The following is a 54971-nucleotide window of genomic DNA, read 5'->3' as shown; positions in this document are numbered from 1 at the left end:
GTGAAAATCCATGCCTTCCGCAATTTTCTGCGTATAGTCCACCAGAAGCTGTTTCACCTCTTCACTGATGCTGAAAGGAGGAGTTACCGCCATCGAATCGCCTGAATGAACACCTGCTTCTTCTACGTGTTCAAATATACCAGGTATCCATATGTCGCTGCCGTCTGTTAACACATCCACCTCGAGCTCTGTACCCGGCTTGTAGGAGTCAATCAATATTGGATATTCAATATCATTGGCCGGATCTTCAATATATTCCACCAGCTCTTCTTCGTTGGTCGCAATCGCCATGCCGCGGCCGCCAATGACGTAGGAAGGTCTGAGAAGCACCGGATAGCCGATCTTTTCCGCCTGCTTGAGCGTTTCCTCTCTGCTGTGGCCGGATACTCCCGGGATATGCGGAACATTCACCTGCTGCATAAACTGGTAGAAACGGTCCCGGTCTTCGAGCTGGTCAATAATATCAGATGTCGTGCCGAGCACTTCCATCCCTGCTTGTTCAAGCGACTCAGTGAGCGAGATCCCTGTCTGCCCGCCAAGCTGTACGATCACTTTCGTTACGTGCTCTTCCCTGGCCACGTGAAGCACGTCTTCAGCCGTGAGCGGCTCAAAGTACAGATGATCCGCCATTTCAAAGTCGGTGCTTACCGTTTCAGGGTTATTGTTTACAATTACCGCTTCGTAGCCGGCTTCTTTCAATGCCCGTGCCCCGTGCACCGAGCAGTAATCAAATTCAATGCCCTGCCCGATCCGGATCGGTCCGGAACCGACGACCAGCACTTTATTTTCGACCGGTTCGGCCTGCCGGTCGCTTTCCTTGTACCAGCTGGAGTAGTAGTAAGGAGTTTCCGCAGTGAATTCCGCTGCGCACGTATCGACCATGTGATACGAAGGGAATATGTTCAGCTCTCTTCTCAGCTGAAGTATTTCTCCAATTTCCACTCCGGAGAGGGCATGCAGCTGTTCATCCGTAAAACCGGCCTTTTTCCACAGGAGCAGCTGCTCTTCATCCCACTCTTCCCAGGAAAGTCCAGCAATATCTTTTTCTTTTTGAATAAGGGCAGAAAAGGTCCGCAGGAAAAAATACTGAATACCGGTTTTTTCATGAATAGTTTCCATATCCCCGCCGCGGCGAAGCCATTCCATAATATAAAAGAACCGCTTATCGTTTTGCTGCAGGATTTCGTTTAAAATATTTTCATCAGCCGTCTCCCTGCATTCCGGCAGAGCCAGCCCGTCAAGTTTAATCTCAAGTGACCTTACTGCTTTCTGCAGAGCGGCCTCGAGATTTCTTTCAATAGCCATGACTTCCCCTGTCGCCTTCATCTGCGTGCCAAGCGTGCGGTCTGCGTAGGAAAATTTATCAAACGGCCAACGTGGAAATTTCACTACTACATAGTCGAGCGCCGGTTCAAAGCTTGCATACGTATGTCCCGTGACCGGGTTTAACAGCTCATGCAGGTGATAGCCAATGCTGATTTTGGCTGCCATGCGGGCAATTGGATAACCTGTGGCTTTAGAAGCAAGAGCGGAAGAACGGCTCACTCTCGGGTTTACTTCGATCAAATAGTACTGCTTGCTGACCGGGTCGAGCGCGAACTGAATATTACACCCGCCTACGATCCCAAGCGCCCGGATAACCTTTAACGAAGAGCTCCGAAGCATCTGGTACTCTACGTCCGTCAGGGTCTGGGACGGGGCCACCACGATGGAATCCCCAGTATGCACGCCTACCGGATCGATATTCTCCATGTTGCAGACGGTGATGCATGTGTCATTGGCATCCCGCATCACTTCGTACTCAATCTCTTTAAACCCGGCTATGCTCTTTTCCACCAGGCATTGGTGGATCGGGCTTGCCTCCAGCCCGCCCTCGATGATGTGGCGGAGCTCTTTTTCATTTTGGGCGATCCCGCCTCCTCCTCCGCCGAGGGTGTACGCCGGCCGCACGATAATTGGATAGCCCGTTTTTTTCGCAAATGCCAGTGCTTCTTCCTTTTTCTCCACAATCTCACTTTCAGGCACCGGCTCATCCAATTCGTGCATGAGGGCACGGAATGCCTCTCTGTCTTCTCCCTGCCGGATGGATTCGATCGGCGTACCGAGAAGCTCCACCCCGTGCTTTTCGAGCGTTTGCTGTTCGGAAAAAGCAAGCGCGAGGTTTAGACCGGTCTGGCCACCAAGAGTAGCGAGCACGCCGTCCGGATGCTCCTGCTCTATAATCCGCTCCACCGTTTCTACGGTGAGCGGCTCAAAATATACTTTGTCGGCACAGGTGTTATCTGTCATTACGGTTGCCGGGTTGTTATTCAGCAGAATAACTTCAATGTTTTCTTCCCGCAGTGCCAGGCATGCCTGGGTGCCTGAGTAATCAAATTCTGCAGCCTGCCCAATGACGATCGGACCAGAGCCGATCACCAGTACTTTGTTTATTTTTTTATCTCTAGGCATAGGTGGCTTCTCTCCCTTTATTCTCTATCGTTTCCAGAAATTCATCAAAAATTTCTTCGCTGTCTGCCGGTCCCGGGTGGGCTTCCGGGTGAAACTGAGCTGTCATGATTGGAAATTTCGTATGCATCATGCCTTCTACCGAACCGTCATTGACGTTTTTATATTTTACCCGGAAAGTCTCTTTTGGAAGAGACTTGTCGGTGACAACATAGCTGTGGTTTTGAGAGCTCATAAACACTTTGTTCGTTTCCAGGTCCTGTACCGGCTGATTTGCGCCGCGATGACCGAAACGAAGCTTTTCCGTGTCCCCGCCGAACGCCAGCGCGAGAAGCTGATGGCCCAGACAGATTCCTAAAGTTGGATAGCCTTCGGCAAGCTCCTTATAGGTGCTCAAATAATGTTCAAGCTGCTTCGGGTTGCCGGGCCCGTTGGAAAACAGCAGTCCGTCCGGGGCCAGATCTTCAATCGTTTCCTTCGGTGTATCATAAGGCACAATCGTTACTTTGCACCCTTTTTTGTTCAGCTGATCCACCATGGACTGTTTGTAGCCAAAGTCCATCACTACTACGTGCCGGTCGCCGCTGCCGATCGTTATCTGCTTGTCCACCGTTACAGTATTAATCACATCGCGCTCTCCGAGTGGCTCATATTCCCCGACATTCACAGATTTCGGGTTCCCGGTCATTACTGCGCCCATATCGCCTTTTTCCCGGATATTTTTGACTAAAGCCCGCGTGTCCACGTTTTCCATAACGGGAATGCCGGCCGCAAGAGCTGCTTCCGCGAGCGTCTGATCACCTTCATAATGACCCGAAGTGCTGCAGGCTTCGCTGACAATGATACCCGCCGGCTGCGGCTGCGTACTTTCGTTGTCTGTTGGATTTACGCCGTAATTTCCGATTAACGGGTAAGTAAAGACAACTATCTGGCCATGAAAGGAAGGATCTGTCATCACTTCCTGGTAGCCGGTCATACCTGTAAAAAATACAATTTCCCCATACGTATCCGGAAAGGCTTGCTGCCAGCTGCCTTCAAATATTTCGCCTGTTTCCAATTTTATATAACTTTTCATCTACAAACCCTCCTGGTACGTTTTCTATTTTTCAAGCACTTCTTTCAGCGCTGCTGCGGCTTTTTCCAGATCACTGTACGAAATTGTCAGTGGCGGCAGAAGCCTGAGCGTGTTAGGTCCTGCAGCAATCAGCAGAAATCCTTTTTTCTGCATGGCGAGTACATAAGGTGCAGCACTTTCGGTAAGCTCTATGCCAATCATAAGTCCCGGGCCGCGTATTTCTTTTACCACCGGCAGAGAGGCGATTTTTTCTTCAAGAAGATTCATGAAAAAGCGTCCTTTTTCTGCTGCCATCTTCGGGGCATTAATACTCATCAGCTTTTGAAGCGTTCCTTCAACAGCAGCCATAGCAAGCGGATTTCCGCCAAATGTAGAGCCATGGGTCCCAGGGCCAAAGGCCTCCTGCAAATATCCTCTGCCAATCATTGCCCCTACCGGAAATCCGTTGCCAAGAGCCTTCGCCGTCGTTACAATATCAGGATTCACCCCCGCCTGCTCATAGGCAAACATCGTACCGGTGCGTCCAAGGCCTGTCTGTACTTCATCCACAATCAGCAGTGCTCCGTGCTGCTTTGCAAGCTCCGAGGCTTTTTGAATAAATGCCGGACTTCCCGGAATGACACCGCCCTCGCCCTGCACCGGCTCAAGTATAATTGCCGCGGTGTTTTCATCCACAGCTTTCTCCAGCGCATTCACATCGTTATACGGTAAATATTCAAAGTCCTCGAGCATGCGGCCAAATCCTTGATGAATGGCGTCCTGGCCGGTTGCTGCCATGCTTCCGTATGTCCGCCCGTGAAAAGACTGGACAAAGCTTTGGATTTTCGTACGCCCGGTATATTTTCTGGCGCACTTTATAGCTGCCTCATTTGCCTCGGTACCGCTGTTTGCAAAAAACACCAGATCCAGGCCTGTAAGCTTCGTCAAAAGCTCTGCAGCGCGCTCCTGCTGTTCATATTGAAAAAAATTGGATCCGTGCCATCCAGCGTGCAGCTGCTTCTCTACATGCTTTATTACATCGGGATCACCATGGCCAAGATTGACAACGCTGATGCCGGCCATTAAATCCGTGTATTCTTTCCCTTCTTTATCCGTGACGGTGCAGCCCTCTGCATGTGAAAAAGTGAGTTCCCATCTTTTATACGTTTCAAATAGGTGCGATTTCTGTTCTGTCTGCTGCATTGTTCTCCTCCTTTCAAGTCAGGGACGGAGCCTGGACCTGTTCTCTGATTATTGCCGTGCCCTTCAGCTTCCCGCCTGCTTTGTCTGTGTGCCCGTCCGCGCCGGCAATAATGACTTTTTCCAGATCCCCGGTCAGACTTGCCGCTGCTGCCTGGACTTTCGGTATCATTCCGCCGTAAATTTCTCCGTCGTGAATATGCTGCTCAAGCTTCTCTACGTGAATATAGTCCGCTTTGCTTCCGTCGATAAGCACGCCTTCAACATCTGTAATAAACAGAAGCTCTTTTGCGCCTATCGCCTGGGCGACAGCCGAAGCAGCCGCGTCAGCATTCACATTTAATTTTTTGCCGTTTTTATCCGCCGCAATAGGAGCGATCACCGGAACAAAACCACTTTCAAGCATGGAGTGTATGCAGAAGGTATTAACGTTCACGACGTCGCCGACGAGCCCGAGATCCTGATCAGCCACCTGTTCTGCTTCTAAAAGCCCTCCGTCAATACCGGACATTCCAAACGCCGGAGAGCCGGCAGATTGAAGGGAGGAAACGAGACATTTATTCACTTTTCCGGAAAGAATCATCTCTGCTACTTCAAGTACCTCGGGCGTTGTCTTTCGCAACCCGTTTACAAACTCACACTCAATCTGCATCTGCTCAAGCATACGGTTGATTTCAGGTCCTCCCCCGTGCACAAGCACCGGGTTCATGCCCTTTTCTTTCATAGAGGCTATACTTTTGAAAAATTCAGCTGTGAGTTTGTTCACCGTGGAACCGCCGCATTTAACTACAGTGATGCTGTTCATGCTCTTCTCCCCCTTCTTTTCTTACGTCCGGTACCCGGCGTTAATTCTTACATAATCATATGTCAGGTCGCATCCCCATGCTTTGCCGCTTCCATTTCCCACGTGGAGGTTTACCGTTATTTCCACCGTGTCATTTTCCAGGTACGCTTTTGCATCCTCTTCGGAAAAATGAACCGGAGTGCTTGCTTTCAAGGTTTCCACCGGCCCTACTGATATATCCACAGTGTCCGGGTCAAGTTCAACTTCACTGTAGCCTAGAGCGACAATCACCCGGCCCCAGTTGGCGTCTGTGCCGTATACAGCGGTTTTTACCAGATCTGAGCCAACAATCTGCTTGGCCGCCTGGCCGGCTTCTTCATCTGTAGCAGCGCCTTCGACCTTCACTTCAATAAGCTTAGTGGCGCCTTCCCCATCTCTTGCAATCTTTTTCGAAAGGGATTCACATGTCTCTTTCAATCCAGTAACGAACGCGTTCCAATCAGGATGACCCGGGTGCAGCGGACTGTTTTCCGCCTTGCCGCTCGCCATGACGACTACCATGTCGTTTGTGGACGTATCGCCGTCAATGGTAATCCGGTTAAACGTTTTGTTCGTAATTTCTGAAAGCGCCGTCTGCAGATGAGCAGGTTCGATGGCAGCATCCGTGGTCACAAACCCGAGCATCGTAGCCATGTTCGGATGTATCATTCCGGAGCCTTTCGCCACGCCACCGATAAAAACTGCTTTATTGTCCACCCACGTCTGAAAGCATGCGTGCTTTCCGGCGACGTCTGTGGTCATGATCGCTTCATTAAAATCCTGCGCCCGTTCAAATCCGGTTTCCGGCTCGAGATTCGCAATACCTTCATTTATTTTATCCATCGGCATTGCTTCGCCGATCACACCCGTAGAAGTTACTGCTACCTGATGTTCCGGCAGGCCGAATTTTTCGGCACTGTTTTTTCTCATGGTATAGGCATCTTCAAGTCCCTGTCTGCCTGTACATGAATTGGCATTCCCGCTATTGACGACAATTGCCCGGAGCTTTCCCTCTTTGGCAATGCTTTCTTTTGTCACCTGCAGCGGTGCTGCCTGAATTTTATTCAACGTATATACAGCGGCACTCGACGCTGGTACGTCACAAATAATAGCTCCGAGATCTTTTCTTTTTCTTTTGACCTTTGTATGAATACCCGCTGCGGAGAAACCGGCAGGGCTTAAAATGCTGCCTCCCGATACTTCTATTACCTGCTCTGCTGTCGATGCCTCTACCATGATTTTTCTTCCTTTCTTATGGATAAACCGGAAGTTGAGAAATTCCTTCTTTCTCCTCTGCTCCCAGCATCACATTCATATTTTGTATCGCCTGCCCCGAGGCGCCTTTAACTAAGTTATCAATTACTGAAACGACCGTCAGCCGGTTGGTGCGCCCGTCCACTGTCCAGCCGATATCACAAAAGTTACTCCCATATACTTCTTTAGTCGCCGGAAATGATTTTTCTCCCCTTATTCTGACAAAAGGCTCCTGGTCATATGCCTGGTGAAACAGCTCTTCTATATGCCCGCTTTTCGTCCCCTCGGTAAGCGGCACGTACATAGTAGCCAAAATCCCTCTTGTCATCGGAACAAGGTGAGGGCTGAACGTAACGGGATGATTTCCACCCGTGTGCATGTCCAGTGCCTGTTCAATCTCCGGTGTATGCTTATGCTCATTCACTTTATAAATTTTAAAATTCCCGTCCATTTCACTGAAATGAGTCGCCTCTGACGGCGTCCGTCCCGCTCCTGTAGTACCTGTTTTTGCATCAATGATAATATTTGCAGGGTCAACAGCATCCTTATCCACCAGCGGCAGAAGACCAAGAAGTACTGCCGTCGGGTAGCATCCCGGATTTGACAAAAGAGAAGTGCCTGCCACTTCCTCCCTGTTCCATTCTGTCAAACCATAAACCGCTTCCTGAAGCAGGGCTTCCGGGGCACTTTGACGCTGGTACCACTGTTCGTAGGTTCCTGCGTTCTTCAGCCGGAGATCTCCGGACAAATCAATCACTTTGGTGTGCGCTGCAATGGTTTCGCTCCACTCCGCTGATATCCCGGGCGGCGTGGAAAGAAATACAACATCATATGCGCCCCAGTCAGCCTTCTCAAGCGGCTGCAGAATTTCATTATATAAATCTTTCATATGCGGATACATATCTGAAAGCTTCGTATTTTGCTTTGAGGAGGAATAAACGTCTATTTGTTCAACCCCGCGGTGCTGGGCCAGCATGCGTATTAATTCCACTCCTCCGTAGCCAGTTGCTCCAATAATCGCTGTATTCATAAAGTTGCACCTCTATTTATCTTTATACAATATGTTCTGGTGATTATTATAAGTCTGAATATATATTAATGCAACTGTATTTTTATTTTTTCTTCATATTTTTTCTTTACCTTCATAAGCTGAGTTTTTAAGCTTTTTCTATTTGTTCAGCCTTTTTTCATAGAATGTAGTTTATGTATGAAAATGTACAATTGATGTATAAACGACTGAAATGTTTATATCTTTTTTCACATGGGAGCGGTATTCCTTTTCTTTTCTTTTTGCTTGTGTTCCAGTAAAATAAAGAGCGGATCGTGTTTAACGACGCTGTTTCTGTACCATCGTACGGATGCATTTATATTTCCCCCAGGAAAGAAGAGGTTTTTATGAAAAAACATTTGATAGCTCTTGATCTAGACGGGACGCTTCTAAAAGATGATAAAACAATTTCCACAAAGACCTGGAAAGTAATCCAGCAGGCTAAACAGGCCGGACATACAATAGCTATCGCTACCGGCAGACCATACCGGGCCAGTAAAATGTACTATCAGCAGCTCGGCCTTTCTACACCTATCGTTAATTTCAACGGAGCGTATGTGCATCACCCGGCCGACCGTTCTTTCCGCTCCTTCCATGAGCCGCTTGACCTGGACCTTGCCCGGACAGTGATTGAGACATGCCGGACGTTAAATGTTCAAAATATGCTCGCCGAAGTGCTCGACGACGTGTATATGGATGAGCATGATGAATCCTTTATTGATCTTCTGGCTTTCCAGGGGCCGGTAACCGGGGCCGGCAGACTTGAAAGAGTGCTGCCAAACTCTCCTACTTCCCTGCTTGTATATCCTCAGGAGGGCACAGTAGAACGTCTGCAGGACCTGCTCTCATCCAGTGAAGCCCAGGGCATGCACCAGCGCTCGTGGGGAGAGCCTCACCATATGATTGAAATTATAAAAAAGGGAAATCATAAAGCAAACGGCCTCGAAAAGGTCGCTGCTTATGCGGGGCTCACGATGGAGGATGTGATTGCTTTCGGAGATGAGGATAACGACCTGGAAATGCTTGAAGCCTCCGGCACGGGGCTTGCCATGGGGAATGCCAGTACAGATACGAAATCTGTGGCAAATGAAGTCATTGGCACAAATGAAGAAGACGGCATCGCCCATTATTTAGAAGAACGGTTAAAGCTTTCTGCATACGATCCGGTGCTTTTTAAAAACTAAACGCGTGATTTTGAATAAGGATGTGTTCAAACGATGCAGGTGTATAAAGTACCTACAGATACCGAACAGTACGTGAGAAATCAAATAGCAGATCTGCTCATGGGGCAGATGGATTCCATCGGCATGAAGGATGCTTACCGCTTTCTGCAGCGGGCTATCGATCTTTCCCTGGACTCCGACTCCACCGCTCATATTTTTGTAGCCGAAACAGAGGAACAGATTGTCGGGGCTGCTTTTTTAAATATCGGTATCAGTCTTGAAAAGGGCGGCTATTACGTCTGGCTGAATGATCTCTACGTGGATCAGCAGTACCGGAACCGGGGCATTGCCAAGAAACTCCTGTTAAAAATTATTTACTGGGCCGAGCATAATGACATCAAAGGCATTGAGCTGGAAACCGGAGTGAACAATGCAGCCACAAAAGCATTATATAATTCCCTCGGCTTTTACGATGTTATCTCCAAACGCTACGGCTTCCGTTTTTAAGTTTTGTCTTCCCACCCACGGGAAGGCTTTTTTATTACCGGTAAGCCGTATAAAAAAGCATAAGCACACCCTTCACTTTTTCCGGGCCGTTATTAATATAGGCATGGTTATGGTCCGCCCGGAAACGAAGCGCGTCATCGGGCTTCATTAATTGTTTACTTTCCTCTTTCGTCTGTACTTCCAGTTGTCCTTCGTACACAAAAATGTATTCCTCCACTCCAAATGGATGGGCTGAGGAGTAATGGCTCCCCCCTGCATCCAGCACAAATTCATACCATTCGACGGGAGCCTCCTCATGTTTGGAAAAAATATTCCGGACTGCATAGCCATTCTCTCCTTCAAGCCATTCAGCTTTATCAGCGGAAACAAATTCCGTGTCCGGGCGCTGCTGCTGCAAAAAAGTAGAAAAACCCACCCCCATCCCTTCTGCAATCTTCCACATCGTCGTAATCGTCGGGTTCGATGCCCCGCGCTCAATCTGTCCAAGCATTGGCTTGCTCACCCCTGTGGCTTCAGATAGTCTGTCCAGACTCCACCCACGCTCATGGCGGAGCAGTCGTAACGTTTTACCGATTTCTTTTCCAATTGATTCTTTCATTTTTTCACCTCTGTTGTATAATATAACATACAAATGTATAATATAATAAATAGAGAGGAGTTCCTTATGAGTAATACATCTGCATTAGAACACTCCTGGGCCAGCGGTCTTACTCAGGGTCTGCCCATAGCTGCCGGCTATGTTCCTGCTGCTTTGGGATTTGGTCTGCTTGGCGCCAACAGCGGGTTGTCCATTTTTGAAACAGCACTTATGAGTATTATAATTTTCTCCGGTGCCGCTCAATATATGGCTATTGGGCTGATTACTGCCGGGGCTGGTTTATACAGCATTTGGATTTCTACCTTTCTCATCAATATCCGGCATTTATTAATGAGTGCTTCCGCTAAACAATTTCTTTTTTCTGATTTTAAATGGAAGCAGGCCGTTTTGGCATTTGGATTAACCGATGAAGTCTTCGCGCTCCTCTCCGCCAGAAGGAATAAAACCACAGTGCTTTTCGGGGTTGGGGTCTTTTTGGCAGCATATATCAGCTGGGTTACTTTTTCATGTGCCGGATATTATTTTGGTGCCTTCTTCCCCGATTATCTGCAGATCAGCATGGATTTTGCCTTATATGCCCTTTTTGCAGCACTGTTGTTTCCCGCCATTTTAAAATACCGGATGGCTCTTTACACCGCTGGCTTAAGCGCAGCTATCAACACTTTTCTTGGGCTCTGGCTTTCCCCGGGGTGGGCTGTGCCAGCAGCAATGACAGCCTCAGTTACTATTGTCGTATATGTCAGTTCCTTAAAGCATAAAAAGGGGGGCCAGCCATGAACATGCTTCTTTTAATCATTGGAATGGGCATTATTACATACATAACGAGAGTTGTTCCTTTCTTTTCGTTAAATATTAACCGCCTGCCCGTTTCCGTGCAGCAGGCGCTCCAGCTCATCCCGTACGCAGCGCTCGGAGCCCTCCTGCTGCCGGGGGCCCTCCGCTCCCCGCCTGATCCCTGGTTCGGTCTGCTCGGCCTCTGCATTGCCTTTTTGATCGCTTTTGCAGGCGGCAGGTTCACGGCTATCATTTGCGGTACTATTGGCTTTCTTTCTCTCGCTGCTTTTTTTATTTATTGATACTAAAAAGCAGGAGCTTTGCCAGCTCCTGCTTTTACGGGTTTTCAGACGTTTTTAAAGCCGGGATGTCCAGGTTTTCAGCACGGATCCGAAAATCTGCCCGGTACGAATTTTCAGGGTCGAGAAGATCTGCATCAAGCTCTCCGTCCCACCTTCGTATGTTTCCGGCACTGATTTCCACGGATTTCTCCGCCTGCGTAAATACCTTCCCCTCCGAATAAATATAAACTGGTTCGGAGGCGCCCTCTTCTGTAATGATAACTTCTATTTCCTGGCCATCCGGGAAATCCAGCTTCATTTCTTTGCTGCCTGTATTTTCAAATTCCAAATGCCAGATATTGTTTTCAGTGTCCAGATTACCGGTAAGCCCCCAATTATTTTTTGTCATTGAAGCTTCCAGACTTCCGGAAGAAGGCTCTTCAGCAGCCTGTTCGCTGCCGCAAGCAGCAGCAGAGAGCATACAGAAACAGGCCATTACTGCAGCTAACCACCTTTTTGCGGACATCGCTCTCACTTCCCGGCTTTTATTTTGATCAGTCGTCTTTACGGAACAGACCAAAAACAGTTGTCGTGTTGATAATGTTTGTGAATGCCTCCGGGTCTGCTTCCTGAACCACCTGCTGAAGCGTGTACATTTCGTACCGTGTAATCACTGTCATTAATATTTCTTTTTCGCTCGCATCAAATCCTCCCCGGGCCGGAATACGCGTGATCCCCCTGGTCAGATTTTGATGAATAGCATCGCGCATCTCGTCCGGGTTTTTCGTTACAATTAAAGCTGTAAGCTTTACGTGCCGCGTGTGAATAGTATCTATGACCCTTGAGCCGACATACAGCGTCACGAGGGTATACAGAGAGCTTTCCCAGTTATACAGAAAGCCCGCTGCTATGACGATGATTCCGTTCAGCAGCATAAAATACGTGCCAACCGGACGGTCTCCCATACGGGCCAGCACCAGGGCTACAATATCCAGTCCACCTGCAGAAGCTCCCCATTTCAAGGCTACGGCAGCTCCCGCCGCTGTAATCGCCCCGCCAAAGACACTGTTTAATAAAATGTCTCCTGAAAGTTCAGTAATAGGTATAAGGTCAAGAAAAAATGTCGTCAGCGCTACGTGCAAAAAGCTGTAGAACGTAAACAGCCGCCCTACTTTAAACCAGCCGAGCATGGCAATCGGTATATTAATTAAAAACAAGAGCACTCCTGTGGAAAGCGGCAGAAAACCTGCAATAATCTGCGCTATCCCCGTGGCTCCACTCGCAAACACATTTGCCGGCTCCAAAAACAAGTTCAGGCCGACTGCCATAATCAGAGCCCCGAATACGATAACCAGGACACGTATGACTTCTGATACGATAGATGAATGGCTTGTAAGCATAGTTGTCCCCCTTTCTTACTGGACGTTTTCTTTAAATATGGGAAGAGGCCCATTTTGAAGCTGCAATCATTCCTTCTCTCGTTACTTTATGCCCCGCTTCCTGCTGCAGATAATAAGCCTGCCCCGAGGAGGCTCTGTCAGGAAGACGTTCATAAAAACGATACGATAATTCATAAGGCACGACGTCATCTTCTTTTCCGTGCCAAAAGAAGATAGGCTTTGCTTCTACTTTAGCAGGATCAAGAGAGAGATCATACATAGCCAGCTTGTCTAATAGACCCTGCTCTTCGCGTTCCGACAGCTCCCAGTCAGACGTTTTCTTTAATGAACGGATCTGTTCTTCGGCCATCGCTTTCCAGGACGGCGATCCCATCATAATCATGCCCCCCTGGAGCCACTCGAAGGACTTGAGTGCCCCGCATGAAATGATTCCTCCCATGGAGGTACCGGAAACATATACCCGGCCGTTGTCAATCCATTCATATGTAGTCATTTCATTCAGCAAAGCTTCAGTTTCTTCTACCGCCTGCATGACAATATCCCAAAACGCATAGGTTCTCCTGCCGGCATCGATATCACCCTCACGTTCTCCGTGATAACGAGCATCCGGAAGTACGACCCGCATTCCCTTTTCTGCCAGATAATAGGCAAAGGAAAGATTCTGCTCTTTACTACTGCCAAGGCCATGCCAAAATAAAACCGTCGGCTGCGGATGACGTTTATCTGCCTGGTTAGAAACATGCAGGCTGGGAATATCTGCGATCGTTTGCTTTTCGATAGTAATCATGCCAACCCATCCTTTACAGCCGTTATAGTAGTACACTCTGAATATTGTACCCCAGTAAAGCAATTATTGAAAAGACCGAAGCCTTCCATTTCCTTCAATCAGCTTCAGAAATAAAAAAGACAGCTGCGTGCATTAAGCACTTCGACAGCTGTCTTTCTGTTGCCTATTTTTCATCTTTTTCCTTTGCTGTCCGGAGCGGTTCTTCCTCTTTTTCCTCTGCTTCTTCGTAATGAAGAACGGAGTATTGAGCACCTTCAGAAACCATTTTGTTGTCTTCAAAATCCTGAGGGTTCGGGTTACCTACAGTTTCATTCAATTCTTTATCTTCTTCTTCTTTCGTTTTGCCGCCTACTTTGGCCGCTGTACGTTTTGATACGTCTTTTACCTGCGCTCTTGTTTCTCCGTCTTTAAGAAAATATACGGCTGCGCCAACGATCAGTGCCGTCAATACGGTCCATAAAATACTATTTTTCTGCATACATACGCCTCCTGTCTCAATCAACTGAAATCAATGCTCTTTTTCGCTATTTCCCAATTCAGTTAATACTAAACCCTTCATCTTTATAGAAAAGAAGAAACGGCCAGCTTTTTTAGTGAAAATTGTGAAGGCTGTTATATAAAAAACTGCAGAAATTCATCTGCAGCTTCTTCGTGGTTATTTTTTATATAAATCGTTTACGTCCTTCAACGGATTTTCCATGCCGGAATTCGTTTCTTCATCCCAGGCGAGCATCCCTCCGGCAAAATTATAAACATTTTCAATGCCGTTGTCCTGAAAATACTGAGCCGTATGCTGGCTTCTTGAACCGCTTCGGCAGATGAACACGTACGATTCATCTTTTTTAAACTGATCGATCACTTCCGGGACCTGATTCATTGGAAGAAGAGGCACACCCGGTATATGACGTTCCTCGTATTCGCCCGGCTCTCTTATATCAATCATGATCGGTGTTTTTTTACCGTTATTATATTGTTCTTTCAGTTCGTCTACATCCAGCTGACGGATTCCTTCTAGTTCATATGCCACTTTCGTTCATCCTTTCTATTTTAGCTTTCTCGTTCATTCTATCACCTGTGCGACGATTCGTTAAAAGTCTTATACCTTAGAATAATCCGTGTCTGATACAATAATGTAAGAATAGGAGGCGGTCAGCTTGTATAATGATATTATTTCGCTATTTCCAGAAGCAGTGCCCGAGGAGCAGTGGAAGGAAATTACCCAGCCCGGACAACACCTTTATTACATGCTTCCAGATGGCACACAAATGGCTTTTCCCATCCATTCCCTTTCCACCCGGGAGAAGCAGCTGCTTGAAACCGTGCTCACTCCCGTATCCCAAAGCAGCCGGGAGGATTCTCCGTGGGCATCCTACCTTCAGGCAAAAAGCGATACGCTTCCTGAGCAGATTCCCAACCCGTTTCGTTTTTTATTTCTTGAAGGATCCAGCCTTTACCGCTGGAAAAACGACATTTACGATACCCTTCTTGAATATTACCAGCGCTCTCTAATTCTTACCGTCCTCGGGGATGAAAAGCTTCTTGCTGTTATCCCGGACGATGACTCAGACGAGGAGGAAGTATTTGAGGCCCAGGAATTATCAAGCCTGCTGATGGGAGACACGATGGTCGATGCTTCTGTTTATTACGGAAGAAAGGTATACCGCAGTGAGAACATACGTTTAATTTATCAGCAGGAACAGGAGATGTTTTCGTTTCTTCAGGAGCAGCAGCCCTCCAGGCGTTCCTTTGCCCCCTTTGAAGCACTGCCCTGCATTCATCTGATGGAAAATACCCGGTGTTCTAAAAAAGAATTGCTTCACTATGCTCTTGGCAGTCTTGAACAGGATGAAGAATTGATGCACACTCTTTATACTTTTTTCCTCGAAAACTTAAACAGCAGCGCTACCGCTAAAAGGCTCCACCTGCACAGAAATACGCTGAAATACCGGCTAGACAAAGTAACAGACCGGCTCGGCATCGACGTTAAACAGTTTCTGCACGCTGCCCCGCTCTTTTTGCTTCTTCAGGCGCAGTACGGCTCAGGCATTGCATAGGCTACACTTTTTTTACTTTATTGGAGAGCGTACCAATCGCCTCCACATGGACGTCTACAGCATCTCCGTCCTTTAAATACTTAGGAGGATTGAACCCTGAGCCGACACCAGCCGGCGTCCCTGTGGCAATAACATCGCCCGGGCGGAGTGTCATACCTCTGGATAATTGTTCGATCAGCTCTGCAATATCAAAAATAAGATCTGACATACTGCCGGCCTGTCTTTTCTCTCCATTTACATAGGTCTCCAATGTCCAGTCTGATGGCTGGCCGGAAGGACCGACAGTAACATACGGGCCGATTGGGCCGTATGTATCCCCACTTTTGCCGAGAAAAAACTGCTGGTGACGCTTTTGTACGTCCCTTGCAGTAATATCGTTAAACAACGTGTAGCCAAACACGTGATCCATGGCATTTTCTTTTGAAATCCGCCTCCCGGCTTTTCCAATAACTACAGCTATTTCCCCTTCGTAATCCAGAGCATTTGTAAATGATTCGTCCAATTCTACAGTCTCACCATCCGCGATTAATGAGGAAGACGATTTCGTAAATACCAGAGGCGCCTCCGGAGCGTTTTGCGCCCCCATTTCTGCAGCATGATCAGCATAATTTTTCCCGATACAGATAATGTTCTGCCCTTCCAGTTTAACCGGCGGAAGTAATTTTACGTCTTCGGCGGCATACGTTTTGAATTGGTGCCGGCTTTCTGCATAATCCTGCCACCGCTCTACAAGCAGTGCTTTTCCGTTTACGGTTTCTTCAAGCCATTTTCTCAAATCACCGTTTTCCCCAATTTCTAAATCGACGTACACATCAAATTCTTCATCGTATCCGGCAAGAAAAGAATGGCCGTTTTGTTCTACTGCTGCAATCCGCATGATTAGTTTCCTCCTTGAACATTATTCTGTCTGCTCAGCTTCAATTGTTACTCCGTCAAGCTCCAGGCTCTCCCCGTTCAGCAGCCGGCTTTCAGCATCCTTTGCGGGTGCCCGCCACTCCTCTTCGTACGCTTCTTCAAACTCCACCCGGGAGTGGTTAAAAAACAGGCCGTTTCCGGCTATATAAGGATCGTACGATTCCAAAAAGGCCTCTTCGTCCGTTACCTGAGCACGGACGAGAACATCTCTGCCATTCCACTGGTCGTTTTTGTAATACCCAAAAGCATACACGTTATCGAGTACCGCATAAGAGCCCAGGGGGATAATTGCTTTTGTTTCCTGCGCTTCCTCAAGACTCTTCGGGGTTATTAATTGTTCTCCCGGCTGCAGGCGGTCGGCAAAACTGAAGCTCAAATAAAAAAATAATCCCACCATAAAAACAGCGAGTAACGGGGAAAGCAGCTGCTCTATCCGCTTTGACCGGTTAGCACCAACCCGGTGCAGCGCGTACGCTGCTGCTCCTCCTATTACTAGTGTAACAACGGCGCAGATGACATAAAAAAACCAGGGAGCTATTGTCCAAATCATTGTCTAATCCTTTCTCTGTACCTTCGTTAAAATTTCCTTTCCTATCGTATCATATCCTCCCTCCCGATCAGAAACAGAAGCTTTTCCCTCATCATATATACGGGTTTAGTTCTGTATGAAAGCGGTAATACAAAATTAAATACCTCAGGGGGGATCGTCGATGAATAAACTGCATACCTCACTGGCTGTCTGGGCGCTCTTTTTGTTTGTTATGGCCCTTGTCCTCCCCTTTACGACAAACGGCAGCAGCACCCTGGCTGATTTAATGCACAGCTATACGATCTATGGCTTTTTTTCCCTCGTACCAATTATTGTTTATGGTACTATTCTTTCGATCTGTTCAGACTGGATCACCAACCTTTTCTTCAGGCGCATTCCCGAAGTCTCTCTCGTTCTGCACATGATTGGCGGAGCTTTTGTTTATGCCTTTTCCCAGCACTGGAACATCGCACTCATGGGTATTTTCGCTGCTGTTTTATTTTTTACACTCGACCAGCTGTTCGTTCTCTGGCACCGGCGCTTTTCCTTCGTCGCCAACGTTCCCTTTGTTCTCAGCTTCAGCAGTGTCCTTCTGATGTTTATCGGTGCTTCCTTTTCCTGAACAGATACAAAAATGCTCCGGGGGCTTCTCAGTCCCGGAGCATATTTTTTATGAAGGGATCACCCGGAAAAGCGGCTGCCCGTATTCTACTAATTCTCCGTCCTCCACTAAAATCTCTGCGATTTCTCCGGTGACTTCTGCTTCAAGCTCATTCATCAACTTCATTGCCTCTACGATGCAGACAATCGTGTTCGGCTTAATCGCCGCGCCTTTTTCTACATAAGCTCCTGCTTCCGGTGAAGGGGAACGGTAAAACGTACCTACCATCGGTGATGTAATTTCATAATAATTGGAATCGGTTTCCTTCTGCCCGCTGTCTTCCGGCGTTTCTTCTTTTTTCGTTTCTGACTGCTGCGGAGCCGGCTGGGCGGCTGGCTGTGGCGACGGCGCTGCGGTCTGCTGGGCCACAGGACGCATTGCTGCTTCTTTACGTATAGTAACCTTTTCTTTCATATCGTTGCGGATCTCGAGTTCTCCAACAGAGGACTCGTCCACTGCCTGAATGAGCTCTTTAATTTCTTCAATAGAATACATTAGGGTTCTCTCCTCTCAAAATAAACACTTACACATGCGTTGAATTCAAGAAAAAACGCTGGTATTTTTGCTGTTTTCTGGCTTCATCGGTAAGGACGGCATTCATCACCAGATCGCCAAATATGTTCGCAATATCCTGAAGCGAGTACAGGCCGCTTGATTTGTACCACTTGTATGTCCAATTCATCATTCCAAATATCGCCATCGACGTAATAGGCACTGGAAGCTCCTTACGGAACTCTCCTTCTTCAATGCCGTTTTCGACCAATTGGAACATCGTATTCTTGTATTCATCACGTTTAGCTTCGAGCCGCTTGAAATAATCTGAAGACAAATGCTTTCCTTCCTGGTAAAACACTGTTACATGCGGACGGTACACTTCAAACATACGTACAAACGACCGTATCACCTCATATAACCGTTCAGCCGGTGTGTCATATCTGGACTGCACTTCGTCTGCTTTTGTGAGCACATAGGTAATGAAAGATTCATGGATGGTGTACAAAAGTTCTTCTTTGGACGTGAAGTTGTGATAAAAACCGCCTTTGGATGTATGGCTCTGTTTCACAATGCGATCGACGGTGACCGCATGGAAGCCAAATTCTTCAAACAGCTCCAACGCTGCATCCGTAATCCGCTTTTTTGTCGATCTGGTCGCCATCGATCCTTCCGCCTTCCTATATGCTAGACACTGCTTTCTTCTTCCATAATGGAATGGGTGTCCAAAAAGTTTGTAGTAAAGTTTCCGGAAATAAAATCTTCATGATTCAAAAGCTTCAGGTGAAACGGGATCGTCGTATCCACTCCGTCTACGACGAATTCACGCAGCGCCCGCTTCATCCGGGAAATCACTTCTTCCCTGTTTTTTCCGCGGACGATCAGCTTGGCTACCATTGAATCGTAGTAGGGGGAAATTTTAAACCCAGTATACATCGCACTGTCCACCCGTACGCCAAGTCCGCCCGGAGGCAGATAAAGTTCAAGCTTTCCCGGAGAAGGCCTGAAATTTTTTGCCGGGCTTTCTGCATTGATTCTGCATTCCATCGCCCATCCTTCAATTTCAATCTCCTCCTGCTTCACCTGCAGTTCATGGCCGGCAGCTGCATAAATTTGTTCTTTAATTAAATCAACACCGGTCACTTCTTCTGTTACGGGGTGCTCAACTTGAATTCTCGTATTCATCTCCATAAAATAAAACTTTTTATGTGCATCCAAAAGGAATTCCACTGTGCCTGCCCCGCAGTAATCAACTGCTTTTGCAGCCTGAACGGCAGCTTCTCCCATCGCTTTTCGTGTCTCTTCATCAAGAGCGGGTGACGGGGCCTCTTCTACAAGCTTCTGGTGGCGCCTCTGAATTGAACAGTCTCTTTCCCCTAAGTGGATAACGTTTCCATGACTGTCTGCCATAACCTGGATCTCAATATGCCTTGGCTCCACGACCAGCTTCTCCATATAAACTCCGGCGTCCCCAAAGGAACTCTCAGCTTCCTGGCGGGCCATCTGGATACACTTTTCCAGGTCTTCAGCGTTATGAGCTGCCCGCATCCCTTTTCCACCGCCTCCGGCAGTAGCCTTGATCATCACAGGATAACCGATATCTTCTGCGAGTGCATGGACGTCCGTGTTTTCATCAAGCAAACCATTGCTCCCCGGCACCACCGGCACCCCTGCATCTCTCATCGTTTCTCTTGCCACGTCCTTCGTTCCCATCCGGCGGATCGCTTCCGGAGAAGGACCGATAAACGTAATGTCATGATCTGCACAGATTTCGGCAAATTCAGCGTTCTCTGCTAAAAATCCGTATCCTGGGTGGATCGCCTCAGCTCCTGTTTTTAGAGCAGTGGAAATTAAATTAGTCATCTTTAAATAGCTTTCGGAGGAAGCGTACGGTCCCACACAGTAAGCTTCGTCTGCCATATGGACATGCAGGGCTTCTTTATCTGCTTCTGAATATACGGCTACAGTCTCAATCCCAAGTTCCCGACAGGCTCTTATAATGCGAACTGCAATCTCGCCGCGGTTGGCTATTAATATTCGTTTAAACATACTTCGTGCCTCTCTTTCTGTAAACAACCAGCGGCTGATTTCCGGACCCGCTGACGATCTATCTCGAAAACCCTTGATATGTAAGGATTTTTCATATTTATACTACCCTTCATTTTATGCCTTTTGTCAATTCTTCTCAACAATTTTTTAAAACTTTTCTTTTCTTTCCTTTAAGCATACCTAATTCCCTGTGTTTTGTCTGGTATAATATATGTTTAAAGAGAAAAGGAGCGGGTTCTTTTGACCAACACTATAACTGCGTATGTGGAAGATGAATATTCTGTTTTAGCAGATGTTATCATGTGCGAACCCAGGCATATGGCTATTAAAGAAGTAATAAATGAAATGCAGAAGCAGTACGCTTCCACTGATATTGATATAGAAAAAGCAGTATCTCAGCATAACCAGCTCACGGCTGTCATTCAGGAATTCGGGGCTTCTGTGCATTTTCTGCCCGCCTCTGCCTCTCTGCCCGAGCAGGTCTTCACCCGGGACATTGGGTTTGTGGTTGATGATCAATTGATTGTATCAAACATGGGTACGTCTATTCGTTCAGAAGAAACCACGGCATTAGCGGAGTGGTACGAACAGCGTTACGGGGCGTGCACCCATTTAAAAAGCGGCACTATCGAAGGCGGGGACGTTATGCTTTCGGAAAAGCTCCTTTTTATCGGCCAGAGCTCCCGGACCTCTAAAGAAGGCCTCGACGAACTTCAGAAGGTGTGTCCTGACAAGCATATTGTTCCGGTGCATTTTGATAACCGCCACCTGCATCTGGACTGTATTTTTAATATTTTAGACAGTTCTACTGCTATTGCCTACGAAGCAGCCTTTGAAACAGAGAGCCTGGAGGCAGTCAAACAGTTTTTTGACATTATTTCTGTACCAGATGAGGAACAGAGCCGATTGGGGACTAACGTATTCTCCCTCGGCCACCGCCATGTTATATCACTGCCGGAAAATATGCATGTTAACAAACAATTACGGGAATACGGTTTTATAGTTCATGAAGTGCCCTACGATGAAATTATTAAATCCGGGGGCTCGTTCAGGTGCACTACTCTCCCTTTACGGCGGGAGAGAAAAAATCACCAATAAGGAAAGGAATGTGAAACGATGATCATGTCTGCAGAAGAAATTCAAAATGAACTGAGCAATCTGCCAAACTGGAATAACGACGGGGACAGAGCCATTGTACGGGAATATAAATTTTCTAATTACCTGGATGGTATTGAGTTCGTAAAGGAAGTCGCAGCACACGCAGAAAATGTGCAGCACCATCCTAAAATCACCATTGATCACACGCAGGTTACCATTTCCTTTACCACTGTAGATCAGGGCGGCGTTACCGAAAAAGATTTCAACGCTGCAAAAGAAGTGGAAAGACTTGCTGAAGACGTCCAGTAGTAATCCGCAGATTTATTTTATAATAATTTGTATAAAGACAGCTGCCAAAGCTATCACTGGGCAGCTGTCTTGTTTTGTAGAACTAAAGTCACGATTTATACATATCTTTATACAAACTTTTGTGTCATTATATATGTAACAGAGATACTTATATATTAATGAGTAGCTAATCAGCTGTTGAGGAGTTGATAAGGAATGAGGATAGGGGCTTACGGCACGGTCCATGCTCTTATCAGCATCGCCGTTTTTCTCGCAGTCATGGCTTTTATTTTTTACCCGATGCTGATGGAGGATGCCGACAGCTTTGACCGCCATAACGCCCGTGAAGATGTTGGACAGGTCCAGGCAGCTGTCGAACAGGATATTGATTCCATGCATGCGTTAAATGAAGACTGGGCCACCTGGGATGATTCTTTTCAGTTTATGGCCGACCAGCATGAAGAATACATACATACAAATCTGCAGAACGATACATTTATAAATAACGGCGTGAACATGATTCTTTTCGTTAATAAAGAGCTTGAAATCGTCTACGATAAAAAAGTAGATCTGCAAAACCAGGAAGAAGAAGACATCCGCAGCTCGCTCATCTCTGTAGTACAGAAAGAATTGCGGGAATCCGGCTCGGAGCGGACTTTTCTGACTGGAAGCGGCCCTGACGCTCATTACTTTTCCGTTCAGCATATTCTGCCGAGCGGCGGGTCCGGAGATTTCAGTGGTTATTTAGTCATGGGGAAAGCGGTTAACGACGGGTATATAGAGACCGTGAGTGAGTTGTTCTCCTTTCCGATCGCTCTGCGTCCAGGGGACGGGCCGCCCGGCACGGCCACTGCTGCTGAAGATGCGGACACTATTGAAGCCACCTGGACAGCTGAAAACGCAGACGGCCGCTCCGCTTTTCAACTAGGTGTGATAAAAGACCGGATATACTTTTCCGAGCTTTCCGATACCATGAATACAATGGTTTTTTTCATGCTTGCTCTGCTGCTCGCCTATTTCGCGCTGACGTACTCTCAGTTTAAATTCCTTGTGGAAAGACCAATTACCTCTTTGTCAGAACAGTTAAAGCATATCCGTATCCATCATCTGCTGTCCTCCAGGGTTTCTTTAAAGCACCGTCCTGCCAGGGAATTAAAAGAGCTGGAGCACTCTATGAATAATATGCTTGAGCGTTCGGAATACGCTCATCTTGAAGTTACACATATGGCATATACAGACCATCTGACCTCTCTTCATAACCGCCATTACGTGCAGGAAACCTTTTCACGGTTTCTCGAAGCTCATAAAAATAATACGTCCGTTTTATTTTTTGATCTTGATGGATTCAAACGAGTCAACGACAGCTGGGGGCATAGGGCGGGTGACGAATTAATCCGCCAGGCTGCCGCCAGATTAAGCAGCCTGTTTACCGGGCCTGATGCAATCACCGCACGCCTTGGGGGAGACGAATTTGTCGCAGTTACAGCGGTCGAAAGCAGAGAGCATCTGGACAGCTTACTCGAAGAGGCCGTGACTTTTCTTAATAAACAATACTATTTTGACGATAAAGCCACATTTATATCAGCAAGCGTCGGTGTAAGCTCTTTTCCTGAAGACGGAGAAAGCTTTGATGTTCTTTTAAAGCATGCCGACACCGCTATGTACGAAGCTAAAAAGAACACAGCCGGCAGAATTGTCTACTACAGCGATCTGTCCCTTAATGATAACTACCAATTTTCTCTGGCAATAAGAAACGACATTATGTTTGCTCTTGAAAAAGAAGAATTCCACCTGGAATTTCAACCGATTATGGAGCCGGGATGTGAGAATATGGAGGGGGCTGAAGCTCTTCTGCGCTGGAGACATCCAGTTTACGGAAGCATATCGCCCGGCACGTTCATACCGTTTTTAGAAGAAACGGGAGACATTCATCAGGTCGGAGCGTGGGTGATTCGTTCTTCACTTGAGGAAGCCCAAAGGTGGAGAAAATCCGGCTTTCCTTCCATCAAATTATCTTTTAATGTCTCAAAAATACAGATACAATCGCTTGATTATCTAATGGAATCGCTTGATAGTGCTCTGGCCGACACAAGCTTTCCGCCCCACCTTCTGCGGGCTGAAATTACAGAGGATAATATCGATTATGACCCTCAAATGACTATTGATTTTATTAAAAAGCTGCAGAAGCGCGGGGTGAAAGTTGCGCTTGATGATTTTGGGGTTGGAAGTTCTTCGCTGCATTCCCTGCGCGATCTCCCCATTGATCTGGTCAAGCTCGATCGGAGCTTTGTCCGCCATATTCCTTCCACGACCTTTGATACGACTCTTTTGACCGGCATTTACCGCCTTATCGAAGAGCTTGGTCTTGACGTTGTTACAGAAGGAGTGGAAAATGCCTCCCAATTGGAATTTGTGCAGCAGTACAGCACCTCTTACGTTCAGGGATATTATTTCAGCCGCCCGGTGCCTTCACTGGAACTGATTGATTTTATGAAAGAAAAAAATAAAAAAGACCCTTCCTTTATACATTGAAAGGAGCAGCTGACCAATATACAGCTGCTCCTTTTTTAGTTTAATAGGAATGTCTTTTTTCTATTGTTCCATCTTTTTTATAAATAATGGCTTCTGTGCCTTTCTTTTCTGCCACTTCTTTTGCACGTTCAATAGCTTCTGACTTGCTGTTATAGACAATATCTGGTTTTTTCGCACTTTTTGCCCGTACAGCCCAGCCGTCTTCATGTGCTTCTACCAGTTCCGCCTTTTCCATCAGTTCGGGGTCAGAACTGCTTTCTTCCTCATCCCGGGACTTCGGATCTTCTTCTTCCATGAATTCGGTCACTTCTTGTTTAGAAGCATTGCTGTACCATTCTTTTGCCTGTTCGGTCGCGATCGGAATAGCACGGCCTTCATCGTATCCGTCGTCGAGCATCGAATTGGCTATATCGATTGCTTTTTTCTTTACCGGTTTGTCCAAGTTTTTTAAGGATGAAGGATAGTCATTCATTGTCCAGGGCATATTTCTTCCTCCTCAGTTAATGTTGTTATCTATCTTTTCCCACATTGTATGCATATACAAACAAGATTTTCTCCAGAATCCTCTCTTTAATGCTTCCACCCCAATTTCTTTCCGGCAATTTACAAGAGAAACTGTTTAGGGCACTGAAAAGCAGGGTACGAGAGAGTTAGACACTATTATATGATCCGCACGCCCTGGTGCTCTGCCATAAATCATGGTACCATTTATTAGGCTGTAGGATTAATCGCATTTATTGTAAGGAGGAATGGTGAATCATGGATATGATCGGCGGCATAGCTCTACTAATCATCGCGGTAGCTTTTGCAGTATTGGTTATTTTCTTAGCACGCGTCTTAAGCAACCTCACTAAAACATTGAATGGGGTGAACGAAACAGTAGACAAACTGCCGGAGCAACTCGACCAGGTGATGAATCAATCGGAGCTGATTTTACATAACAGCAACGAAACGATTCTGGATGTAAATGAAAAGCTCCACTCGCTGAGTCCGCTGTTTTACATTGTTGGAGATGCCGGGGAAGCTTCGAGAAAGCTCACTTCAAGTCTTGTCGATATGACAGCAGGCATGAAAAGAAGCTCCACCGAAGGTAAAGGCAAAGTGAATGAGCAGGCTCTTGGCGGCCTTTACGGCAGCCTTGCTTTAGGATACTATATGTATCAGAAGCGCCAGGCCATTAAGGACTGGAAAGAGGAGAATACAGGAAATGCATAAAAAGAGCCTATGGTCGGGAGTTGCTGCGGGGTACGCTGTGTCAGTGCTTGCCAGTCTGCTCACTGCTCCGAAAAGCGGAAAAGATTACCGCCGCAAAGTATCTTCCGGAGCAGGCACTGTACAAAAGACGCCTGCAAGGATAAAAGGGAAGGCGAAAACCCGTTCCGACAAGCTGTATGAATCCGGAAAGATCCGGTATGAACTGCTTCACGGAAAACTCGACAATATCCGTCTGGAAGCCCGTATCAAAGGTGCCTCAAGTATGCAGTATCAATCAATGCAAAAACCAGCTGATGAATAAAATCAGCTGGTTTTTCTTTTATTTTTTTATTCGCTTCCATCCTTTTTTCAACGGTGGCAGCGAGAGCTCTCCACGTTCAAAAACATTTTTTATAATAAATTCGCTGTAATGCACCGCCTGCTGATAAGAAATCCGGCCCGGAAGCGGTGGCTGCATACCTACCACGCAATCAATAACTACCGGCCTCGTGGCGAGTGCTGCTTTTTGCAGCGCCTCATGCAGTTCGGCTTTGGTGCCAACACGGTACCCTTCACCACCGCACGCTTTGGCAAATGCCGCAAAATTAATCCCGCTGATGTCTGTTTCTGTATCCAGATGACCCATCTGCTGCTGTTCATATTCAATCATTCCGATCTTTTCATTATTGAATATGACACAAACCATTGGAAGTTTGTATTTTACTGCAGTGGCAAAATCCTGCATTCCCATAGCAAAACCACCATCCCCCGCAAGCATGACCGTCTGCTTTTCAGGCCAGGCCGCTTTTGCGGCAATCGCGCCGGGAAGACCGCATCCCATCGTAGCCATCCATCCGGAGATTACAAATTCCTGTTTTTTCAGCCTTAAATAACGTGTAGCCCATACGGTGACATTCCCGACGTCTACAGAGACTACGGCGTCTTCCTCCAAAAACTGCTGTACTTCATGAATCACCTGCGGAGGCTGCAGCCTATCAGTCTCTTCTGTCATATCTTTATCAAGCTCGTCCCACCACTCCTTTCTTTTCTCTTTATATTTCTGCATAAAGGCAGTCGGCTTTCGGCGTTCAAGATTTTCCGTATACCACTGAAGCACAGGACCAAGTTCAGAGACTAGCCCTACCGTTACAGGATAGTATTTCCCTATCGCTCTGGGGTCGATATCAATTTGAATTGCTTTGGTGTTTTTCGGCATAAAATCACGATAAGGAAAAGAGGTACCGGCAAGAATTAACAAATCGGCCTCCTGAACTGCTTCGTATGCTGGTGTCGTGCCAATCTGGCCGTTCTGTCCCAGATTGTGCTCATGCTCGTCCGGAACGACACCTTTTGCAAGCAGCGTAGATACCACTGGTGCCTGAATATGTTCAGCAAACATGAGCAGTTCATCAGTGCTGTATCTGGCTCCCTTCCCCGCCAGAATTACCGGCTTCCGGGCGTCATGCAGCATTCTGGCAGCCTCTACCATGTCTTCCTTTTCCGGGCGGATCTTCGGCCTGGCAAGCACACCGGAAGATATCGGGACTTCACGTTTGATTTCTGCAGTCGAAATATCATCCGGGATAACAAGTACCGCTACTCCTTTTTCTGTGTAGGCCGTACGTATCGCCTGATGCAGCATATCAGGGAGCTGCTCGGCACTTTGAACACGTTCATTGAATACACTGACGTCAGCAAACATCTGGTTCAGCTGGATTTCCTGAAAATTATCCGTGCCAATGATTGTCGTGTCCACCTGGCCGACCAGAGCAAGCACCGGCACTTTATCTCTTTTCGCATCATACAGCCCGTTTAATAGATGAACCCCTCCAGGCCCGGCAATCGAAGAACAAACGCCCAGTCTCCCTGTCAGCTTCGCATACGCGGCGGCAGCAAGAGCTCCCGTTTCTTCATGGCGGATCTGGATATACTCCAGGCCGTCTTCATCTTTTCGCAATTCTTCCATCAATTCATTGATAGAATCCCCGGGCATGCCGTACAGATGGCTCACGCCCCATTCCTTAAGTATTTCCACCACTTTACTTCCCGCTGTTTGATTACCCATTATGTCTGATCCTCCTGTTTTCACAAATTTTCACAATTCCTTACTTCTCTACCCCTCTTCTTATTTATTTCAAACCTTTGGCCTTTTGTCTTTCCCCCTATAAAAAAAGCCTCTCCCGTATCGGGAAAGGCTTAGCGATTGTCTACCGGTTCCGGGTATAAATCATGCTGGAACAGCCGGTTTTCTGCAAGCTGCTCGTATTTAGTTCCGGCTCTGCCATAGTTTACAAATGGATCGATCGAAATGCCGCCGCGCGGCGTAAATTTGCCCCAGATTTCCAGGTAACGGGGATCCATTAAATCCACCAGATCATTCACGATCGTATTGATCGAATCTTCATGAAAGCCCCCGTGATTTCGGAAGCTGAACAAATACAATTTCAACGATTTGCTTTCCACCATTTTTTCGTCCGGAATGTAGCTGATATACAGCGTGCCAAAATCCGGCTGTCCCGTTTTTGGACAAAGGGTGGTAAATTCCGGACAGTTAAATTTCACAAAATAATCCCGGTACGGGTGGGTGTTTTCAAATACTTCAAGCAGAGAAGGGTCGTATTCAAATGTATACGCCGTTCTTTCGCTTCCCAGTTGATCCAGTTGTTCAATATCTTCTCTTTCGGGCATATCTGTTTCCTCCTTATACTCCCTGTTTGTTCCCCCAAAGAAGCGTATGCAGCTGAGGGAGCACCCGCACTCCATTTAAACGCTCTTCCTGCAGGACTTTTTCTGTAAGCCATTCGTATTTAGCGAGCAGATGATCTCTCAGCTCCTCTACCTCCGGCGTTACGGTATCGTCATTTCCCACCTGCAGGTACATTGTTACGGCAGGAAAACGTTCATGTACTTCGATGGCATAATCAAGGTCGCTTTCATCAAAAACGACTATCTTCAGACTGACTTCTTTTTCCCTGCGTGGATGCAGTTCTTCCATATAATAATCCAGCTTCGCCCAATCCGTTTTCATCAGCGAGCTCGGCGGCTTCGGCGAAACGGTTACCTCATCAATTTCCTTCACCCAGTCATTCCAGATTGAGCCCTGCGTCTCAATCGCTGTCTCGATGCCCTGCTCCTGCAAAAGCGTTACAAGCTCTCCGAGACCGGGATGCATCGCCGGGTTGCCTCCGGAAATGGTGACATGGTTGAAGCTTCTGCCGCCGGCTTCTTTTAATTTTTCATAAATGGCTTCTGCACTCATCGCTACAGCTTTTTGTGACCCATCCCATGTAAAGGCGGAATCACACCAGGAGCACCGGTAGTCACAGCCTCCGGTGCGTACAAACATTGTTTTGCGCCCGATAACCATGCCTTCGCCCTGGATCGTCGGACCGAATATTTCGAGTACAGGTGTTGGTTTCATTTAGGCAAAGTCCCCCTCTTTGGGCCGGAACACCGCATAGCTTGTCGGAGTCTCCCTGACTAGTACCTGCAGGCATTTAGGTTTATTCGACGTTTCATCGAGCCTCTGCTGCACTGTTTTCCAGATCACCTGGGCGACCACTTCTGTCGTCGGATAAGCAGCCTCGTTTTCTTCACTGGCAAACTCCGGATGATCGTTTAGCAGAGTGTGATCATAGCGTTTATGGATCCATTTTTTTAAAACGGTAAAATCAATTAAAAACCCGTTTTGGTTCAATTCATCCCCGGCCACTGTCACGTTGATTGTATAGGTGTGTCCATGCACGTGCCGGCACTTTCCTGCGTCTTCTGAAGGAATATAGTGTGCCGCACTTAAATGCATATCCTTGTTTAATTCATACCGGTAATTGTGCGGCCACTGTGGATAATACGAATAAATCATAATTCTTTCCTTTCTTTTTGTTCCATATATTGCTCGTAGCCTGCACGGCGCAGATTACAGGCTGGGCATTCCCCGCAGCCGTCCCCCGGTATGCCGTGATAGCAGGTTAACGTTTCATCCTTCACATAATCAAGTCTTCCTAGCCGGTCGGCAAGCTCCCAGGTTTCTTTTTTGTCGAGCCACATTAAAGGTGTATGCAGCACTAACTCTTTGCCAATAGCCAGATTTAGCGAGACATTCAATGATTTCACAAATACGTCCCGGCAGTCCGGATACCCGCTGTAATCTGTCTCACATACACCTGTCACAATGTGCTTTGCCTTTTTTTGCGAAGCAAGAATCGTCGCAAAGGAAAAAAACAACAGATTCCTGCCCTCTACAAACGTAGAAGGAAGCTCCCCGTCTTCTCCCGCCTCCACGTCAATGTCATCACGAGTCAGCGCATTCGGTGCCAGCTGGCTTAAAAGCCCCATATCCAGCACATGATGTTCAACATTTATATCCTCAGCAATTCGTTTTGCTACTTCTATTTCTTCATCGTGCCGCTGTCCGTAAGAAAAAGTTACGGCAATGACTTCTTCAAATTGTTCCAATGCCCAGAACAAACAAGTAGTACTGTCCTGTCCCCCACTAAAAACAACGACCGCTTTATCATTTTGAAAACCCAATTGTTATTCCTTCTTTCCACCAAAACATTTCACAGCGCTCCCATTATAACATCTTTTTTAGCCTGTGCCTCTGCTCACGCTTACCTCGAAAAAACCCGTGAACAGTAAAGGTCACGAGTCTTTGGAATCTTTATTTCTCATTTCAGCTATGTATGGCCCAGCGCAGCGTTATTCGTTTTCCTGATCCAAAAAGGCGTGACTTCCCATGGCATTTCGCTGCCCCTGGTATTTACCCGCATAAGGGACGCCGGCTTTTTGATCCATTTCAGCAAAAACGAGCTGTGCGAGCCGTCTTCCGGACGTTAAACGAATAGGCAGACGGTTGGCGTTATAAAGCTCAAGCGTAATTTCCCCTTCAAATCCCGGATCCACCCAGCCTGCATTTTGAATAAAGAGTCCCATCCGTCCAATAGAACTTCTTCCCTCCACAAAGGCCGTAATATGCTGGGGAAGTCTGATGTATTCTTTTGTAGTCGCAAGTAGAAATGAATGCGGGGGAATAATCACCTGATCACTTTCAAATTCCACATACTTAGCGGGCCGGTCCAGTTGAATGGACTCGATAGCGTTCTCGTCGATTTTCAGAAAATGAGTACCCAGACGAATATCCACCGATGCCGGCTGGATCTGATGGTCCTCTAATGGATCGATACTAAGATCGCCCTGTTCCATCATTGAACGGATTGTTTGGTCGGAAAGTATCACCAGTTCTGCCTCCTTTTCGTTTCTTTTCTTTCCCAGTATAAAGAACAATGCAAAAAAACGCCAACACCGCGAAAACCGGCAATGATTTTCCTTATTTATCGTGACATAAAAAAGCACTCTTCAGGCGTAGCCCAAAGAGTGCTGATATAAACCTTTATTCAAATTCAAGCTCTAATTTATAGCCTTGTTCGAATAATACTTTGCCATCTTTATATTCGCTCATCAATTCTTTATAAGCCTCTGTCCATTCCTTAAAAGCTTTTTCGTCATGCATATCCAGGGAGTCATCAATTTTGCGCAGAAGCCGCTCTCTGTTAAATTCAAACACAGCGTACTCCATCATCATTTGAGCATACAGAGATTGAAGAATCTGCCTTGAAGGTCTTCTTCCATTTTGAATTGGTTTCACTTTTTTCATAAAATGCTGCTCATGAGTTGGATGTAACATATTCGCCGAACCCCCTGTTCTTATTGCAGCACCCGCCGGGCGCTGATCTTTTTTTGAAGCGGGCGACGCGCGCATGGCCTCCCAGTGCCTCTCTATTGATTGCCAATAATTTGTGTGTGTACTGAACTATACCCACCTTTAACATCAATAAAACTAATTGTCCGACAACTCCGAAAAGAGTAATAATTTATTGTATCCGCTTACATAATTTCATTATAGACTATTTCCCAGAAAAATTCGAGTTATACAATTGAAAAAATTCAGTGCAGATGAAAAATCTTATTGAAAAACGGGAACATATATTCGTATAATGGATTTAATCATATAATGGGGGGAGAACAGAAATGGTCATGACAGAGAAAGAGCATATCGTTATTCATTATGCTGTTCTCCTTCCTATTGTAAAAAAAGTACTGACGCTCGATACCGAGGCGCTTAAATCTTCTGACGTCCGCCTGCAGGAACCGTACGAACGCTTACTTCAACAGGCTTTCGATGCTCTTCATCACGACCTCTACCAGCTGCGCCTCTACATGAAAAAAAGGCATATGCGGGTCGTTTTTGAAGAAAATGACGGTGTGTTTACCCATTACGTGTACTATGTTAACAACGGTTCGGGACGAACCTCCCACTTAAACGCCAATTTAAAAAAGCAGACAGAGCGCTGTCTTCATCTTTATTTCTCCGGGCATTCCGCTTTAACAGATGACGAAGTCCTGCATCCGGCTTCAGTTTGACAAATCATGGCTGCGGCGGTACATTAACGATACAATTACAGGAAAATGACCCCAAGCTTCGGAAAAAGGAGAAAGCCGTGTGAAAAAACAATTTGCCATTATCGGTCTCGGGCGGTTCGGTGTCAGTGTCAGTACAGAATTGTACAAGCTCGGTCATGACGTGCTGGCTATTGACAATAATGAAGAAAAACTCGACGACATTACCAATCATTCTACGTACAGCGCCGTCGCCGACGGCACAGATGAGAAAGAACTCAGAAACCTGGGGATTACAAATTTTGATCACGTGATTGTCGCTATTGGTGATGATCTTCAGGCAAGCATTTTATGCACTCTCCTGCTAAAGGAAATGGATATCCCTTCGGTTTGGGTAAAAGCACAGAACTTTCACCACCATAAAGTTCTCGATAAAATCGGAGCAGATAAGATTATTCACCCGGAGCATGACATGGGTAACCGTATTGCCCAGCACCTTGTTTCCGACCGTGTCATCGACTATATTGAACTCTCAGCAGAGTACTCTATTATAGAAATTACTGCACCGGTATCCATGCATAAAAAGACGCTCGCCCAGCTCGATATCCGGGCCAAATACGGCGTCACCGTTCTGGGCATTCGCCGCGGCAAAGACGTTAATATATCTCCAACGGCCCAGGACCGCCTCTACAAAGAAGACGTCCTTATTGCTATCGGCCACAATAACGATCTGCGGCGGTTTGAAGAGACAAACTAACCTTTTAAGTTATGAAAAGAAGCAGCAGTCCTATATCAACAGGGCTGCTGCTTTATTATGTATAATTGGTTTCCTGGATGATTCACGAATGTCACCGTGACCGGGGCAAGCACGATGATATCTTTTCTTAAGAAAAAGAAATCGGCAGCTGATTTTTTGCCGTTGAAGCTGCAAACAGAGCATGAAGCATTTCCTTGTTCACTGTGATATCTTTGACCGTATACTTATCGAGCACTGATAAATAAGCTTTCAGAGCCTCTCCCAGGATACCCTGGAGGCGGCATCTGCCTGCTAAAATGCACTGGTTCGATTCGGGATCAAAGCATTCCACCAGCGTCAGATTATCTTCTGTCTGCCTTACAAGCCAGCCAATGTTGATTTCTTCTGGTTCTTTGGCCAAACGGATTCCTCCGTTTCTGCCTTTCACCGTGTGAATGACGCCAAGCTTCGACAGCTCATGTCCAACCTTTGTCAGGTGGTTGTATGAAATGGAGTATGCAGTCGATATTTGCTTAATACTATGCAGGGACTCGTCTTCATCATGAGCAGCCAGGTACATTACCATCCGTAATGCGTAATCCGTATAGGTTGTTAACTGCAAAGCCCTCGCTCCTTTTCATCCAGGATAGTGTTAGTTTATCACACCCCGTAAATGTTAATCTAATTACCTGCCCACAAAAAAAGAAGAGACGCTGTCTCTTCTTTTTTGTATTATTTGGAAATTACCTTAAATGCTCTGAATGAGCGACGACGCGACCGTAAAATAAATCAGCAGACTGATAATATCAGTAAGTGTTGTAATAAACGGTCCTGAGGCAATGGCAGGATCGAGCTTGAGTTTATTGATTACAAGCGGCACAAGCGTACCAATAACGCTTGCGACTCCCAGTGAAACCATAATGGAAAAGCCGACAATAATTCCTATCAGGGGTTCTCCGTAAAAAAGGTATAATAAAATCGTAATTACAATGCCTGAAGCAACCCCGATCATGATACCTGTGGAAAATTCCCGGCTAATCGTCCGCCACAGCCCTTTTCGTTCAATGTTTCCTGTTGCAAGCGCCCGCACGGAGACAGCAAGCGACTGTGTACCCGTGTTTCCCGCTGAGCCCATAATCATCGGAATAAATGCTGCAAGCAGAACGACACTCTCAAGGGTACTTTCAAACCAACCAATCACCTGGGCGGTAAACAGCCCCAAAAACATCAGCAGAATAATCCAGGGGGCACGGAGCCTCGCAGCTTTAAATGCATTAACACTCACGTCTGTCGAGCCACGTGAGCCGGAGATTTCCCCAATGTCTTCTGAAGCTTCTTCCGCAAGTACATCAAGCGCATCATCCACCGTTACGATTCCGACAAGCCTGCCTTCACTGTCTATAACAGGGGTTGCCAGAAAATCATACTTCTGTATCAGCTGAGCGACCTCCTCCTGGTCATCCTCTACATAAACAGACACGACCCGGCTGCTCATCACTTCAGCTACGGTCCGGTCTGAGTCCGCTACAATCAAATCGCGGATCGATGCCACCCCGGCTAGTTTATCCCGTTCATCAACTACATACAGATAATAGATCATTTCTGCGTCCGGCCCTTCCCGCCGCAGCTGTTCAATTACTGCCTCAATCGTATCTGCTGCTTTAATAGACACAAATTCTTTTGTCATGATAGCCCCGGCCGTTTTCTCTTCATAGGCCAAGAGCTCCCGTACGTCGTTGGCATCCTCCTGGTCCATCGCCTGGAGGATATGGGTCATCTGTCTGGGTTCAAGCTCTCCCAGGAAGTCAGCAACATCATCAGCATACATATTGTTATATACTTCAGCAGCATACTGATCGTTCAGCTGCAGAGCTACTTCTTTTTGAACTTCAGGTTCAAAGCTGTCAAATACTTCGGCAAATTCTTCCGGAGACAAAAATTCGTAAACAACTGACCGTTCTTCATCAAGCTCCAGAAACACTTCTGCCTGGTCCGCAGGATGCAGATCCAAAAATAATTCACGGAACGTTTCTATGCGCTCCTGCTGCAATGATTCCGCTATCAGTTCTACGAACTCTTCCCGTGCCTGTTCATTTAATTTCTCCATCCTTTTCCTCCTCTCCAGGCCGCACAAGCAGCTGTACTTCTTCCGCCTGACACTTATTTCAAACAAAAAACGCCTTCCACCGTTGGGAAGACGTGCATAATCAGCCAGTCATCGTATATGCCCGTTCTATTCCCCTTCGTCGAGCTTTAGCACTGTATAGCGTAGGAACGTATTATCCAGCTTCATTAGAAAACACCTTAATTCGATGGATTCTGTTGACCCATTGGCGTCTTTAGACATTTTTGGGCAGAAGCTTATATCTATACAGGAGCCTCACCTAACGAGATTATAAATAGCAGTAACGTTGAATATAACGTTACCTTCTTTTTTTGTCAACGCAGGGAGCATCCCTTCCTACTGGATATATTCCCTTTTCTGCCGATATAAAAATAGAGATTTTGACTTTTACAGACAGGACGGCCGACTATGCGAAACGTATACTTGTTTTTTATGATCACTTTCCTGCTTACATGCTTCTTATCACTTGGCGGTCTCTTTTACTATTATTACACTATAACTGCCGGACAAAAAGAGAAAATCACCTCAGAAACAACTGACGAGGATTCTTCTACTGTTTCGGGACCGCAGATTATTCTAATAGCGGGTACAGATAAAGAAGAAACAGCTTCCCGTGCCGATGTCATTATGATTCTCTCCATTCATTCCGGTAACGAATCCACGCTGCTTTTTAATATTCCACGGGATACCAGGGTCTCCATTCCAGGAAGAGAAGGCATGGACAAAATAAATCATGCCTACAGCTACGGGGGAATGCCCCTGCTAAAAAAGACCGTAGAAGAGTTTCTGGACACTTCCCTTGATTTTACCGTCGAAGCCGATATGGAAGGATTCCGGGAGGTCGTTGATGCTTACGATGGGGTGACAGTGCAAAACGATTTGGAATTCATCAAGGATGAAGGAGAGCCTTTCACCTATACGGAGGGGAAACTCCATTTAAATGGCGATCAGGCCTTATACTATGTCCGTATGCGCAAGCAGGACCCCAGGGGTGACTTAGGGCGGAATCTCCGCCAGCAGCAGGTGCTCGAAGCACTGCTGGAAAAAGCAAAGAGCCCGGCTACTCTCCGTAAAGCAGAAGAACTGCTTTACGCTCTCGGTGACCACATACACACAGATATGACGTTTCAGGATATTCAAAGCTTTTCTTACCACTATACTCCTGCTCTCACCCAGATCCAGACGACTGAAATTCAGGGAGCAGCCGACGAACAGAACGGGATAAGCTATTACCTTGTCTCTTCAGAAGAGCAGGAGAAAACACAGCTCCGTCTCGAGCGTCACCAGGCGGGAAAAAGCTACTGACGTTTTTGATCCGCCGGTTCAGAATGTTCATTTCTGAATGGCTTCATTCTTTTCCAAATAAGAAAGGAAACCGCATTGTATCCGGCATGGGCAGCCACAGCCCCCCATAGCGTTCCCTGCCATAAAAGCAGCCCGCCGAGCAGAAGACCCAGGATGAAAATCCATGCATGAACCAGCTGCTGACCGGCGTATTGCGGCACGTGCACCAGCATAAAAATAAATGAAGAAACACATAAAGCAAAGATATCCGGCAATACAAGCACCAGTGTCCCGAGCACTGCTGCCCGGAACAGTATTTCTTCTGATACTGCCGCACCAACTGTTACAGCCCAAAAGCTTCCCCGCCGGCGGATCAGTTCTTTTAAGAGATCGGTATATGTATTGTCCGGCACAGAAAACCACTGCTTTTTATATGCCCCCCAGGCGAAAAATCCCGCTGCTATTCCTGTACAGGCTCCGGTAAAACTATCGGCAGCAGCCGTACTTAAAGGAAATAAGCCGCTTATGTACATTAAAGTCTCCCCCTGAAACACAGCAGCAATAATAACAATACCAGCTGCAAACAGCAGAAAAAAGTTTAACCATAGAGCTCCTCCGGAAATCCGGGGGCCTGAACTGTTCATCATGGCTGCTTCCTCCTACGGTCATTATGTAAAAACAGCCGGCTGTTCGGGGCCGGCTGTTTGCTTTCCTTCTTATAATTCGTTGAGTGCTGCAATAATTTCCTGATCACCGCTGATCAGATCAAACTTTTTACGGATAGTACCCGGCGTATCGAGAGAAGCTGCGATTACCTTTGCCACATCGGCACGTGGGATTTCGCCTTTTTCATTCAGTTTTTGTTTTAACTGTACGGTGCCGCTCGGGTCATCGTTTGTGAGCACTCCCGGCCGTACAATGGTGTAGTCAAGACCACTCTCTTCAAGATAGTCATCGGCTACACGTTTAGCAATAAAGTAATGGCGCATTTTTTCCGGCCCGTTCTCCGGTTCATCCGTATTCATCGAACTTACCTGGATGAAGCGTTTCACTCCGTGGGCTTTGGAGGCTTCCACCGATTTTCTCGAACCCCACAAGTCGATAATGGTGGTCTTATCCGGCCCTGTATGGCCGCCCGATCCAGCGGCAAAGACAGCTGCATCTTTACCCGCAAAAGCATCGGAAATATCTCCTTCCAGATCACGAACTATCGTTTCGTCCGCCCCCAGGCTCTTCAGTTCTTCTGATTGTTCTTCTTTTCTAATTAACGCCGTTACGTGGTGATCCGTTTCCTTCAATTCCTCCACCAGGTGGCGTGCAATTTTTCCGTTCGCTCCAATTACCAATACGTTCATTGCAAATCCTCCTTCGATTAACATTCCATGGTGATATTCCCATAAGCATCATAAAATAAACACAGCCCTCCCCCCCCTTTTGCTTCGGCCCGTCAATATATACGGTGAAAGGAGGTGAGACACATGGCTCAATTAACAAAAACCAATCTTTCTTTTGAGTTTTATTTAGGCACCGGGGCAGACGGAAGCGGCGAATACAAACGAAAAACATTCCGTAACATCAATCCTGAAATTTCAGACGATGACCTGCAGGAAATTGCGGATAGTATTGCTATGCTCCAGCCTTACGTCGTGCAGAGCGTACAGCGCAACAACGAGTACAACATGCAGGCACCGGCCCCGTTGTAAAGCCGGAAGTAATTTCAAACACAGGAGGTGATGAAGATGAGCAAACAACTGCAGCTGCGTTTTGAAAGTGATTTTGGCAAAGCTACTACCCTTTCGATTGAAGATCCGGCAGAACCGGTGGATGAAACGGCAGTAGAGGCCTTAATGGACTCCATTATTGCTAAGGAAGCCTTTTTTACAAGCGATGGTATCGTCACTAAAAAAGTGTACGCAAGAGTCGTGGAACGAAACGTAGACACTATCTGGGAAACCAATTAACCCGATTCCCTCAGCCCTTCAGGCTGGGGGATTCTTTATAAAGGAGGCTTAGTCATGGAGGAATGGATACAACTGGCCGGAGACCAGGGAGCGGCTGTCATGCTTGCCTTTTTTCTTGTTTACCGGATGGAGCGGAAGCTGGATACGCTCATCTGGACCGTGCAAAGGCAGAGCGAGCAGCTTTTCTCATCTTCGAGAAGAGCCAAACCCTCAAAGGATTCCATGCATGTCAAAAAACCATAAACAAAAGCCAGCCGACACCCGGCTGGCTTTTACTGATTTTTATGGTGGGCAAAGAAATAATTTTTTGAATGATAGCGTACACTCATTACGATCCCTAAAATAAACATGGTCCCGACAAGCGAGCTTCCTCCGTAACTGAGAAGCGGAAGCGTAAAGCCAGTGACTGGAAGAAGGCCAAGGCTTTGCCCGATATTTTGAAATACCTGGAAAGCAAACAATCCGATAACACCTGCACAGATGTATTTGCCGTAAGCGTTATGCGAACGCATGCTGATCAGAAGAATCTGATAAAGCAGCACAAAATAAAGGGTGATGACCATAGCGCCGCCCAGAAAACCATGGACAGAGCCAATAACGGCGAAAATGAAATCCGTGTGGGCTTCCGGAATGTACACCTGATCTCCGTCGTTGCCGAATAATCTTCCGGAGCCGATAGCAGTCAATGCTCTTGCTGTTTGAAAACCAGCATCCTGATTTTCAAACGGGTTCAGCCAGCCCTGGATCCTGCTTACCTGATAAGGATCCATATTGGAAAATACAAATCGCTCCATCAAATTGGGAAACTGGAAAAAAGAAAAGACAAATCCAAGTATCGCTAAAAGCGGACCACCGATAGCTACTGCCAATATTTTATAGGAGATGCCCGAGACCACCAGAAGGGAAACGAAAATAGCTCCTACGAGCATGACACTCCCCATGTCCGGCTGTGTTGCCAGAAGCAAAATGACGGGAAGGGTCGGCAGAAACATTTTCCCTATAAGTATGAAATCAGAGCGCATGCTTTTGCTTCCACTGTACTCTGTATGGTGATTATAAATGATGGCGCTGAGTGTTAAAATCAGAAAAATTCTCATAAATTCTGCAGGCTGGAACTGTCCGAGACCCGGTATTACATACCATGACTGCGCCCCATTAATCACCGGAGCAATACTTGCCGGAGCGACCAGCAGCCCTGCTAAAAGAGCCAGTCCAAAAGCATATAAAAACCAGTGCAGTACCAGATAATACTCAAAATCAAAATGTAGAACTACCATCATAATGGCAAAAGCCAGCACGAAAAAGATAATCTGCTGGATCATAAAATTGCCTTCATATTGTTCGAGCTGCTGAGCCTGAAAAATATAGAAACAGCTGACTACTGCGAACAAAAACAATACAAACATCATGTTGATATCATACTGCTTTTCTTCGGTCGATTGATGTAAACTCATGGAAGCATGTCCCCATTATATAAAATTTCGAACGCACGCTGTATGGCGCCGCTGTTAACATCATACCTTGTTCTATCTGCGGCGTACAGTCCTGTGAATATATTTCCGCTGCCTGCTTCCTTCTTTAATTTACGTTTCACTCATAAGAAAAAGGACTCTTTCTCCTATACTAAAGGAGAACAGCCCTTGGAATCAAACAGACGCCGTCTCCAAAGCTTCGACAACTGCGTGAACATTTAAAAGAGTGAATACGCGGCTTTCTTTCTTGATGACATTTTTTAAATACATTTGTTCTTCCTTGGACAGAGCCTGTGGGGGCGCTCCGATTTCACTTTCAAATACATCCATCACATCGTTTGCTGCGTCAACTATAAGACCGGCGTGATTGCCTTCAAGTGCTAAAATCAAAATCCGGGTTTCTTCTGTATACGGAACCTCTTCATAGGAGAGCCTTTTTCGAAGATCTATAATTGGTATAATGACACCCCGCAGATTAATTACGCCGCGAATACTTTTTTCAGCATTTGGTATACGGGTGAAATTCTGCATGCGTTCAATCGACTGGACATGAGTTACTTCAACTCCGTATTCTTCGGTCTCCAATCGGAATATAATGACTTTTTTCACAGCATTTTCTTCCGTCACAATACTTCCTCCTTACAATAGGGCATTCGTATCTACAATTAATGCTACATTGCCGTCTCCGAGAATCGTAGCTCCTGAGATGGCACGCACGTCCCGCAAATAATGGCCGAGTGATTTTAATACGACATCCTGCTGGCCAATAAAACTGTCGACGACCAGCGCGGCCATCTTTTCTCCTTTATGCACGACTACGACAGAATAGTTTTCACGATCCCACTCACGCTCCACCGGGACTTCAAATACATCCTCCAAAAACATCACCGGAATAATATTTCCGCGGAAATCGATCATTTTCCGTTTGTGCACATAAAAAATGCTGCTGCTCTTAATACTTGCTGTCTCCACGATAGAAGTAAGCGGCAGTCCGTAATGCTCCTCCCCCACATCCACAAGCATCACATCAATAATCGACAGGGTCAGGGGAAGCTGAATACTGAACCTGGTTCCTTTTCCTTTTTCAGAATGCACACTGATAACGCCGCCGAGTGATTCAAACGTATTTTTTACTACATCCAGCCCCACCCCGCGTCCTGACAGGTCGGTCACTTCATCAACGGTACTGAAGCCTGCGGAAAAAATAAATTGATGAACATCGTAATCCGTCAGCGTATCAGCGTCTTCGGCAGCTATTACGCCATTTTCTACAGCCTTTTTTAGCACGCGTTCACGATCGATTCCGCCGCCGTCATCTTCGATTTCGATATACACATGATTGCCGCTGTGATAAGCCCGCAGCTCGACATGACCCTCTTCCGGTTTGCCGTTCTGCCTTCTCTTTTCGGGCATTTCAATGCCGTGATCGATTGAATTTCGTATCAGATGGACAAGCGGGTCCCCGATTTCATCAATAATAGAACGATCAAGTTCAGTTTCTGCACCAATGACTTCAAGCTTAATCTGTTTACCAAGATCTCTCGACAGGCTGCGAACCATTTTCGGGAAACGACTGAACACCTGATCGACCGGCACCATCCGCATGTGTAAAATAATTTCCTGCAGGCTCCCGGTTGTACGTGACATTCTTTCCACTGTTTCTGTCAATTCGCTGCTTCTTATTTCCTCGGATATACGCTCAAGGCGTCCCCGGTCGATAACCAGCTCTTCAAACAGGTTCATCAATTTATCCAGCCGGTCAATATTGACCCGAATCGTTTTGTTCGTCTCTGCACGTTTGCGTTCCGGCGAGCTGGATTCTTTTGTCTCCGAAGAAGGCGTTTTTTCCAAACGAGCCTCATTGTCTGTGCTGACCGTTATTTCAATTTCCTCTGCCACCACTGTTTCAATTTCCGAGACAGCAGCCACCCGGTTCACCAGATCTTCTTTTGCGGCGGTCGTTACTACCGCTACGATAAATTCGTTATCAAATTGCTCCGCTTCAATATCTGAAGCTTCCGGCACTGATTTAATAACGTGGCCGTCTGCTTCAAGAGCTTCAAATACCATATAGGCCCGTGCTGCTTTTAGCATGGCGTTGTCCGCAAGGGTGATCTGCATCGTATAGCCCTGCATCCCACTCTCCACAGACTGGGCGATCACTGCCCGGTCGTATTCATTCCAATCCATGTTAATACTGGATTTTTCTTTTGTTTCCTTATCCGCCTCAGACCGCATGCTTTGGCCCAGCAGCTTTGCCGTAATAGCCTGTATATCCTTTTTCCCCTCACCGCCAGAAGCGATGTCCTCTACGATTTCTTCGGCAACATCTGCTGCTTCAAGCAGGACATCCATCGTTTCTGCATCTGCAAGCCTTGTTTTTTCACGCATTTGGTCGAGAACATTTTCGAGGGCGTGTGTCACATTCGTCAAATCCTCATATCCCATCGTTCCGGCCATACCTTTCATCGTATGGGCCGAACGAAAAATTTCCCCGATGACCGTTTCGTCCTCCGGCTGCTTTTCAAGCTCAAGCAGGTGAACGTTAATCGCCTGAATGTGCTCCTGGCTTTCTTCAATAAACATATCCAAATATTCCGTATGGCTCATGCCCGTACCTCCGCCTTTTGAACTCAATACTAGTCGATAGTGTGCTGCATCTTCTTCTCTTTTTATATCGACAGACCGGAGCAGGTGTTTGAGATAATAGCTGGTTAAATTTTTCCTCCCAGGTAATTCAGCCGCCTGCGTGTCTGAGAAACCCAAGGGAAAGCATAAAAAGCCCCCGCCATTAGGCGGAGACTGCATTCTGCGTATTTTTAATTTAAATCAAAATGATGCCCGTTCACTTCATAGACGACCCATTCCGCCAGGTTGGTTGTATGATCTGCAAATCTCTCAATGTAGCGGCCGATAAAAGACAGCTGAGTAATATCCTCCAACAACACTTCATCAGCACTCTGACGAAGCTGTTTCTGTATAAACAACTTGTATTTGCTGTCCACATGATCATCTAAAGAAGCCACACGCTGGGCATGCATCAGTTCCTGATTTTCATAGGCTTCCATCGCCTGGTCAAACATTTGTTTGGAAATTTCCGCCATATCAATTAACTGGTCGATGTCCTCCCGACTTTTGTTTTCGCTCAGCCTGGCCGAGGCTTTAGCAATATCGACTGCAATATCTGCCATACGCTCGAGATCACTGGCCATTTTTAAAGCCACGATGCAACGGCGCAGATCTGTCGCCACCGGCTGTTGCTTGGCAATGGTCAGTGTCGCAGCATCCATGATTTTCAGCTCCATGGAATTGATATTTTTATCATCTGTAACAATCTCCCGGGCAAGTGACTGGTTATCATTGGTTTTTAACGCGAGCAGAGATTGCTCGAAAGCATACTTAACATATTTGCCCATATCGAGTATTTCCTGCTTTAAATACGTCAAGTCCTGCTCATACGCCTTTCGAACGCCCATTATTCCGCCTCTTTCTTCCGGCTTAGCCGAACCTGCCGGAAATATAATCTTCTGTTTCTTTTTTTGCCGGCGATGAAAAGATTTTATCTGTTTGATCATGCTCTACGATAACACCATTTAAGAAGAAGGCAGTGTTGTCTGATATCCGGGCTGCCTGCTGCATGTTATGGGTAACAATGACAATCGTATAGTCTTTTTTCAGCTCCTGGACAAGCTCTTCAATCTTCAGCGTAGAAATCGGATCCAGTGCAGACGTAGGCTCATCCATTAAAATGATGTCAGGTTCAATTGCCAGACAGCGGGCTATGCAAAGACGCTGCTGCTGGCCGCCGGAAAGCCCGAAGGCATTTTCTTTCAGGCGATCTTTTGTTTCGTCCCAGATAGCCGCTTTCTTCAGACTTTTTTCCACGATTTCATCGAGTGTTTTTTTATCTTTGATGCCATGAATTTTCGGCCCGTATATTACATTTTCATAAATCGACTTGGGGAAAGGATTCGGATTTTGAAAAACCATACCCACTTTAGTACGAAGATATTCAACACTAAAATTCTTTGCAAAAATCTCGTTCTCCCGGTATTTAATGGAGCCATTTGTTTTTACAATCGGATTCATTTCGGTCATCCGGTTTAAGGTTTTAATAAATGTCGATTTGCCGCAGCCGGAAGGACCAATAATGGCTGTTACTGACTTTTCCGGGATTTCCATCGAAATATCCTGTAGCGCGTGATTGTCAGCGTACCAGAGATTCAACTGATCTACATTGTAAGCAAGCGGCACTTTTTCCTCTTCATTCACGGTCTTGTGTCCTTCTACTGAACGGTTTTCATGCTTGGTCTGCATACTGCTTCCCCTTTCATTGTTTCCTTTATTAAAAGCGTTTTTGGAATTTGCTTCTGATAAATACAGCAATCGAATTCATGAATAAAAGCATCAACAGTAAAATGATGATTCCTGCTGCCGCAATGTCTTGAAATTCCTGTTGAGGGCGTCCAGTCCAGTTGTAAATCTGTACTGGCATTGCCGTGAAACTTGAAAGTAAACCGGAAGGTGTAGCGGCAACGTATGTTAAGGCTCCTAGCACTAAAATTGGCGCTGTTTCCCCAATAGCCCGGGATAAAGCTAAAATCGTACCTGTAAGCACTCCTGGTAAAGCTGATGGAATAACAATTCTAAAAATCGTCTGCCATTTTGTTGCTCCCATCGCGTAGGAGGCCTGCTTAACATCTGTTGGCACTGCGCTGATAGCCTCTCTGGAAGCCACCACGATAATTGGAAGAACAAGCAGGGAAAGCGTCAGACCACCTGCTACCACACTTGCCCCCATTCCCATCAGCCGGTTAAATATCGTAAGCCCCAACAGCCCGAAAACGACGGAGGGAACGCCGGCAAGGTTGGAAATATTTGTTTGAAGCAAATTCGTAAATTTGTTGCTTGGTGCGTATTCTTCCAGATACACTGCCGTGCCGACCCCCAAAATAAAAGAAACCGGAGCCGCCACCATCATAAGCCAGATTGTCCCGGCTAAAGCTGCCAGCAATCCCGCATCCTCAGCATTTCTTGAAGCGAAATTTGCTACAAGTCCCCAGTCCAAAAAGCCAATTCCTTGAGTGAGTATTCGTATCAGCAATACGAGAAGCATCAGTATGCTAAAAGCAGTAGCCGCAAAACAGACACCCTTAAATACTTTATTCCAAATATGCCTTTTGCTCAGCCGTTGAGCATTTTCGTTCTGCACTTCCTGTGGCACTGTCGTATTTGCAAATTTCATTTAGTAATCCTCCCGGAAACGTCGAGAAATGTAGTGGGCCATCAGATTCATAGCCAACGTGAAGACGAACAATGTCATACCGACAGCATAGATACTGTAATAAATTGGTGTGCCATAACCTGCGTCGCCCTGAGTCACCTGCACAATGTATGCAGTCATCGTCTGCACGGCTCCTGTGGGGTCCACTGTCATTGTAGGACTTGCCCCACCGGCCACCGTTACGATCATTGTTTCCCCTATAGCTCGGGATATTCCCAGAACAAAAGAAGCAACAATACCTGATAATGCTGCGGGCATCACTACTTTTACAGTCACTTCCATCCGGGTGGCCCCTAAAGCAAAAGCACCCTGGCGGATCGAATTCGGCACAGAGCTCATTGCATCTTCTGATAGACTTGCAATCATCGGAATAATCATTACACCTACTACAATCCCCGGACTCAATGCATTATAAATGTCCATCCCAGGTATAATGGAGCGCAGAATTGGTGTAACAAACGTGAGGGCAAAAAAGCCATACACGATCGTCGGTATGCCTGCCAATACCTCAAGAATAGGCTTTACTGTTTTACGAACCTTTTCGGATGCATATTCACTCAAATAAATGGCTGCTCCCAGACCAAAAGGCACGGCTACCAGCATAGCGATTCCCGCTATCATCAGTGTTCCGTTCACCAGAGGCCAAATGCCGTACTGCGGATCGGAAAAAAACGGATACCACTCTGTAGAAGCAAAAAAATCGGCAAACGGAACGTTGCTGAAAAACGTCACTGTTTCAAATAAAAGAGTAAAAACGATACCGACCGTAGTAAGAATAGATATTAAAGCACAAGTGAAAAAAACAACCGGCATTAACTTTTCCATAAAACTCGATGAACCCGAACCCTTTGTTCTTTGTTCGATTCGTTCACTAACCGAGAGTTTTGAACGATCTTCCATTCTCTGCACATCCCCTTAACAGATAATCCCTTAAAAGCAAGGACAAAAGCAAGGGAGTGTATGCTCCCTCGCTTCTCCGTACCAAATCCTTCTATTCGTTAACAACTTCATCAATTTTTTGCGTATTTTCTTCATAAACCTCTTCCGGTGCTGCCACATATCCTACTTCTTCTGCGAGATCCCCTGCATTGTCATTTAAAAAGCGCACATATTCAACAACGTCTTCATTTTCCTGCAGGGATTCATTTTTCACATACGTAAACAACGGACGAGAAAGAGGATATGACTGATCGTTGATTGTTTCCTGGCTAGGCTCAATACCTTCATCTCCACCCTCTTGCGGCACGATAGGCACTGCTTTCAGAGAATCCTGGTTTTCTGCATAGTATGCATAGCCAAAGAACCCAATAGCATTCTGACTGCCTGCTACACCATTTACCAACACGTTGTCATCTTCGGAAAGCTGGGCTTCACGAGAAACGTCGCCTTCTTCAAGCACTTCTTCACTGAAGAAATCATACGTGCCGGAATCTGTACCCGGAGCATAAATATCAATTGGCTCGTCTGGCCAGCTGTCGCGAATATCCGACCAATTTTGAGCATCACTTCCGTCAGCGAAAATTTGTGACAGTTCTTCAAAGGTAAGATTATCTACAAAGTCATTTTCTGGATTCACAGCTACAGTAAGTCCATCATAGGCTAATTCCAGCTCAGTATATTCAATGCCTGCCTCTTCGAGCGCATCTTCTTCTTCCTGTTCGATAGGGCGCGAAGCGTTACTTAAATCCGTCTCGCCGGCAATAAAGCGTTCAAATCCTCCTCCGGAACCTGATACGCCTACAGGTGCTTCGATGTTTCCATGCTCCTGTTGAAATTCTTCAGATACGGCTTCCATAATTGGAAAGACCGTGGAAGAGCCATCGATAGCAATGTCGCCAGAGCCTCCGTTTCCTTCCTCACCGGAGCTTTCTTCCGAACCAGAGCTTTCTTCCGAACCGGAGCCGCTTCCCGAACTTTCCTCAGAACCACTACCGGAACTTTCTTCTCCCCCGCCTCCACATGCGGATGCAAATACTGCCAGCGTAGCGAATGTTGGAACCATCCATACCTTTTTAAAGTTCAAACCAACTTCCTCCTCTTTTTGTTTATGTAATCGAGGCAAAGCAACTCTTTTTGCTCCCAATGCTTAGTATAGGACTTAATTGTTAAGAGAAAGTAGTTTAAGTGTTAAGAATATGTAAAGGCCCATGCGATACCGCTCTCATGTAAACGAAAAAAATCATTTCCCGAAAGAAATGATTGATTGTCTCAGTCGATATTTATTTTAAGCCCTCCTGCTGCAAGCTCCACAGGACCGGAAAATATGTTTTCTGCTTCCCTCTGCAGCTGTGCATGCTCTCCGAAATGAGGCAGGTGAGTTAATATTAATTTTCCTGCTTCAGCTCCTTTGGCAAGCCTCGCTGCTTCTTCAGCATTCATATGTCCGGCAAAGGAGCCGTCCTGACCAGCATAAAAGCTGGATTCTGCCAAAAGCACATCCACATGTGCGGCGTCCTGCTCAAGCTCTGGTATATATGAGGTGTCCGCGGTAAAGAACATGCTGCCCGCGGCGGTCTCAATCCGGAATCCGAAGCAGGGCACAGCATGCTTTACCGGAACTGGTGTAATGGTAAAGGGACCGGCGGTAAACGGCTCCTCCGCCCGGTATTCTGTCGGCTGTACTGCTTCTTTATAAAACAGGCGCTGAAAGCCTTCTTCATCCTCCCGATGCGCATAGACGGCCATCTCGTGCTGCTTTTTTGGCCAAAGGACAGGTTCAAGCAGCCGGTAGTACTGAAGAGCTCCGAAATCACCCACATGATCCTGATGATAATGAGACAGCAGTACGGCGTCGATGCTGCTGAGCTCTGTGTAATGCTGCAGCTGAGAAATCACTCCGCTTCCACAGTCGAGCAGCAGCTCAAAGCCATCTTCTTCAAGCAGATAACCGGAAGCTGCTTCCCCTGCTTCCGGAAATGCGTGCCAAAAACCAATAATTGTTACCTTCATTTTTTTTGCCCCCTTCAATAAAAAAATCCGTTTAAACAGAAAATATCTGTTTAAACGGATGCGGGTCTTACGCTTCTTTTGCATAAACGCTCACGCGTTTACGTTTTTTCCCGACACGCTCAAATTTCACAACGCCGTCGATTTTGGAGAAAAGAGTGTCATCTCCACCTTTACCGACATTGTTGCCAGGGAAAATTTTCGAACCGCGCTGGCGGACGAGGATAGAACCACCGGTTACGTGCTGGCCATCGGCGCGTTTGGTACCCAAACGCTTGGAAATGGAGTCACGACCGTTTTTTGTACTACCTACCCCTTTTTTCTGAGCAAAGAACTGCAGGTCTAATTTCAACATCAACATTCACCTCCTATGCTCTTCAATTGATATAAATTCACCGTACTGATCAGCTATGGTCTCCAAAGAGATAATCATGCCCTCTGCCAGCAGCTGCATCTGGCGTTTATCCTCTTCGGTGCTTTCTTCCGGAAGCACGCAATGAAAATAACCGCCTTCTGGGCCTAAATCCACTGCGGGATCTGTATGACAGAGTGATGCCATCGCATTTACAGCCCCAAAAGATACTGCCGAGGCGCCGGCACATACCAAATCATAGCCGTAGGGACCTGATTCAGCGTGCCCGGTCATAGTAACAGAACGAATATGCTCTGCCTCGTCGCGGCTAACAGTGACCCGTATCATAACTACGCGTCAATGCTGTTGATTGTAACTTTTGTGTAAGGCTGACGGTGGCCCTGCTTACGGCGGTAGTTTTTACGTTTCTTAAATTTGAAAACGATGATTTTTTTGTTACGGCCCTGTCTTTCAACTTTGCCTGTAACTTTGGCTCCCTCAACAAAAGGAGAACCAACCTTCACATCGTCGCCTCCGACAAATACTACATTGCCAAACGTTACTTCATCACCAGCTTCTACGTCTAATTTTTCAACGAAGATAGTCTGGCCTTCTTCTACTTTTAACTGTTTTCCACCAGTTTCAATAATTGCGTACATCTCTGCACCTCCTAATCACTTAGACTCGCCAATACAGGTGCCTTTCCAGGGCTTAAACCTGTTCTTGTGCGGTTGTAGTTTGGGTGCTTCCAAACAACTAACGTTACAAATAATAGCATATATTAAAAACGAAAGTCAATTCCCCGCTGCTTCATTTGAGCCTTTAAAGCCTGATTTCTTTGTTCCGCCACTTCAAGGCTTCCCGCGTAGCGGACCACGATCTCCTGCTCCTTTGCTTCAGAGACGATAAATAAGCGTCCCGGGACTATTTGCTGGAGATCATCATACAACGCCCTGCCTTCCCGGGCGAGCAGCCGGTCCGGCACCTCCAGCACAATCGCGTCTACATCTTCCTCCACCCAGGCACCGAGCATTCGTTTTGCCCTTTCCATGATTTCTTTTTCCGACAGCCGCCATCCTTTGCCGTACTCGGTACCAAAAGGTTCAAGCATATGTTCCTCGAGGCTCTGGCGGGAGCGCTGGCGGGTCAACTCTACGACGCCGAGACGGGAAAAGCCGGCAACCCGGATTTTCTGCGGATCTTCAGCGGCTTTTTCTTCCAGTACCTGAATTAAATGCTGCCGGTCTTTTTCTTCATTCATCCGTATAAAGTCAATCATTACCATACCGGAGAGGTTTCTCACACGCAATTGATGCATTGCCTCTGCGGCAGCTTCGAGATTTGTTTTTACGATCGTGTGCTGCAGGTCATGCTTTCCGGTAAACCTTCCCGTATTCACATCAATGGTGATACACATCTCTGTTTTTTCAATCTGTAAAAACCCACCGCTTTTCAGCCATGCTACAGGCTTTAAGGCCCGCTCGAGGTCGATCTCTACGTTCTCTTCTGTGAAAATATTTTCCGGGCGCTCAAAAAGAACAAATTCCGGACGCTTTTCCGGCTCCTGCCCGTTGAATTGCGCTTGTGCTGTCTCCATTGCCTCTCTTGTATCCACAGCGACTCTTTTCACGCGTTCCATGGGTGCATATGACAGACATTTTGTTAAAAAGTGCTCCTCCTGCGATACCTTTCCCGGTGAAGCCAGCTCTTCTCCCCGAAGAACCATATCCTGCCACAGGCTCTGGAGCTGGGACGCTTCCTTTTTTACCACATCCAGTGACTGTGCCGTTCCCTCTGTACGCACAATCAGCCCGTCCCCGTTCAGCGGCAGCGCTTCTTCCTGCTCGAGCCATTCTTCCTTTACGGCGTCTTCCACCTTTTGCGAAATAAACAATCCCGGCTCGTCCGGCAGATACACACAGTACTTTCCCGGCAGTGACAAATTTTCTTTAAGTTTGGCACCCTTGCTGGCCGTTTCTTCCTTCACGACCTGCACAAATAAATATTCGCCCTTTTTAATAAAATCTTTAATGCCCCGCTGTTTTTTTTCAGCAAGCGGCTCTTTCAGCAGACGGTACGCCATAATATTGTCCCGGTGCAGATACCCTTTCTTTCCTTTCCCGATATCAATAAACGCAGCGTCCATTCCCGGCAGCACATCCACCACTCTTCCCTTATAGATATCTCCGGCCGCTGTGTCGTCCATTGCCGACTCGAAAAAGAACTCTGCGACTCTTCCATTATGTTTCAGGGCTGCTCTTGCTTCCCCGGCTTTCATATTTGCAATTAATTCCATCGAACGTTCCTCCAGTGGCACATTTCTTTACAAAAGGAAAAGACTGCCACATGATGATGGCAGTCATTCAGTTAGACTTATTTTCTTCTCTGACCTTCGCCTTTTCATGAAGCAGGGCGATCTGTGTGGTAAGCCGCTTCAATTCCTGTTCAGAAGCTGCTTCCTGCATTTGTTTATTTAAAAGAGCCAGTTTTTGGCGTTCTTCATCGGAAAGATAAGGGTGCTTTTCTATAACGGTCATCAGTGATTCCTCCTTCGCGCATTCGGATAGATACTCGAAGCCTTTCATTCTGTAAAAACCTTTGTAAGAAAGACAGGCGATTCGGGAATCAGATCCAAAACAGCATGCCCTTTCACTGTTATTATACCACGTGGATCTTAAAGAAAACAAAATTGACTACACTGCACAAAAAGGACAGGAAGCTTACTTCCCGTCCTTTGCCTGCTATGATTTTATTCCAAATAAACTTTTCACCTTGGAGAAAAAGCTTTTCTTTTCTTCTACTGCCATCAGCGGCACCGATTCCCCGAGCAGGCGGCGCGCAATATTACGGTATCCGAGCGAAGCCCTGCTGTTTGGGTCCATCGCAATCGGCTCCCCTTTATGCGCTGCTTTTAACACATGCTCTTCGTCTACAATCATCCCGAGCAGATCCACTGCAAGGGTAGCTACGACATCTTCCACATCCAATACGTTGCCTTCCCGGGAAAGATCACTCCGCACCCGGTTCACTACGAGCTTAGGCGGTTCAATGTCTTCGTTTTCAAGCAAACCAATAATCCGGTCGGCGTCTCTCACAGCGGCCGTATCCGGAGTGGTGACAACGATCGCTTTATCCGCGCCGGACACAGCGTTTTTGAATCCCTGTTCAATACCGGCCGGGCAATCGATAAGAATAAAATCGTATTCCGGGCGGAGCGTCTCCACGATTTCCTGCATTTGTTCCGGATTCACCGCAGATTTGTCCTTCGTCTGTGCTGCCGGCAGCAGATGCAGGCAGTCGAACCTCTTGTCCCGGATTAATGCCTGCTGCACCTTGCAGCGACCTTCCGCAGCGTCTACCAGATCGTAAATAATCCGGTTTTCCAGACCCATAACGACATCCAAATTCCGAAGTCCGATATCTGTATCAATCAAACATACTTTTTGTCCCTGCAGTGCAAGTGCTGTACCGATGTTAGCGGAAGTCGTGGTTTTCCCGACCCCGCCTTTTCCGGATGTAATTACTATTGCCTCTCCCACCAACGGTTCCTCCTTTCAGACCTTACATGCTTCTCATTCCGGTTAACGGTGTCCGGAAGGTGTTTTCGGCCTGACATGCTTATGTATATGAGACCGAGCGTAAATAATGCCCGAGCATTTTTGTTTCTTCAAATGCAATTGCCTTGTATTCTTCTCCGGTAACATACGCATACCCCGGCCCTTCAATCGCAGGCTTCTGCTCCTGCTTTTCATGCTTTTCGGGCGCGTAGAAATACGTATCCGAGATAGAAATTTGTTTAGGAATCATCACAGAGGCACACACCACGGCATGATCTGCTCCTTCTGTTCCGGCCCTCGCTATTCCTTTTAATGCTCCGATAACATAGATATTCCCCGTTGCTTCAACCACTCCGCCGGGATTAACATCGCCGATAATAAGGATATCGCCTGTTTTGCGGAGCACCTGCCCGGAGCGGACAATCTGTGTGACAGACGTTACTGTTGCTTTTTCAATTACCTCTTGTGCTTCGTCTTTTGTCATCACGTTCGAGTGAACTTCATGCACCCGTACTGAACCCGTTTTGTTCAGAACTTCCGTAATTTCTTCTTCATGACTTTTACTCAAATAACGGTTCCCGGCGTCCACACGGACTTCCACTTGCGGCCCGTTTTCAAACAAACGCTGCTCCCGTTCAATCTTCTTCTTCAATTCCTCAAGAAGTTCATGAAAAGAGCACTGATCATTTAATACAATGGTTAACCCTTCTTTAGTACCTTTAATCGTTACATAATTTCCATTGTTATTCGTCATATTTTCACCCCTGAACCCTTAAGCGCTCTCCATTCTTAGTAAATGTCGTTCTTTCCATTATACGGTTTCATTTCACAGGAATAAACAGCAAACCACTTCTTTTTTTAAAAATTATCGCTGCCTTATTTTTTCCTGGTCTTCAATCCATTCAAAAATACGGCGGAAGGGAACGAGCAGCAGTAAAGCAGCGGCCCCATTAATAAGCCACGAAGCAATCATCCGCTTTACTAAAAATTCTCCAAAAGAAAGTTCGGCAATGCCTAACAAAAAATAAATAAAATAGATTAGCAGTTCAAACACGAAAAGCGCGCAGAATATGATAAGCCATTGCCATCCATAACTGTTGCGGACCACCGGCAGAGAGTAGGAGCTCATATACGCAATAAAGCCAAAGCAGAACGTATAAACACCAAGAATCTGCGTATAGGTGAAGTCATAGAGAAAACCAACGAAAATGCCCGCCCATACTCCTGCGACAGGACCGCGGTAGATGCTGGTCAAAATCACTCCAATAAGAGCAAATCTCGGCATCCACACCCATCCACTTTCATTTTCCTGGGGAAAGAGAATTTCAAACCATGTTCCTTCGATAAGAAATAAACAAAAGATCGATACGGGGATAAGAAATCTTGTCATGATCCCCCGCCGCCTTCTTCACCGACCGGATCTACGGTGTCTTCCTCTTCATCCTCCTGCTCCTGGTCTTCTTCAAGCGAAGGAAATTCTTCACCCAGATCTTCAATGTTGCGGTCCAGGACGTTCACGTATGTTAAATCGCTGAAATCTGCTGCTGGTTCAATAAGAGCGTTATACGTTAAACCGTACTCATCCGGCTCTACGCTCTCTACCTCCCCGATTGGAATACCGCTTGGAAAAGCTCCGCCCATTCCCGAGGTGACCACCTGCTGGCCTTCTTCAATTTCTGCATCACTGCGGATTTTCCGGAGCATAAGGCCGTCCCGGTCTTCGTCCCATCCTTCAATGAAAGCATTAACCGTCTCGTCCCCGGCAGTCACACTGGCGCTGATACGGTTCGTCCGTTCCCCGTCGGATAACAATTGAACAGTGGAGGAAAATTCGGAAGCCTCTGCCACACGGCCGATAAGGCCTTCATTCGTAACTACGGCCATATCCTGTTCAATACCGTTCTGGGTACCCTGATTAATACCGATCGTCTGTGTCCAGCGATCAGGGTTCCGGTAGACGACAAGCGCCTGGCGGCTTTCATAGTCGCTCAGCATTTCCTGCGTATCGGCCGACTCCCGGAGCGTTTCATTTTCCTGACGGGTGTTTTCAAGCTCTGCCGAAGTGGCAGCGTATTTTTCCAGCTGCTGCTTGAGGGTTTTATTTTCCTCGTATGTATCCAATAAATTTTCCACGGCTTCGAAGCGATTAGCTGCAAAGTGAGCCGGGCGGCTGATGGTCGACTGAAAAACGCCTACAGAGTCTCTTACGAACTCTTCCGGCCACGGCACCGATTCCCGTTCTCTCATGGAAAACCCTACGAGTATAACAAGAAGAATAATGCTTACCATCAAGATGATTAATCGCTTGTTGTTAAAAAAGTGCGGCATGGTTCCCCACCTACTCTAAAGATAGATTAAGCATTCCGGCCTGAGCGGGATGTAATACCTGCTTTCGAGCGGAACAAATGAATATTTTCTAAAGCGCGTCCTGTACCAAGTGCCACACAGTCCAAAGGCTCCTCCGATACTAATACCGGCATGTTCGTTTCTTCGCTGAGAACCCGGTCAATGTGCCGCAGAAGAGCCCCTCCACCTGTTAACAGGATACCACGGTCCATAATATCCGCTGCTAATTCCGGAGGAGTCTGTTCCAGTGTACTTTTCACCGTATCAATAATAGTGGAGACCGTATCTTTTAGACATCCAGCAATCTCTTCAGAGGTAATTGTAACTGTTTTTGGAAGCCCGGTCACTACATCTCTTCCGCGGATTTCCATTGTATCATTATCTTCACTTTCTGCGGGAGGAGAAGCAGCCCCAACTTCAAGCTTAATGGCTTCCGATGTGCGCTCTCCCACCATGACATTGTACGTTTTCCGGATATACTGAATGATCGCTTCATCCATTTCATCTCCGGCGATGCGGATCGATTGACTCGTAACAATTCCACCAAGAGAAATGATAGCCACTTCGGTCGTTCCGCCCCCGATATCAACAACCATGCTTCCCGTAGGCTCCCACACAGGCAGATCGGCTCCAATCGCTGCTGCAAACGGTTCTTCGATCGTATAGGCCTCTCTTGCCCCAGCCTGTTTTGTTGCATCCTCCACGGCCCTCTTTTCAACTGCCGTAATACCTGACGGCACACATACCATCACGTTTGGCTTTCTCGAGAATATCGAACGTTTTTTGACCGACTGACCAATAAAATATTCCATCATGGTCGCCGTGGTATCAAAATCAGCAATGACGCCGTCTTTCATTGGACGTATTGCTGTAATGTTCCCCGGTGTACGCCCAATCATATTTTTCGCACTGCGGCCTACAGCTTCAATATTTCCCGTATCTGTCCGCATAGCCACCACCGAGGGCTCACGAAGAATAATTCCTTCTCCTCTGGCGTAAACGAGCGTATTTGCCGTACCTAAATCGATCCCCAGGTCTCTCGTTCCAAACATCTATGTATATCTCCTCTCGTCTTGCAAAATGCACGGTCATCCTTTTCAGCAGGTTTTGTTCATTAGATCATCTAATGATTTATTATGTTGGATAATGCCTTTTCAGGCATTCCCTGTATTTCCATATGTAGCGGGCACGCTCAGCGGCTCATGGATGAATGATGCTTTCTTCAGGTTTTTGTTTCTCTGACGCCCGCCCGTTATTATGCATTAAAGTACAACTATTCCTGCATGCACTATTTTTTATTATACTGAAAAATATTTGAAAAACATAGGGTCAATGCACCTGTTTTTTTAGGGTAGGCTTATTT

65 protein-coding genes, 1 riboswitch and 1 other annotated feature (1 of these 67 cut by a window edge) are annotated in these 54971 nt (G+C 46.6%); of the genes, 17 read left to right on the top strand and 48 right to left on the bottom strand.

What is annotated here, in order from left to right; genetic code table 11:
* The 6 genes in view from G548_RS0105935 to argC are tightly spaced (at most 24 nt apart) and all read right to left on the bottom strand, a layout consistent with a single transcriptional unit that may run on beyond the window.
* Nucleotides 1–2451 carry the 5' portion of a carbamoyl-phosphate synthase (glutamine-hydrolyzing) large subunit gene (locus tag G548_RS0105935; protein WP_022793234.1) on the bottom strand. The gene continues 714 nt to the left of window position 1, outside the view, so only the first 2451 of its 3165 coding nucleotides appear in the window; its start codon is at nt 2449–2451; the stop codon falls past the left edge of the window.
* Complete coding sequence (locus G548_RS0105930) at nt 2444–3523, bottom strand: carbamoyl phosphate synthase small subunit (RefSeq protein ID WP_022793233.1); 1080 nt, start codon at nt 3521–3523, stop codon at nt 2444–2446. The genes G548_RS0105935 and G548_RS0105930 overlap by 8 nt, the downstream gene beginning before the upstream one ends.
* A gap of 24 nt (nt 3524–3547) precedes the next feature.
* Nucleotides 3548–4705: an acetylornithine transaminase gene (locus G548_RS0105925; RefSeq protein ID WP_022793232.1), complete on the bottom strand. Its 1158-nt coding sequence runs from the start codon at nt 4703–4705 to the stop codon at nt 3548–3550.
* 13 nt (nt 4706–4718) lie between these two features.
* Nucleotides 4719–5507, bottom strand: a complete 789-nt coding sequence (gene argB, locus G548_RS0105920; protein ID WP_022793231.1) for an acetylglutamate kinase — start codon at nt 5505–5507, stop codon at nt 4719–4721.
* A gap of 21 nt (nt 5508–5528) precedes the next feature.
* Entirely contained in the window at nt 5529–6761 is a 1233-nt protein-coding gene (gene argJ, locus G548_RS0105915) for a bifunctional glutamate N-acetyltransferase/amino-acid acetyltransferase ArgJ (RefSeq protein ID WP_022793230.1), read from the bottom strand.
* A gap of 16 nt (nt 6762–6777) precedes the next feature.
* On the bottom strand, nt 6778–7809 hold the full coding sequence (argC, locus tag G548_RS0105910) for an N-acetyl-gamma-glutamyl-phosphate reductase (protein WP_022793229.1): 1032 nt from the start codon (nt 7807–7809) through the stop codon (nt 6778–6780).
* A gap of 365 nt (nt 7810–8174) precedes the next feature.
* Between argC and G548_RS0105905 the strand changes: the two genes are divergently transcribed.
* Together G548_RS0105905 and G548_RS0105900 are read left to right on the top strand one after the other, a co-directional pair.
* On the top strand, nt 8175–9011 hold the full coding sequence (locus tag G548_RS0105905) for a Cof-type HAD-IIB family hydrolase (protein WP_022793228.1): 837 nt from the start codon (nt 8175–8177) through the stop codon (nt 9009–9011).
* A gap of 33 nt (nt 9012–9044) precedes the next feature.
* Nucleotides 9045–9497 carry a GNAT family N-acetyltransferase gene (locus G548_RS0105900; protein ID WP_022793227.1) on the top strand — a complete coding sequence of 151 codons (453 nt, stop codon included), beginning with the start codon at nt 9045–9047 and terminating at the stop codon, nt 9495–9497.
* Nucleotides 9498–9531: 34 nt separating this feature from the next.
* Here G548_RS0105900 and G548_RS0105895 read toward each other — a convergent pair whose 3' ends face one another.
* Nucleotides 9532–10095, bottom strand: a complete 564-nt coding sequence (locus tag G548_RS0105895; RefSeq protein ID WP_022793226.1) for a helix-turn-helix domain-containing protein — start codon at nt 10093–10095, stop codon at nt 9532–9534.
* A gap of 66 nt (nt 10096–10161) precedes the next feature.
* Here G548_RS0105895 and G548_RS0105890 point away from each other — a divergent pair, with 66 nt between their 5' ends.
* Both G548_RS0105890 and G548_RS0105885 read left to right on the top strand, forming a co-directional pair.
* Complete coding sequence (locus G548_RS0105890) at nt 10162–10872, top strand: AzlC family ABC transporter permease (protein WP_022793225.1); 711 nt, start codon at nt 10162–10164, stop codon at nt 10870–10872.
* Nucleotides 10869–11171 carry an AzlD domain-containing protein gene (locus tag G548_RS0105885; protein ID WP_022793224.1) on the top strand — a complete coding sequence of 101 codons (303 nt, stop codon included), beginning with the start codon at nt 10869–10871 and terminating at the stop codon, nt 11169–11171. The genes G548_RS0105890 and G548_RS0105885 overlap by 4 nt, the downstream gene beginning before the upstream one ends.
* 34 nt (nt 11172–11205) lie before the next feature.
* Here the strand turns inward: G548_RS0105885 and G548_RS0105880 are convergent, their stop codons facing one another.
* From G548_RS0105880 to G548_RS0105860, 5 genes are all read right to left on the bottom strand, one after another.
* Nucleotides 11206–11676, bottom strand: a complete 471-nt coding sequence (locus G548_RS0105880) for a BsuPI-related putative proteinase inhibitor (protein WP_022793223.1) — start codon at nt 11674–11676, stop codon at nt 11206–11208.
* 28 nt (nt 11677–11704) lie between these two features.
* A complete protein-coding gene (locus tag G548_RS0105875) occupies nt 11705–12550 on the bottom strand; it encodes a YitT family protein (protein ID WP_022793222.1) in 846 nt (281 codons plus the stop codon).
* A 31-nt stretch (nt 12551–12581) separates the two neighbouring features.
* Nucleotides 12582–13337 (bottom strand): alpha/beta fold hydrolase, encoded by a 756-nt coding sequence (locus G548_RS0105870; RefSeq protein ID WP_022793221.1) that lies wholly within the window; start codon nt 13335–13337, stop codon nt 12582–12584.
* A gap of 163 nt (nt 13338–13500) precedes the next feature.
* The gene (locus tag G548_RS17440) at nt 13501–13815 is read right to left on the bottom strand and encodes a hypothetical protein (protein ID WP_022793220.1); all 315 of its coding nucleotides are present in this window, start codon (nt 13813–13815) and stop codon (nt 13501–13503) included.
* Nucleotides 13816–13992: 177 nt separating this feature from the next.
* On the bottom strand, nt 13993–14364 hold the full coding sequence (locus G548_RS0105860) for a rhodanese-like domain-containing protein (RefSeq protein ID WP_022793219.1): 372 nt from the start codon (nt 14362–14364) through the stop codon (nt 13993–13995).
* 127 nt (nt 14365–14491) lie between these two features.
* On the opposite strand from G548_RS0105860, the gene G548_RS0105855 reads away from it, so the two are divergent.
* Nucleotides 14492–15391: a PucR family transcriptional regulator gene (locus tag G548_RS0105855; protein WP_022793218.1), complete on the top strand. Its 900-nt coding sequence runs from the start codon at nt 14492–14494 to the stop codon at nt 15389–15391.
* 1 nt (nt 15392) lies between these two features.
* On the opposite strand, the gene G548_RS0105850 is transcribed toward G548_RS0105855, so the two are convergent.
* The gene (locus tag G548_RS0105850; protein WP_022793217.1) at nt 15393–16268 is read right to left on the bottom strand and encodes a fumarylacetoacetate hydrolase family protein; all 876 of its coding nucleotides are present in this window, start codon (nt 16266–16268) and stop codon (nt 15393–15395) included.
* Nucleotides 16269–16289: 21 nt separating this feature from the next.
* Complete coding sequence (locus G548_RS0105845; RefSeq protein WP_022793216.1) at nt 16290–16856, bottom strand: hypothetical protein; 567 nt, start codon at nt 16854–16856, stop codon at nt 16290–16292.
* 160 nt (nt 16857–17016) lie between these two features.
* Between G548_RS0105845 and G548_RS0105840 the strand changes: the two genes are divergently transcribed.
* On the top strand, nt 17017–17457 hold the full coding sequence (locus tag G548_RS0105840; protein ID WP_022793215.1) for a hypothetical protein: 441 nt from the start codon (nt 17017–17019) through the stop codon (nt 17455–17457).
* Between the two features lie 48 nt (nt 17458–17505).
* Here the strand turns inward: G548_RS0105840 and accB are convergent, their stop codons facing one another.
* The 3 genes from accB to accC are packed head-to-tail and all read right to left on the bottom strand — an operon-like array spanning nt 17506 to nt 20037.
* Complete coding sequence (gene accB / locus G548_RS0105835) at nt 17506–17991, bottom strand: acetyl-CoA carboxylase biotin carboxyl carrier protein (RefSeq protein ID WP_022793214.1); 486 nt, start codon at nt 17989–17991, stop codon at nt 17506–17508.
* Nucleotides 17992–18019: 28 nt separating this feature from the next.
* Nucleotides 18020–18652: a TetR/AcrR family transcriptional regulator gene (locus G548_RS0105830; RefSeq protein ID WP_022793213.1), complete on the bottom strand. Its 633-nt coding sequence runs from the start codon at nt 18650–18652 to the stop codon at nt 18020–18022.
* 23 nt (nt 18653–18675) lie between these two features.
* Nucleotides 18676–20037, bottom strand: a complete 1362-nt coding sequence (accC, locus tag G548_RS0105825; RefSeq protein WP_022793212.1) for an acetyl-CoA carboxylase biotin carboxylase subunit — start codon at nt 20035–20037, stop codon at nt 18676–18678.
* A gap of 240 nt (nt 20038–20277) precedes the next feature.
* Here accC and G548_RS0105820 point away from each other — a divergent pair, with 240 nt between their 5' ends.
* From G548_RS0105820 to G548_RS0105810, 3 genes are all read left to right on the top strand, one after another.
* Entirely contained in the window at nt 20278–21135 is an 858-nt protein-coding gene (locus G548_RS0105820) for a dimethylarginine dimethylaminohydrolase family protein (RefSeq protein WP_022793211.1), read from the top strand.
* Between the two features lie 18 nt (nt 21136–21153).
* The gene (locus tag G548_RS0105815) at nt 21154–21444 is read left to right on the top strand and encodes a 4a-hydroxytetrahydrobiopterin dehydratase (RefSeq protein ID WP_022793210.1); all 291 of its coding nucleotides are present in this window, start codon (nt 21154–21156) and stop codon (nt 21442–21444) included.
* 195 nt (nt 21445–21639) lie between these two features.
* Nucleotides 21640–23955, top strand: coding sequence for a bifunctional diguanylate cyclase/phosphodiesterase (locus G548_RS0105810; protein ID WP_022793209.1), 2316 nt, complete (start codon nt 21640–21642; stop codon nt 23953–23955).
* Nucleotides 23956–23995: 40 nt separating this feature from the next.
* Here G548_RS0105810 and G548_RS0105805 read toward each other — a convergent pair whose 3' ends face one another.
* Nucleotides 23996–24439 carry a DUF2188 domain-containing protein gene (locus tag G548_RS0105805; protein WP_022793208.1) on the bottom strand — a complete coding sequence of 148 codons (444 nt, stop codon included), beginning with the start codon at nt 24437–24439 and terminating at the stop codon, nt 23996–23998.
* A gap of 275 nt (nt 24440–24714) precedes the next feature.
* Here G548_RS0105805 and G548_RS0105800 point away from each other — a divergent pair, with 275 nt between their 5' ends.
* Together G548_RS0105800 and G548_RS0105795 are read left to right on the top strand one after the other, a co-directional pair.
* Nucleotides 24715–25170, top strand: a complete 456-nt coding sequence (locus tag G548_RS0105800) for a DUF948 domain-containing protein (protein WP_022793207.1) — start codon at nt 24715–24717, stop codon at nt 25168–25170.
* The gene (locus G548_RS0105795) at nt 25163–25471 is read left to right on the top strand and encodes a YtxH domain-containing protein (RefSeq protein WP_022793206.1); all 309 of its coding nucleotides are present in this window, start codon (nt 25163–25165) and stop codon (nt 25469–25471) included. The genes G548_RS0105800 and G548_RS0105795 overlap by 8 nt, the downstream gene beginning before the upstream one ends.
* Nucleotides 25472–25489: 18 nt before the next feature.
* Here G548_RS0105795 and G548_RS0105790 read toward each other — a convergent pair whose 3' ends face one another.
* The 7 genes from G548_RS0105790 to G548_RS0105760 all read right to left on the bottom strand — a co-directional run bounded on the left by G548_RS0105790 (nt 25490) and on the right by G548_RS0105760 (nt 30832).
* Nucleotides 25490–27214, bottom strand: a complete 1725-nt coding sequence (locus G548_RS0105790) for a pyruvate oxidase (protein WP_022793205.1) — start codon at nt 27212–27214, stop codon at nt 25490–25492.
* Between the two features lie 131 nt (nt 27215–27345).
* Nucleotides 27346–27837, bottom strand: a complete 492-nt coding sequence (gene queF / locus G548_RS0105785; protein WP_022793204.1) for a preQ(1) synthase — start codon at nt 27835–27837, stop codon at nt 27346–27348.
* Between the two features lie 13 nt (nt 27838–27850).
* On the bottom strand, nt 27851–28570 hold the full coding sequence (gene queE, locus G548_RS0105780; RefSeq protein WP_022793203.1) for a 7-carboxy-7-deazaguanine synthase QueE: 720 nt from the start codon (nt 28568–28570) through the stop codon (nt 27851–27853).
* Nucleotides 28571–29011, bottom strand: coding sequence for a 6-carboxytetrahydropterin synthase QueD (gene queD / locus G548_RS0105775; RefSeq protein ID WP_022793202.1), 441 nt, complete (start codon nt 29009–29011; stop codon nt 28571–28573). It abuts the gene before it with no gap.
* A complete protein-coding gene (gene queC / locus G548_RS0105770; protein WP_022793201.1) occupies nt 29008–29679 on the bottom strand; it encodes a 7-cyano-7-deazaguanine synthase QueC in 672 nt (223 codons plus the stop codon). The genes queD and queC overlap by 4 nt, the downstream gene beginning before the upstream one ends.
* A gap of 168 nt (nt 29680–29847) precedes the next feature.
* Nucleotides 29848–30384, bottom strand: coding sequence for a dCTP deaminase (gene dcd / locus G548_RS0105765; protein ID WP_022793200.1), 537 nt, complete (start codon nt 30382–30384; stop codon nt 29848–29850).
* A gap of 154 nt (nt 30385–30538) precedes the next feature.
* Complete coding sequence (locus tag G548_RS0105760) at nt 30539–30832, bottom strand: IDEAL domain-containing protein (protein ID WP_022793199.1); 294 nt, start codon at nt 30830–30832, stop codon at nt 30539–30541.
* Between the two features lie 344 nt (nt 30833–31176).
* On the opposite strand from G548_RS0105760, the gene G548_RS0105755 reads away from it, so the two are divergent.
* Together G548_RS0105755 and G548_RS0105750 are read left to right on the top strand one after the other, a co-directional pair.
* Nucleotides 31177–31569: a YhjD family protein gene (locus G548_RS0105755; protein WP_022793198.1), complete on the top strand. Its 393-nt coding sequence runs from the start codon at nt 31177–31179 to the stop codon at nt 31567–31569.
* A gap of 79 nt (nt 31570–31648) precedes the next feature.
* Nucleotides 31649–32302 (top strand): potassium channel family protein, encoded by a 654-nt coding sequence (locus G548_RS0105750; RefSeq protein ID WP_022793197.1) that lies wholly within the window; start codon nt 31649–31651, stop codon nt 32300–32302.
* A gap of 127 nt (nt 32303–32429) precedes the next feature.
* On the opposite strand, the gene G548_RS0105745 is transcribed toward G548_RS0105750, so the two are convergent.
* Entirely contained in the window at nt 32430–32903 is a 474-nt protein-coding gene (locus G548_RS0105745; RefSeq protein WP_022793196.1) for an RrF2 family transcriptional regulator, read from the bottom strand.
* A gap of 126 nt (nt 32904–33029) precedes the next feature.
* Nucleotides 33030–34388 carry a magnesium transporter gene (mgtE, locus tag G548_RS0105740; protein WP_022793195.1) on the bottom strand — a complete coding sequence of 453 codons (1359 nt, stop codon included), beginning with the start codon at nt 34386–34388 and terminating at the stop codon, nt 33030–33032.
* A 124-nt stretch (nt 34389–34512) separates the two neighbouring features.
* Nucleotides 34513–34680: riboswitch (M-box (ykoK) riboswitch) on the bottom strand.
* 134 nt (nt 34681–34814) lie between these two features.
* On the opposite strand from mgtE, the gene G548_RS17435 reads away from it, so the two are divergent.
* Nucleotides 34815–35711: an LCP family protein gene (locus G548_RS17435; protein ID WP_022793194.1), complete on the top strand. Its 897-nt coding sequence runs from the start codon at nt 34815–34817 to the stop codon at nt 35709–35711.
* Here G548_RS17435 and G548_RS18695 read toward each other — a convergent pair.
* Together G548_RS18695 and G548_RS0105725 are read right to left on the bottom strand one after the other, a co-directional pair.
* On the bottom strand, nt 35705–36337 hold the full coding sequence (locus G548_RS18695) for a CPBP family intramembrane glutamic endopeptidase (RefSeq protein ID WP_022793193.1): 633 nt from the start codon (nt 36335–36337) through the stop codon (nt 35705–35707). The two genes, G548_RS17435 and G548_RS18695, sit on opposite strands and share 7 nt — an antisense overlap.
* A 69-nt stretch (nt 36338–36406) precedes the next feature.
* Nucleotides 36407–37045, bottom strand: coding sequence for an SDR family oxidoreductase (locus G548_RS0105725; RefSeq protein WP_022793192.1), 639 nt, complete (start codon nt 37043–37045; stop codon nt 36407–36409).
* A gap of 123 nt (nt 37046–37168) precedes the next feature.
* Here G548_RS0105725 and G548_RS0105720 point away from each other — a divergent pair, with 123 nt between their 5' ends.
* From G548_RS0105720 to G548_RS17425, 3 genes are read left to right on the top strand one after another with little or no spacing between them, the layout of a single operon-like run.
* Entirely contained in the window at nt 37169–37393 is a 225-nt protein-coding gene (locus G548_RS0105720) for a DUF1659 domain-containing protein (protein WP_022793191.1), read from the top strand.
* 36 nt (nt 37394–37429) lie between these two features.
* Entirely contained in the window at nt 37430–37651 is a 222-nt protein-coding gene (locus G548_RS0105715) for a DUF2922 domain-containing protein (RefSeq protein WP_022793190.1), read from the top strand.
* 54 nt (nt 37652–37705) lie between these two features.
* On the top strand, nt 37706–37894 hold the full coding sequence (locus G548_RS17425; RefSeq protein ID WP_022793189.1) for a hypothetical protein: 189 nt from the start codon (nt 37706–37708) through the stop codon (nt 37892–37894).
* A 29-nt stretch (nt 37895–37923) separates the two neighbouring features.
* Here the strand turns inward: G548_RS17425 and G548_RS0105705 are convergent, their stop codons facing one another.
* The 19 genes from G548_RS0105705 to G548_RS0105610 all read right to left on the bottom strand — a co-directional run bounded on the left by G548_RS0105705 (nt 37924) and on the right by G548_RS0105610 (nt 54660).
* The gene (locus G548_RS0105705) at nt 37924–39105 is read right to left on the bottom strand and encodes an FtsW/RodA/SpoVE family cell cycle protein (protein WP_022793188.1); all 1182 of its coding nucleotides are present in this window, start codon (nt 39103–39105) and stop codon (nt 37924–37926) included.
* Between the two features lie 192 nt (nt 39106–39297).
* A complete protein-coding gene (locus G548_RS0105695; protein ID WP_022793186.1) occupies nt 39298–39750 on the bottom strand; it encodes a chemotaxis protein CheW in 453 nt (150 codons plus the stop codon).
* 12 nt (nt 39751–39762) lie between these two features.
* Nucleotides 39763–41733, bottom strand: coding sequence for a chemotaxis protein CheA (locus tag G548_RS0105690; RefSeq protein ID WP_022793185.1), 1971 nt, complete (start codon nt 41731–41733; stop codon nt 39763–39765).
* A gap of 209 nt (nt 41734–41942) precedes the next feature.
* Nucleotides 41943–42599 (bottom strand): phosphate signaling complex protein PhoU, encoded by a 657-nt coding sequence (gene phoU / locus G548_RS0105685; RefSeq protein WP_022793184.1) that lies wholly within the window; start codon nt 42597–42599, stop codon nt 41943–41945.
* A 22-nt stretch (nt 42600–42621) separates the two neighbouring features.
* Entirely contained in the window at nt 42622–43440 is an 819-nt protein-coding gene (gene pstB, locus G548_RS0105680) for a phosphate ABC transporter ATP-binding protein PstB (RefSeq protein WP_022793183.1), read from the bottom strand.
* 28 nt (nt 43441–43468) lie between these two features.
* Entirely contained in the window at nt 43469–44368 is a 900-nt protein-coding gene (pstA, locus tag G548_RS0105675) for a phosphate ABC transporter permease PstA (RefSeq protein WP_022793182.1), read from the bottom strand.
* On the bottom strand, nt 44369–45307 hold the full coding sequence (gene pstC / locus G548_RS0105670) for a phosphate ABC transporter permease subunit PstC (RefSeq protein WP_022793181.1): 939 nt from the start codon (nt 45305–45307) through the stop codon (nt 44369–44371). It abuts the gene before it with no gap.
* Nucleotides 45308–45398: 91 nt separating this feature from the next.
* The gene (locus G548_RS0105665) at nt 45399–46430 is read right to left on the bottom strand and encodes a PstS family phosphate ABC transporter substrate-binding protein (RefSeq protein WP_022793180.1); all 1032 of its coding nucleotides are present in this window, start codon (nt 46428–46430) and stop codon (nt 45399–45401) included.
* A gap of 185 nt (nt 46431–46615) precedes the next feature.
* On the bottom strand, nt 46616–47356 hold the full coding sequence (locus G548_RS0105660; RefSeq protein ID WP_022793179.1) for an MBL fold metallo-hydrolase: 741 nt from the start codon (nt 47354–47356) through the stop codon (nt 46616–46618).
* A 67-nt stretch (nt 47357–47423) separates the two neighbouring features.
* Nucleotides 47424–47708 (bottom strand): 50S ribosomal protein L27, encoded by a 285-nt coding sequence (gene rpmA / locus G548_RS0105655; RefSeq protein WP_022793178.1) that lies wholly within the window; start codon nt 47706–47708, stop codon nt 47424–47426.
* 6 nt (nt 47709–47714) lie between these two features.
* Nucleotides 47715–48053, bottom strand: coding sequence for a ribosomal-processing cysteine protease Prp (locus G548_RS0105650; protein ID WP_027847233.1), 339 nt, complete (start codon nt 48051–48053; stop codon nt 47715–47717).
* 2 nt (nt 48054–48055) lie between these two features.
* A complete protein-coding gene (gene rplU / locus G548_RS0105645) occupies nt 48056–48364 on the bottom strand; it encodes a 50S ribosomal protein L21 (RefSeq protein ID WP_022793176.1) in 309 nt (102 codons plus the stop codon).
* A gap of 11 nt (nt 48365–48375) precedes the next feature.
* Nucleotides 48376–48448, bottom strand: a sequence feature (ribosomal protein L21 leader region).
* A 38-nt stretch (nt 48449–48486) separates the two neighbouring features.
* Nucleotides 48487–50001 (bottom strand): Rne/Rng family ribonuclease, encoded by a 1515-nt coding sequence (locus G548_RS0105640; RefSeq protein ID WP_022793175.1) that lies wholly within the window; start codon nt 49999–50001, stop codon nt 48487–48489.
* Nucleotides 50002–50068: 67 nt separating this feature from the next.
* A complete protein-coding gene (locus tag G548_RS19145; RefSeq protein ID WP_022793174.1) occupies nt 50069–50242 on the bottom strand; it encodes a hypothetical protein in 174 nt (57 codons plus the stop codon).
* Nucleotides 50243–50446: 204 nt separating this feature from the next.
* Nucleotides 50447–51244 (bottom strand): septum site-determining protein MinD, encoded by a 798-nt coding sequence (gene minD / locus G548_RS0105630; protein WP_022793173.1) that lies wholly within the window; start codon nt 51242–51244, stop codon nt 50447–50449.
* 79 nt (nt 51245–51323) lie between these two features.
* Nucleotides 51324–52016, bottom strand: coding sequence for a septum site-determining protein MinC (gene minC, locus G548_RS0105625; protein WP_022793172.1), 693 nt, complete (start codon nt 52014–52016; stop codon nt 51324–51326).
* Nucleotides 52017–52127: 111 nt separating this feature from the next.
* Nucleotides 52128–52652, bottom strand: a complete 525-nt coding sequence (mreD, locus tag G548_RS17420) for a rod shape-determining protein MreD (RefSeq protein WP_022793171.1) — start codon at nt 52650–52652, stop codon at nt 52128–52130.
* Complete coding sequence (gene mreC, locus G548_RS0105615; RefSeq protein WP_022793170.1) at nt 52649–53590, bottom strand: rod shape-determining protein MreC; 942 nt, start codon at nt 53588–53590, stop codon at nt 52649–52651. Before mreC ends, mreD begins: the two co-directional genes overlap by 4 nt.
* Before the next feature lie 26 nt (nt 53591–53616).
* Complete coding sequence (locus G548_RS0105610; RefSeq protein ID WP_022793169.1) at nt 53617–54660, bottom strand: rod shape-determining protein; 1044 nt, start codon at nt 54658–54660, stop codon at nt 53617–53619.
* Nucleotides 54661–54971: the final 311 nt, after the last annotated feature.

It is taken from the genome of Marinococcus halotolerans DSM 16375 (assembly GCF_000420725.1).
In the GTDB taxonomy this organism is placed as follows: Bacteria; Bacillota; Bacilli; order Bacillales; family Marinococcaceae; genus Marinococcus; species Marinococcus halotolerans.
This window is presented reverse-complemented; position numbering and strand designations above follow the sequence as displayed.

What these genes read in the sequence shown, in the direction of transcription:
- pstC (WP_022793181.1), bottom strand. Translation starts at nt 45,307, where the DNA reads ATGGAAGATCGTTCAAAACTCTCGGTTAGTGAACGAATCGAACAAAGA.
- G548_RS0105925 (WP_022793232.1), bottom strand. Translation starts at nt 4,705, where the DNA reads ATGCAGCAGACAGAACAGAAATCGCACCTATTTGAAACGTATAAAAGA.
- G548_RS0105660 (WP_022793179.1), bottom strand. Translation starts at nt 47,356, where the DNA reads ATGAAGGTAACAATTATTGGTTTTTGGCACGCATTTCCGGAAGCAGGG.
- G548_RS0105795 (WP_022793206.1), top strand. Translation starts at nt 25,163, where the DNA reads ATGCATAAAAAGAGCCTATGGTCGGGAGTTGCTGCGGGGTACGCTGTG.
- G548_RS18695 (WP_022793193.1), bottom strand. Translation starts at nt 36,337, where the DNA reads ATGATGAACAGTTCAGGCCCCCGGATTTCCGGAGGAGCTCTATGGTTA.
- accB (WP_022793214.1), bottom strand. Translation starts at nt 17,991, where the DNA reads ATGTATTCTATTGAAGAAATTAAAGAGCTCATTCAGGCAGTGGACGAG.
- argJ (WP_022793230.1), bottom strand. Translation starts at nt 6,761, where the DNA reads ATGGTAGAGGCATCGACAGCAGAGCAGGTAATAGAAGTATCGGGAGGC.
- G548_RS17425 (WP_022793189.1), top strand. Translation starts at nt 37,706, where the DNA reads ATGGAGGAATGGATACAACTGGCCGGAGACCAGGGAGCGGCTGTCATG.
- G548_RS0105815 (WP_022793210.1), top strand. Translation starts at nt 21,154, where the DNA reads ATGATCATGTCTGCAGAAGAAATTCAAAATGAACTGAGCAATCTGCCA.
- G548_RS0105810 (WP_022793209.1), top strand. Translation starts at nt 21,640, where the DNA reads ATGAGGATAGGGGCTTACGGCACGGTCCATGCTCTTATCAGCATCGCC.
- G548_RS0105905 (WP_022793228.1), top strand. Translation starts at nt 8,175, where the DNA reads ATGAAAAAACATTTGATAGCTCTTGATCTAGACGGGACGCTTCTAAAA.
- G548_RS0105845 (WP_022793216.1), bottom strand. Translation starts at nt 16,856, where the DNA reads ATGATTTGGACAATAGCTCCCTGGTTTTTTTATGTCATCTGCGCCGTT.
- queF (WP_022793204.1), bottom strand. Translation starts at nt 27,837, where the DNA reads ATGCCCGAAAGAGAAGATATTGAACAACTGGATCAACTGGGAAGCGAA.
- G548_RS0105640 (WP_022793175.1), bottom strand. Translation starts at nt 50,001, where the DNA reads ATGGAATTAATTGCAAATATGAAAGCCGGGGAAGCAAGAGCAGCCCTG.
- G548_RS17435 (WP_022793194.1), top strand. Translation starts at nt 34,815, where the DNA reads ATGCGAAACGTATACTTGTTTTTTATGATCACTTTCCTGCTTACATGC.
- G548_RS0105830 (WP_022793213.1), bottom strand. Translation starts at nt 18,652, where the DNA reads ATGGCGACCAGATCGACAAAAAAGCGGATTACGGATGCAGCGTTGGAG.
- mreC (WP_022793170.1), bottom strand. Translation starts at nt 53,590, where the DNA reads ATGCCGCACTTTTTTAACAACAAGCGATTAATCATCTTGATGGTAAGC.
- G548_RS0105900 (WP_022793227.1), top strand. Translation starts at nt 9,045, where the DNA reads ATGCAGGTGTATAAAGTACCTACAGATACCGAACAGTACGTGAGAAAT.
- G548_RS0105930 (WP_022793233.1), bottom strand. Translation starts at nt 3,523, where the DNA reads ATGAAAAGTTATATAAAATTGGAAACAGGCGAAATATTTGAAGGCAGC.
- phoU (WP_022793184.1), bottom strand. Translation starts at nt 42,599, where the DNA reads ATGGGCGTTCGAAAGGCGTATGAGCAGGACTTGACGTATTTAAAGCAG.
- G548_RS0105875 (WP_022793222.1), bottom strand. Translation starts at nt 12,550, where the DNA reads ATGCTTACAAGCCATTCATCTATCGTATCAGAAGTCATACGTGTCCTG.
- G548_RS17440 (WP_022793220.1), bottom strand. Translation starts at nt 13,815, where the DNA reads ATGCAGAAAAATAGTATTTTATGGACCGTATTGACGGCACTGATCGTT.
- mgtE (WP_022793195.1), bottom strand. Translation starts at nt 34,388, where the DNA reads ATGGAGAAATTAAATGAACAGGCACGGGAAGAGTTCGTAGAACTGATA.
- rpmA (WP_022793178.1), bottom strand. Translation starts at nt 47,708, where the DNA reads ATGTTGAAATTAGACCTGCAGTTCTTTGCTCAGAAAAAAGGGGTAGGT.
- G548_RS0105800 (WP_022793207.1), top strand. Translation starts at nt 24,715, where the DNA reads ATGGATATGATCGGCGGCATAGCTCTACTAATCATCGCGGTAGCTTTT.
- mreD (WP_022793171.1), bottom strand. Translation starts at nt 52,652, where the DNA reads ATGACAAGATTTCTTATCCCCGTATCGATCTTTTGTTTATTTCTTATC.
- G548_RS0105725 (WP_022793192.1), bottom strand. Translation starts at nt 37,045, where the DNA reads ATGAACGTATTGGTAATTGGAGCGAACGGAAAAATTGCACGCCACCTG.
- argB (WP_022793231.1), bottom strand. Translation starts at nt 5,507, where the DNA reads ATGAACAGCATCACTGTAGTTAAATGCGGCGGTTCCACGGTGAACAAA.
- G548_RS0105840 (WP_022793215.1), top strand. Translation starts at nt 17,017, where the DNA reads ATGAATAAACTGCATACCTCACTGGCTGTCTGGGCGCTCTTTTTGTTT.
- G548_RS0105850 (WP_022793217.1), bottom strand. Translation starts at nt 16,268, where the DNA reads ATGCGGATTGCAGCAGTAGAACAAAACGGCCATTCTTTTCTTGCCGGA.
- G548_RS0105870 (WP_022793221.1), bottom strand. Translation starts at nt 13,337, where the DNA reads ATGATTACTATCGAAAAGCAAACGATCGCAGATATTCCCAGCCTGCAT.
- G548_RS0105890 (WP_022793225.1), top strand. Translation starts at nt 10,162, where the DNA reads ATGAGTAATACATCTGCATTAGAACACTCCTGGGCCAGCGGTCTTACT.
- accC (WP_022793212.1), bottom strand. Translation starts at nt 20,037, where the DNA reads ATGTTTAAACGAATATTAATAGCCAACCGCGGCGAGATTGCAGTTCGC.
- G548_RS0105880 (WP_022793223.1), bottom strand. Translation starts at nt 11,676, where the DNA reads ATGTCCGCAAAAAGGTGGTTAGCTGCAGTAATGGCCTGTTTCTGTATG.
- queD (WP_022793202.1), bottom strand. Translation starts at nt 29,011, where the DNA reads ATGATTTATTCGTATTATCCACAGTGGCCGCACAATTACCGGTATGAA.
- G548_RS19145 (WP_022793174.1), bottom strand. Translation starts at nt 50,242, where the DNA reads ATGACCGTTATAGAAAAGCACCCTTATCTTTCCGATGAAGAACGCCAA.
- pstA (WP_022793182.1), bottom strand. Translation starts at nt 44,368, where the DNA reads ATGAAATTTGCAAATACGACAGTGCCACAGGAAGTGCAGAACGAAAAT.
- pstB (WP_022793183.1), bottom strand. Translation starts at nt 43,440, where the DNA reads ATGCAGACCAAGCATGAAAACCGTTCAGTAGAAGGACACAAGACCGTG.
- G548_RS0105720 (WP_022793191.1), top strand. Translation starts at nt 37,169, where the DNA reads ATGGCTCAATTAACAAAAACCAATCTTTCTTTTGAGTTTTATTTAGGC.
- argC (WP_022793229.1), bottom strand. Translation starts at nt 7,809, where the DNA reads ATGAATACAGCGATTATTGGAGCAACTGGCTACGGAGGAGTGGAATTA.
- G548_RS0105705 (WP_022793188.1), bottom strand. Translation starts at nt 39,105, where the DNA reads ATGAGTTTACATCAATCGACCGAAGAAAAGCAGTATGATATCAACATG.
- G548_RS0105760 (WP_022793199.1), bottom strand. Translation starts at nt 30,832, where the DNA reads ATGTTACATCCAACTCATGAGCAGCATTTTATGAAAAAAGTGAAACCA.
- G548_RS0105690 (WP_022793185.1), bottom strand. Translation starts at nt 41,733, where the DNA reads ATGAGCCATACGGAATATTTGGATATGTTTATTGAAGAAAGCCAGGAG.
- G548_RS0105790 (WP_022793205.1), bottom strand. Translation starts at nt 27,214, where the DNA reads ATGGGTAATCAAACAGCGGGAAGTAAAGTGGTGGAAATACTTAAGGAA.
- rplU (WP_022793176.1), bottom strand. Translation starts at nt 48,364, where the DNA reads ATGTACGCAATTATTGAAACTGGTGGAAAACAGTTAAAAGTAGAAGAA.
- minC (WP_022793172.1), bottom strand. Translation starts at nt 52,016, where the DNA reads ATGACGAATAACAATGGAAATTATGTAACGATTAAAGGTACTAAAGAA.
- G548_RS0105610 (WP_022793169.1), bottom strand. Translation starts at nt 54,660, where the DNA reads ATGTTTGGAACGAGAGACCTGGGGATCGATTTAGGTACGGCAAATACG.
- G548_RS0105805 (WP_022793208.1), bottom strand. Translation starts at nt 24,439, where the DNA reads ATGCCCTGGACAATGAATGACTATCCTTCATCCTTAAAAAACTTGGAC.
- G548_RS0105885 (WP_022793224.1), top strand. Translation starts at nt 10,869, where the DNA reads ATGAACATGCTTCTTTTAATCATTGGAATGGGCATTATTACATACATA.
- G548_RS0105650 (WP_027847233.1), bottom strand. Translation starts at nt 48,053, where the DNA reads ATGATACGGGTCACTGTTAGCCGCGACGAGGCAGAGCATATTCGTTCT.
- queE (WP_022793203.1), bottom strand. Translation starts at nt 28,570, where the DNA reads ATGAAACCAACACCTGTACTCGAAATATTCGGTCCGACGATCCAGGGC.
- G548_RS0105755 (WP_022793198.1), top strand. Translation starts at nt 31,177, where the DNA reads ATGGTCATGACAGAGAAAGAGCATATCGTTATTCATTATGCTGTTCTC.
- G548_RS0105715 (WP_022793190.1), top strand. Translation starts at nt 37,430, where the DNA reads ATGAGCAAACAACTGCAGCTGCGTTTTGAAAGTGATTTTGGCAAAGCT.
- G548_RS0105895 (WP_022793226.1), bottom strand. Translation starts at nt 10,095, where the DNA reads ATGAAAGAATCAATTGGAAAAGAAATCGGTAAAACGTTACGACTGCTC.